This window comes from Flavobacterium sp. 90 (assembly GCF_004339525.1).
GTDB lineage: Bacteria > Bacteroidota > Bacteroidia > Flavobacteriales > Flavobacteriaceae > Flavobacterium.
Genome location: NZ_SMGE01000001.1, coordinates 3,056,588 through 3,114,258 on the forward strand (window position 1 = coordinate 3,056,588; position 57,671 = coordinate 3,114,258).

57 protein-coding genes (2 of these 57 running past the window's edge) are annotated in these 57,671 nt (G+C 30.1%); 50 read left to right on the plus strand and 7 right to left on the minus strand.

Going from position 1 to position 57,671, the window contains the following annotated elements; translation table 11 throughout:
* The 47 genes from C8C83_RS12575 to C8C83_RS12805 all read left to right on the plus strand — a co-directional run.
* Positions 1–208 carry the 3' end of a hypothetical protein gene (locus tag C8C83_RS12575; RefSeq protein ID WP_121328861.1) on the plus strand. The gene continues 1,103 nt to the left of window position 1, outside the view, so only the last 208 of its 1,311 coding nucleotides appear in the window; the start codon falls outside the window, past its left edge; the stop codon is at positions 206–208.
* Positions 209–257: 49 nt separating this feature from the next.
* Positions 258–1,247, plus strand: a complete 990-nt coding sequence (locus C8C83_RS12580) for a hypothetical protein (RefSeq protein WP_121328862.1) — start codon at positions 258–260, stop codon at positions 1,245–1,247.
* On the plus strand, positions 1,237–2,421 hold the full coding sequence (locus C8C83_RS12585; RefSeq protein WP_121328863.1) for a hypothetical protein: 1,185 nt from the start codon (positions 1,237–1,239) through the stop codon (positions 2,419–2,421). The genes C8C83_RS12580 and C8C83_RS12585 overlap by 11 nt, the downstream gene beginning before the upstream one ends.
* Positions 2,422–2,500: 79 nt before the next feature.
* A complete protein-coding gene (locus C8C83_RS12590; protein ID WP_121328864.1) occupies positions 2,501–3,301 on the plus strand; it encodes a glycosyltransferase family A protein in 801 nt (266 codons plus the stop codon).
* On the plus strand, positions 3,298–3,876 hold the full coding sequence (locus tag C8C83_RS12595) for an acyltransferase (RefSeq protein WP_132011762.1): 579 nt from the start codon (positions 3,298–3,300) through the stop codon (positions 3,874–3,876). The genes C8C83_RS12590 and C8C83_RS12595 overlap by 4 nt, the downstream gene beginning before the upstream one ends.
* A gap of 11 nt (positions 3,877–3,887) precedes the next feature.
* Positions 3,888–5,021 (plus strand): NAD-dependent epimerase/dehydratase family protein, encoded by a 1,134-nt coding sequence (locus tag C8C83_RS12600; protein ID WP_121328865.1) that lies wholly within the window; start codon positions 3,888–3,890, stop codon positions 5,019–5,021.
* Entirely contained in the window at positions 5,018–6,058 is a 1,041-nt protein-coding gene (locus C8C83_RS12605; RefSeq protein WP_121328866.1) for a lipopolysaccharide biosynthesis protein, read from the plus strand. Before C8C83_RS12600 ends, C8C83_RS12605 begins: the two co-directional genes overlap by 4 nt.
* A 4-nt stretch (positions 6,059–6,062) precedes the next feature.
* A complete protein-coding gene (locus C8C83_RS12610; protein WP_121328867.1) occupies positions 6,063–7,028 on the plus strand; it encodes a glycosyltransferase family 4 protein in 966 nt (321 codons plus the stop codon).
* Positions 7,025–7,450 (plus strand): WxcM-like domain-containing protein, encoded by a 426-nt coding sequence (locus C8C83_RS12615; RefSeq protein ID WP_121328868.1) that lies wholly within the window; start codon positions 7,025–7,027, stop codon positions 7,448–7,450. The genes C8C83_RS12610 and C8C83_RS12615 overlap by 4 nt, the downstream gene beginning before the upstream one ends.
* Positions 7,443–8,588 (plus strand): aminotransferase class I/II-fold pyridoxal phosphate-dependent enzyme, encoded by a 1,146-nt coding sequence (locus C8C83_RS12620; protein WP_132011993.1) that lies wholly within the window; start codon positions 7,443–7,445, stop codon positions 8,586–8,588. Before C8C83_RS12615 ends, C8C83_RS12620 begins: the two co-directional genes overlap by 8 nt.
* A gap of 23 nt (positions 8,589–8,611) precedes the next feature.
* Positions 8,612–9,160 carry a dTDP-4-dehydrorhamnose 3,5-epimerase gene (gene rfbC, locus C8C83_RS12625; protein WP_121328869.1) on the plus strand — a complete coding sequence of 183 codons (549 nt, stop codon included), beginning with the start codon at positions 8,612–8,614 and terminating at the stop codon, positions 9,158–9,160.
* On the plus strand, positions 9,160–10,005 hold the full coding sequence (gene rfbD / locus C8C83_RS12630; RefSeq protein ID WP_132011763.1) for a dTDP-4-dehydrorhamnose reductase: 846 nt from the start codon (positions 9,160–9,162) through the stop codon (positions 10,003–10,005). Before rfbC ends, rfbD begins: the two co-directional genes overlap by 1 nt.
* Positions 10,006–10,095: 90 nt before the next feature.
* Positions 10,096–10,980, plus strand: a complete 885-nt coding sequence (rfbA, locus tag C8C83_RS12635; RefSeq protein ID WP_121328870.1) for a glucose-1-phosphate thymidylyltransferase RfbA — start codon at positions 10,096–10,098, stop codon at positions 10,978–10,980.
* 85 nt (positions 10,981–11,065) lie between these two features.
* On the plus strand, positions 11,066–13,033 hold the full coding sequence (locus C8C83_RS12640) for a nucleoside-diphosphate sugar epimerase/dehydratase (protein WP_121328871.1): 1,968 nt from the start codon (positions 11,066–11,068) through the stop codon (positions 13,031–13,033).
* A 217-nt stretch (positions 13,034–13,250) separates the two neighbouring features.
* A complete protein-coding gene (locus C8C83_RS12645) occupies positions 13,251–14,117 on the plus strand; it encodes an ABC transporter permease (RefSeq protein ID WP_121328872.1) in 867 nt (288 codons plus the stop codon).
* 48 nt (positions 14,118–14,165) lie between these two features.
* Positions 14,166–15,443, plus strand: coding sequence for an ABC transporter ATP-binding protein (locus C8C83_RS12650; protein WP_121328873.1), 1,278 nt, complete (start codon positions 14,166–14,168; stop codon positions 15,441–15,443).
* Between the two features lie 2 nt (positions 15,444–15,445).
* Positions 15,446–16,138 (plus strand): WbqC family protein, encoded by a 693-nt coding sequence (locus C8C83_RS12655; RefSeq protein ID WP_121328874.1) that lies wholly within the window; start codon positions 15,446–15,448, stop codon positions 16,136–16,138.
* Positions 16,135–16,764: an acetyltransferase gene (locus C8C83_RS12660; RefSeq protein ID WP_121328875.1), complete on the plus strand. Its 630-nt coding sequence runs from the start codon at positions 16,135–16,137 to the stop codon at positions 16,762–16,764. The genes C8C83_RS12655 and C8C83_RS12660 overlap by 4 nt, the downstream gene beginning before the upstream one ends.
* Positions 16,764–17,897: a dTDP-4-amino-4,6-dideoxygalactose transaminase gene (rffA, locus tag C8C83_RS12665; protein ID WP_121328876.1), complete on the plus strand. Its 1,134-nt coding sequence runs from the start codon at positions 16,764–16,766 to the stop codon at positions 17,895–17,897. Before C8C83_RS12660 ends, rffA begins: the two co-directional genes overlap by 1 nt.
* Before the next feature lie 91 nt (positions 17,898–17,988).
* On the plus strand, positions 17,989–19,146 hold the full coding sequence (locus tag C8C83_RS12670; protein WP_121328877.1) for a TDP-N-acetylfucosamine:lipid II N-acetylfucosaminyltransferase: 1,158 nt from the start codon (positions 17,989–17,991) through the stop codon (positions 19,144–19,146).
* On the plus strand, positions 19,139–20,038 hold the full coding sequence (locus C8C83_RS12675; protein WP_121328878.1) for a glycosyltransferase: 900 nt from the start codon (positions 19,139–19,141) through the stop codon (positions 20,036–20,038). Before C8C83_RS12670 ends, C8C83_RS12675 begins: the two co-directional genes overlap by 8 nt.
* A gap of 196 nt (positions 20,039–20,234) precedes the next feature.
* Positions 20,235–21,311 carry a glycosyltransferase gene (locus C8C83_RS12680; RefSeq protein WP_121328879.1) on the plus strand — a complete coding sequence of 359 codons (1,077 nt, stop codon included), beginning with the start codon at positions 20,235–20,237 and terminating at the stop codon, positions 21,309–21,311.
* Between the two features lie 8 nt (positions 21,312–21,319).
* Positions 21,320–22,258, plus strand: coding sequence for a glycosyltransferase (locus C8C83_RS12685; protein WP_132011764.1), 939 nt, complete (start codon positions 21,320–21,322; stop codon positions 22,256–22,258).
* A 22-nt stretch (positions 22,259–22,280) separates the two neighbouring features.
* Positions 22,281–22,985 (plus strand): methyltransferase domain-containing protein, encoded by a 705-nt coding sequence (locus tag C8C83_RS12690; protein ID WP_121328881.1) that lies wholly within the window; start codon positions 22,281–22,283, stop codon positions 22,983–22,985.
* Positions 22,986–22,987: 2 nt separating this feature from the next.
* Positions 22,988–24,130: a glycosyltransferase family 4 protein gene (locus C8C83_RS12695; RefSeq protein WP_121328882.1), complete on the plus strand. Its 1,143-nt coding sequence runs from the start codon at positions 22,988–22,990 to the stop codon at positions 24,128–24,130.
* Positions 24,121–25,140, plus strand: a complete 1,020-nt coding sequence (locus C8C83_RS12700; protein ID WP_121328883.1) for a glycosyltransferase family A protein — start codon at positions 24,121–24,123, stop codon at positions 25,138–25,140. The genes C8C83_RS12695 and C8C83_RS12700 overlap by 10 nt, the downstream gene beginning before the upstream one ends.
* Before the next feature lie 4 nt (positions 25,141–25,144).
* On the plus strand, positions 25,145–26,026 hold the full coding sequence (locus C8C83_RS12705) for a beta-1,6-N-acetylglucosaminyltransferase (protein ID WP_121328884.1): 882 nt from the start codon (positions 25,145–25,147) through the stop codon (positions 26,024–26,026).
* A gap of 6 nt (positions 26,027–26,032) precedes the next feature.
* Complete coding sequence (locus C8C83_RS12710; RefSeq protein WP_121328885.1) at positions 26,033–27,109, plus strand: glycosyltransferase family A protein; 1,077 nt, start codon at positions 26,033–26,035, stop codon at positions 27,107–27,109.
* A gap of 42 nt (positions 27,110–27,151) precedes the next feature.
* Positions 27,152–28,246: a glycosyltransferase family 4 protein gene (locus C8C83_RS12715; RefSeq protein WP_121328886.1), complete on the plus strand. Its 1,095-nt coding sequence runs from the start codon at positions 27,152–27,154 to the stop codon at positions 28,244–28,246.
* Positions 28,246–28,920 (plus strand): acylneuraminate cytidylyltransferase family protein, encoded by a 675-nt coding sequence (locus C8C83_RS12720; protein WP_132011765.1) that lies wholly within the window; start codon positions 28,246–28,248, stop codon positions 28,918–28,920. Before C8C83_RS12715 ends, C8C83_RS12720 begins: the two co-directional genes overlap by 1 nt.
* A gap of 133 nt (positions 28,921–29,053) precedes the next feature.
* Entirely contained in the window at positions 29,054–30,097 is a 1,044-nt protein-coding gene (gene neuB, locus C8C83_RS12725; protein WP_121328887.1) for an N-acetylneuraminate synthase, read from the plus strand.
* Positions 30,098–30,104: 7 nt separating this feature from the next.
* On the plus strand, positions 30,105–31,226 hold the full coding sequence (neuC, locus tag C8C83_RS12730; protein WP_121328888.1) for a UDP-N-acetylglucosamine 2-epimerase: 1,122 nt from the start codon (positions 30,105–30,107) through the stop codon (positions 31,224–31,226).
* Complete coding sequence (locus tag C8C83_RS12735; protein ID WP_121328889.1) at positions 31,227–32,138, plus strand: polysaccharide deacetylase family protein; 912 nt, start codon at positions 31,227–31,229, stop codon at positions 32,136–32,138.
* Between the two features lie 9 nt (positions 32,139–32,147).
* Positions 32,148–32,984, plus strand: coding sequence for a GNAT family N-acetyltransferase (locus C8C83_RS12740; RefSeq protein WP_121328890.1), 837 nt, complete (start codon positions 32,148–32,150; stop codon positions 32,982–32,984).
* Between the two features lie 4 nt (positions 32,985–32,988).
* The gene (locus tag C8C83_RS12745; protein WP_121328891.1) at positions 32,989–34,383 is read left to right on the plus strand and encodes a UDP-glycosyltransferase; all 1,395 of its coding nucleotides are present in this window, start codon (positions 32,989–32,991) and stop codon (positions 34,381–34,383) included.
* Positions 34,384–34,451: 68 nt separating this feature from the next.
* The gene (locus C8C83_RS12750; RefSeq protein ID WP_121328892.1) at positions 34,452–35,885 is read left to right on the plus strand and encodes an MBOAT family O-acyltransferase; all 1,434 of its coding nucleotides are present in this window, start codon (positions 34,452–34,454) and stop codon (positions 35,883–35,885) included.
* Complete coding sequence (locus tag C8C83_RS12755) at positions 35,885–36,766, plus strand: hypothetical protein (RefSeq protein ID WP_121328893.1); 882 nt, start codon at positions 35,885–35,887, stop codon at positions 36,764–36,766. The genes C8C83_RS12750 and C8C83_RS12755 overlap by 1 nt, the downstream gene beginning before the upstream one ends.
* 81 nt (positions 36,767–36,847) lie before the next feature.
* Complete coding sequence (locus C8C83_RS12760) at positions 36,848–37,675, plus strand: hypothetical protein (RefSeq protein ID WP_347812788.1); 828 nt, start codon at positions 36,848–36,850, stop codon at positions 37,673–37,675.
* Positions 37,676–38,830, plus strand: coding sequence for a glycosyltransferase family 4 protein (locus tag C8C83_RS12765; RefSeq protein ID WP_121328895.1), 1,155 nt, complete (start codon positions 37,676–37,678; stop codon positions 38,828–38,830). It abuts the gene before it with no gap.
* Between the two features lie 5 nt (positions 38,831–38,835).
* The gene (locus C8C83_RS12770) at positions 38,836–40,374 is read left to right on the plus strand and encodes a glycosyltransferase family A protein (protein ID WP_121328896.1); all 1,539 of its coding nucleotides are present in this window, start codon (positions 38,836–38,838) and stop codon (positions 40,372–40,374) included.
* Entirely contained in the window at positions 40,371–41,372 is a 1,002-nt protein-coding gene (locus C8C83_RS12775) for a glycosyltransferase (protein WP_121328897.1), read from the plus strand. The genes C8C83_RS12770 and C8C83_RS12775 overlap by 4 nt, the downstream gene beginning before the upstream one ends.
* Positions 41,369–42,352, plus strand: a complete 984-nt coding sequence (locus C8C83_RS12780) for a glycosyltransferase family 1 protein (RefSeq protein ID WP_132011766.1) — start codon at positions 41,369–41,371, stop codon at positions 42,350–42,352. Before C8C83_RS12775 ends, C8C83_RS12780 begins: the two co-directional genes overlap by 4 nt.
* A gap of 1 nt (position 42,353) precedes the next feature.
* Positions 42,354–43,472 carry a glycosyltransferase gene (locus tag C8C83_RS12785; protein WP_132011767.1) on the plus strand — a complete coding sequence of 373 codons (1,119 nt, stop codon included), beginning with the start codon at positions 42,354–42,356 and terminating at the stop codon, positions 43,470–43,472.
* Entirely contained in the window at positions 43,469–44,338 is an 870-nt protein-coding gene (locus tag C8C83_RS12790) for a class I SAM-dependent methyltransferase (RefSeq protein ID WP_121328900.1), read from the plus strand. The genes C8C83_RS12785 and C8C83_RS12790 overlap by 4 nt, the downstream gene beginning before the upstream one ends.
* Positions 44,335–45,405, plus strand: a complete 1,071-nt coding sequence (locus tag C8C83_RS12795) for a glycosyltransferase (RefSeq protein WP_121328901.1) — start codon at positions 44,335–44,337, stop codon at positions 45,403–45,405. Before C8C83_RS12790 ends, C8C83_RS12795 begins: the two co-directional genes overlap by 4 nt.
* Positions 45,406–45,408: 3 nt before the next feature.
* A complete protein-coding gene (locus C8C83_RS12800) occupies positions 45,409–46,758 on the plus strand; it encodes an O-antigen ligase family protein (protein ID WP_121328902.1) in 1,350 nt (449 codons plus the stop codon).
* Between the two features lie 57 nt (positions 46,759–46,815).
* Positions 46,816–48,210 carry a sugar transferase gene (locus C8C83_RS12805; protein WP_121328903.1) on the plus strand — a complete coding sequence of 465 codons (1,395 nt, stop codon included), beginning with the start codon at positions 46,816–46,818 and terminating at the stop codon, positions 48,208–48,210.
* 1 nt (position 48,211) lies between these two features.
* Here C8C83_RS12805 and C8C83_RS12810 read toward each other — a convergent pair whose 3' ends face one another.
* Together C8C83_RS12810 and C8C83_RS12815 are read right to left on the minus strand one after the other, a co-directional pair.
* Positions 48,212–49,348, minus strand: a complete 1,137-nt coding sequence (locus C8C83_RS12810) for a DUF4105 domain-containing protein (protein WP_121328904.1) — start codon at positions 49,346–49,348, stop codon at positions 48,212–48,214.
* A gap of 37 nt (positions 49,349–49,385) precedes the next feature.
* The gene (locus tag C8C83_RS12815; RefSeq protein WP_121328905.1) at positions 49,386–50,369 is read right to left on the minus strand and encodes a PorV/PorQ family protein; all 984 of its coding nucleotides are present in this window, start codon (positions 50,367–50,369) and stop codon (positions 49,386–49,388) included.
* Between the two features lie 334 nt (positions 50,370–50,703).
* Between C8C83_RS12815 and C8C83_RS12820 the strand changes: the two genes are divergently transcribed.
* Together C8C83_RS12820 and C8C83_RS12825 are read left to right on the plus strand one after the other, a co-directional pair.
* Positions 50,704–51,414 (plus strand): CDP-alcohol phosphatidyltransferase family protein, encoded by a 711-nt coding sequence (locus C8C83_RS12820; protein ID WP_121328906.1) that lies wholly within the window; start codon positions 50,704–50,706, stop codon positions 51,412–51,414.
* Positions 51,415–51,424: 10 nt separating this feature from the next.
* Positions 51,425–52,285, plus strand: coding sequence for a glycoside hydrolase family 25 protein (locus tag C8C83_RS12825; RefSeq protein WP_121328907.1), 861 nt, complete (start codon positions 51,425–51,427; stop codon positions 52,283–52,285).
* A 140-nt stretch (positions 52,286–52,425) separates the two neighbouring features.
* On the opposite strand, the gene C8C83_RS12830 is transcribed toward C8C83_RS12825, so the two are convergent.
* The 5 genes from C8C83_RS12830 to C8C83_RS12850 form a co-directional block, all read right to left on the minus strand.
* Positions 52,426–52,647 (minus strand): DUF5808 domain-containing protein, encoded by a 222-nt coding sequence (locus C8C83_RS12830; RefSeq protein ID WP_121328908.1) that lies wholly within the window; start codon positions 52,645–52,647, stop codon positions 52,426–52,428.
* Positions 52,648–52,720: 73 nt separating this feature from the next.
* Complete coding sequence (gene lptB / locus C8C83_RS12835; RefSeq protein WP_053470913.1) at positions 52,721–53,461, minus strand: LPS export ABC transporter ATP-binding protein; 741 nt, start codon at positions 53,459–53,461, stop codon at positions 52,721–52,723.
* A 223-nt stretch (positions 53,462–53,684) separates the two neighbouring features.
* Complete coding sequence (locus C8C83_RS12840) at positions 53,685–54,038, minus strand: carboxymuconolactone decarboxylase family protein (protein WP_007803834.1); 354 nt, start codon at positions 54,036–54,038, stop codon at positions 53,685–53,687.
* Positions 54,031–54,846, minus strand: a complete 816-nt coding sequence (tatC, locus tag C8C83_RS12845; protein ID WP_099709468.1) for a twin-arginine translocase subunit TatC — start codon at positions 54,844–54,846, stop codon at positions 54,031–54,033. Before tatC ends, C8C83_RS12840 begins: the two co-directional genes overlap by 8 nt.
* A complete protein-coding gene (locus tag C8C83_RS12850; RefSeq protein ID WP_165877237.1) occupies positions 54,846–55,811 on the minus strand; it encodes a KpsF/GutQ family sugar-phosphate isomerase in 966 nt (321 codons plus the stop codon). The genes tatC and C8C83_RS12850 overlap by 1 nt, the downstream gene beginning before the upstream one ends.
* An 87-nt stretch (positions 55,812–55,898) precedes the next feature.
* Here C8C83_RS12850 and recQ point away from each other — a divergent pair, with 87 nt between their 5' ends.
* Positions 55,899–57,671: the 5' portion of a DNA helicase RecQ gene (gene recQ, locus C8C83_RS12855; RefSeq protein WP_121328909.1), read on the plus strand. 423 nt of this gene lie beyond the right edge of the window; only the first 1,773 of its 2,196 coding nucleotides appear in the window; it begins with the start codon at positions 55,899–55,901; its stop codon lies off the right edge, out of view.

The following is a 57,671-nucleotide window of genomic DNA, read 5'->3' on the forward strand; positions in this document are numbered from 1 at the left end:
ACTTGATTTTGATGGAGTTAATGACTTATTATTTCAAAATGCGGATGGATCTATTAAAGTTAGTGATTTGAAAAACGAAATAATTAAAAGAAAATTAGATTCAAAATACAATGAAAGTATAATTAGTAATCAACAGTTATTATTAAAAAAGAATATTTTTTCATCAAGTTTAGAAACGGAAATTGAGTTTATCAAAAGTTTATTATAAAGTTTGTTCTTTGTAGTTAGATTTTATTTATAATTATTTACAATATAATATGTCTTATAATTTTCAAAACAAAAAAATTCTATTTATTGGCCCTATTTTTCATAATTATCATACTTTAATTAAAGAAAAATTAGAATTTTTAGGGGCTTCAGTTAATTTTTATCCTGAACGTGACTATGGGTGGAAATTTAAGGTTGTAAATAATTTTTTTAGAAATCGTTTAAGTGGATTTCAGAAAAAACACTATGATTCGATTTTAGTAAATTCTCGTGAAGTTGATTATGACTTTTTATTTGTAATTAGAGGGTATATGCTGCCAGATGATTTCGTTAGTAAGTTTATGAAGTTAAACCCAAAGGGAAAAACAATAATGTATCAGTGGGATTCTAATGAGGCAAATCCATTTTCAAATGTAGCTGCTTTATTTCATCAAGTTTATTCATTTGATTTTAAAGATTGTAATGATATGCCGTTCATAAAATATCTTCCGTTATTTTATACGGATGACCTTATTCCCTATGGACAAGATAAACAAGAAAAAGAATATGATTTTTTCTTCATGGGATGGTGTTTTCAAGAAAGATACAAAGCGGTTATTTCTTTTAGAGAGTTTGCTCTAGGAAATAATTATAAATTGAAGGCCTTTTTGTATATGCCATTTTCTTCATATTTAAAAGAAATATTAAAAGGGAATTTTCTTGATAGGTCTATTGTCTCTTTTGTTCCAATGGATAGAGATCAATATTTAAATGTTTTGTCTAAATCAAAAGTTATGGTAGATGTCAGTAATCCTAGACAAACTGGTTTAGCAATGAGAGTAATTGAGGCAATTGCAATGAATGTTAAGGTATTAACTAACAATATGAATTTGAAACAGGACAAGTTTGTTAAGAATCCAGATATTTTTTCTTTTTTTGACGAAAAAAATGTCTATGTCGAACAAGATTTCATAAAAGAACAGTCATTCATAAGTTCAAGTAACTTTATGTTATCTTTAGAACTTTGGTTGAATAATATATTTGGTAATAATGAAAACTAATTGGTTTACGAATCCTTTTTATCTGTATATATTTAGTTTTGTTTTAATTTTTTTTATATATAATTTAAAGTGGTCCAATGCTTATCCGGATTTATCAGTTTCGGTGGGGCTTTTTTTAAGTTTTACATTTTTGATTTCTTTATTTTTAGGAAGAATGATCAGAAATACCAATATATTTACTTTAAAGAAGATTGATTTTGATGCAAAAAATAAGTATGTTCTTTTATTTGTAAGTGTAGCGTATGCAATAGAATTTATAGACAACAGAGGTATTCCTTTTGTTCTATTGTTTACTCACGGTGGAAGTTATGGTGATTTTGAAGGGATACCTGTTTTTCATGTCTTTCTGGCATCTTTTACAATCTATTACACGATTTATATATTTCATCAATTTTTATCTAATCGCAATAAAAAGCTATTGTATTATTTTTTCTACTTTTTATTTTTTCAACTTTTAGTTGTTAGTAGGGGGACCATTTTTTTTATTTTATTAGCCTGTTTATTTTTGTATTTATTTAATATTCTAGTTATTAAATTAAAGACATTACTTTATTTGTTATTATTTGTTTTGGGTGTTTTCTATTTATTTGGAGTTCTTGGCAATTTAAGATCCGTAAACAGTAGGGAAAATGAAGAAATGATTTTAGACATAACAGGTGCTGATGACACGTTTAAAAGCAGTAATATACCTAAAGAGTTCTATTGGTCTTATTTATATTTAGCTTCCCCTTTGGGGAATCTGCAAAGTGTTGTTAACAGCGCGCATTCACAAAAGGAAGTTGATATCGATTCATTCAATCGTTTTGTGGTTAATTGTGTTTTTCCTGATTTTTTAGGAAAACGACTTTCAAAATTACAGGCAAATGAAACAGATAATTTAAGTGATTATTTTGTTTTTGAAATTATAAATGCACCAACAGTCTATTCATTACCATTTAAGTACCTAGGTTGGTTAGGTCCTTTTTTAATGTTCTTTTTTATGACTTTTAATATTTTTTTATTCATGATTATAAAGAATTCTATATATTTTCATTCGGGGTTTGCTATTTTATTATCCATGATTTTTTTTCAAGTTTTTAATAATTTTTGGATTTATTCGGGGATAAGTATTGATTTGATCTATCCTTTTGTATTATCTATTTTACATAATTTGTTACTAAGAAAACAAACATAATGTTAATTTTTTAGTATAAGAATTTGTTTAATACTTATAGGTAAGTCAATTTTTTGCTATTTTAAATATATTTAAATCAATGAAAAAAATTTCAGTAATAATTCCAATGTTTAATTCGGAGAAAACCATACATAAGTGTATGACTTCAATATTGGAACAAACTTATGATGGGGTAATGGAAGTTATTGTTGTTAATGATGGCTCAACAGATAATTCAAAAGAAATAGTAGAGAATTTTATATTAAATAATAAAACGCAGATAAGTTTTAATTTGATAAACAAATCTAACGGAGGCGTCTCATCTGCTAGAAATGTAGGGTTGATGGCTTCTTCAGGCTTTTGGATTGCATTGTTAGATTCTGACGATAGATGGCTTCCTAATAAGATAGAAAATCAAATGCAAATACTTAATGAGAATTTAGATATTGATTTTTTGGGGTGTAGTAGAAATAATGAAACACTGAAAATATTTGGCAAAAAAATTAATAATTTACACAAAGTAAATGTGAAAGAGTTGTTAATAAAGATGTATCCGCAAACTTCTACTGCAATTTTTAAGAAAAGTCTATTTGAACTTTATGGGGGGTATAATGAAAAGATGACTCATGCTGAAGATGGGGAGTTATGGGTTCGTTATTGTGCTAATTCTAATTTTTATTATTCTCCACAATCTTTAGTAGTTACGGGAGAAGGTAAGCCTAGTTTTGGATATAGTGGATTATCTGCAAATTTGCAAAAAATGCATCGAGGAAATATGTATATTTTAGAGCAAGCTCTTAAGAATAAATTAATAAATGTTTGGAGCTTTTTATTATTTTGGTTTTATTATCAAATAAAACATCTTAGAAGAATAATACTAACTAAAAATTATGGCTTATGATTTTTAAGATTTTTTGGTTTTTAAGAGGTATTTTGTATATGCCTTTTTTTGGGAAGTATAAATTCCCTTCCTATATTGGAAAACCTGTTTATATAGGTAATTTTCATAGAATTTTTATATCTAAAAGAGTAAGGATATTTCCAGGCTCTCGTATAGAAGTTGTTGATGATGAGTCATCAATACTTTTTGAAGAAAATATATCAATAGGTCAAAATTTTCATATTACATCCGGTGGACAGTTGATTATAGGTAAAGACACTACAATTGCGGAAAATGTTATGATAACAAATATAGATCATGAGTATAAAGAAATAGGGGTCCATATTTTAAAACAACCTCTTATTGTTAAAGAAACAAAAATTGGAGAAAATTGTTTTATTGGTTTTGGTGCAGTAATACAGGCTGGTACAATTTTAGGAAACCATTGTATAGTTGGTTCTAATTCTGTTGTAAGAGGCCTTTTTCCAGATTACTGCGTTATAGTGGGCTCTCCGGCAAGAATAGTTAGAAGGTATAATTTAACCAAAAAAGTTTGGGATAGAACAAATCCTGACGGAACATTTATAGAAAATTAGAAATAATAGACATGAAAAACATTTTAATTACAGGAGGAGCAGGTTTCATAGGTAGCAATTTAGCTCTTAAATTAATAGAAAAAGGACATAAAATTACGGTTTTGGATAATCTTTCAAAACAAATACACGGTGAAAATCCAGAGGTCACTTCTCCTCTTTTTAAAAGTATAAAAGATAAGGTTACTTTTATAGAAGGTACTGTCACTTCGAGAGAAGATTGGACAAAGGCATTAGAAAACCAAAATGTAGTAGTACATTTTGCTGCAGAAACAGGAACTGGACAATCTATGTATTGTATTGAAAAATATACAGAAGTAAACATTCAGGGTACAGCAATTATGCTTGATATTTTAGCAAATAAGGAGAATTCTGTTGAGAAGATTGTTATTGCTTCTTCTCGTTCTATATATGGAGAAGGGAAATACAAACATCCAAAATTAGGAATCGTATATCCAACTCATAGAAAAGAAAATGATATGTTGGCGGGGAACTTTGAGCTTACTTTTTCTGATGAGCAAGAGCTTGAGTTGTTGGCAACAGATGAAGAATCTAAAATTCATCCATCATCTGTTTATGGAATTACAAAACAAAACCAAGAGCAAATGATTATGACAGTATGCCCAACGATAGGTATTGCTCCGGTTGGTTTTAGATATCAAAATGTTTACGGGCCTGGTCAATCATTGTCGAATCCATATACAGGAATTTTGTCTATTTTTTCTACGCAGATAAGAAACAATAATCCGATTCAGATTTTTGAAGATGGAAAAGAAACGAGAGATTTTGTTTTTATTGATGATGTTGTAGCGGCTACAATTCTTGGAATTGAAAAAGAAGAAGCAAACGGACAAGTATTTAATGTTGGTACAGGTGTAGCAACTGATGTTCTTGAAGTTGCTAATTCATTAATAAAAGCATATAATATTAATGTACCAGTAACCGTAACAGGTAGATTTAGATTAGGTGATATTCGTCATAATTATGCTGATTTAACTAAAATTAAAGAACTTTTAGGATTTGAACCTACTGTTTATTTTAAAGAAGGAATTGAGAAATTCTCTGCTTGGGTATTACAACAAGAAATCCAGGAGGACAAATTAAGTAAGTCACTAGAAGAGATGAAGAAGAAAGGCCTTTTAAAATGATAATTGAAGAAGCTCTTAATAATAAAAACATATTATTTTTTTCGGTTCAAACTTTTAATCTCGAAAAAGAAATTATTAAAAAGTTAGAATTTTTAGGTGCAAACGTAGAATATTATGATGAACGACCTTCAAACAGTAACTTAACAAAAGGTATTATTAGACTTAAAAGAAGTTTACTTCAATTAAAAATAAACAAATATTATAATAAAATATTAAGTGATATAAGTGATAAAAAATATGATTTTTTATTCGTGAATAAAGGAGAAGTTGTACCTGCTTTTTTTTTAGAAAAATTTCAAGAAGTTCAACCCCACTGTCAGTTTATTTTTTATACTTGGGATTCTTTTTCAAATAATAAAAATGCTTTGAATATTTTAAAGTATTTTCATAAAAAATTCTCATTTGATTCTGATGATGCCGTCAAGTATGGATTAGAATTTAGGCCACTTTTTTATTTAGATTTTTATAAGGATATTGATTCTATTTCGAGCGTAGAAATAAAAAACGATTTACTTTTTCTGGGAACAGCACATTCTGATAGATATAAAATAAGTAATAGTATCGCAGACTGGTGTGAAAGAAATCAACTGAAGTCATATTGTTATTACTATATGCAGGGAAGATTAGTTTATTTTTATAAAAAGTTATTTGATAGAACATTTAAAGAGTTCGATTATAAAAAGTTAAGCTTCGCAAGCTTAAAGGGTGAAGATTTATTTAAGCTATATCAAAAATCAAAAGTTGTTTTGGACATAAATCATCCCGGACAGAAAGGATTAACAATGCGTACTTTTGAAACAATAGGTGCCAAACGAAAAATGATTACTACAAACACAGAAGTTAGAAAGTATAAATTCTATAATCCTAATAACATACTGATTATTGATAGGGAGAATATAAAGTTGAATAAAGAATTTTTTGAATCTGATTATAATGAAGTTGATAAAGATTTGTATGAAAAAATGTCATTGAAAGGATGGCTATCTTGTTTATTTATTAATAGTGAGCCAAATATTTGGATCGAAGGAATTGAATAGAATAATGGAATCTACAATACTCGGAATACTTCTAATGATTATAATGTTGCTTTATTTTAAAGTAGCTAATAGATTTAATATTATTGATAAGCCAAATCAAAGAAGTTCCCACACAGAGATCACTTTAAGAGGAGGTGGAATTATCTTTTGGTTTTCGTCCTTGCTTTATTTTTTACAACATGTTCAGAATAACTACTTTTTCTTTACGGGAATAACTTTAGTTAGTCTTGTGAGTTTTTGGGATGACATTCAAAGCTTATCCAACAAAATCCGAATTTCAATTCATTTTTTGGCAATTACACTAATATTTTATGACCTTGGATTGTTTAATTTAGTGCCAATCTGGGGAACTATAATTGCATATGTTTTGGCAATCGGATTGATTAATGCCTATAATTTCATGGATGGTATTAATGGTATTACAGGACTTTATACTTTAGTGGTTATGGGAGCTTTGTTATATGTTAATACCAATCTACAATGGTTTACAGATGGCAATTTCATAAAATATGGGATGATTGCCAGTGTTGTTTTCTTATTTTTTAATTATAGAAAAAAAGCAAAATGTTTCGCGGGTGATGTTGGTAGTATTGCAATTGCATTTTGGATTATTTATTTGGTTCTTAAATTAGTTCTGGTTACAAATTCTTTAGTATGGTTGTTGTTTTTGGCTGTTTACGGAGTTGATGCAGTTTGTACAATAATGCATAGATTGTATCTCAAAGAAAATATTTTTGAAGCACATCGTCTACATTTATATCAGGTTCTGAGTAATGAATACCAAATACAACATAGATTAGTGTCGCTGTATTATGCTTTAGTTCAAATTGCCATTTCAGCTCTAGTCGTCTTTTTATATCAAAAAATACAGGACATACTATTGTTTTTAATTGTCATAATTCCTTTATTATTGATTTATACGATTAAATTTTATTTGTTGAATAAGAAAAAATTAAAACTGGATATATGATTCCAAAAGTAATTGAAGGAGGTAATTTCTCAGATCATCGAGGAACTATTTCTTATGTTAATGATTTTAGGTTTGAGGATATTGAAAGATTTTACATAATTAGTAATTCTGAAGAGAATCCTGTTCGCGCTTGGCAAGGACATAAGTTGGACGCAAAAAATTTTTACTGTATCAGCGGATCGTTTAAAATTCATTTTGTTAAAATTGATAATTGGGAAAATCCGTCTAAAAATTTGAAAATAGAAACAATATTTGTTTCTGCCTCAGAAAGTAAGATTGTTCATATACCAGCAGGATATGCAAATGCAATCGAATCATTAGAAAAAGATTCTAAATTAATCTCATTTTCTACTTTGCCATTAGCAAATGTTAAAGAAGATGATGCTCGTTATAGTGCTGATTATTGGAAAATTCATGAATAACAACAGAGTTTTTTTATCACTATCTCAACAAAGTGGTTTTGAACAAGGTTATGTTCAAAAGGCATTAGATACTAATTGGATAACTTCAGGCGGACCAAATGTCTGCGAATTTGAAGAGAAATTAGAAAGTTATCTTGGTGATGAATCTTTAGCGATTGCTTTAAATTCGGGAACTTCGGCCATTCACTTAGCCTTGGTTTTACTGGGTGTCAAAACTGGAGATGAAGTGATTTGTCAAAGTATGACTTTTTCAGCTTCTGCCAACCCTATTCTGTATCAAGGAGCAATTCCTGTTTTTGTTGATAGTGAATCTGAAACTTGGAATATTTGCCCGGAGAATCTCGAAATTGCAATAAAAGACAGAATCAAAAAAGGTAAAAAACCAAAAGCAATTATTGCTGTTCATATTTATGGGAATCCCTATAAAATTGATGAGATTCATTCTATAGCAGATAAATATCAAATTCCAATTATTGAAGATAGTGCTGAAGCGCTTGGTAGTTCTTACAAAGGAAAAAAGTGCGGAACGTTTGGTGATTTTGGTGTTTTTTCATTTAATGGAAACAAAATTATTACAGCTTCAAGCGGAGGAGTATTAATTACCAAATCAAAATCATTAAAAGAAAAAGCTGTTTTTTATGCCAATCAGTCAAAAGATAAAGCGGTGCATTATCAACATAGTGAAATTGGATACAATTATAGAATGAGCAACATCTGTGCTGGTATTGGTCTTGGACAAATGTCGATTTTGGAAAAAAATATTGCTGCCCGAAGGGAAATGAATTTTTTTTATGATGAAATTTATGATGAAATTTTCAACGTAAAATTATATAAAAATACGAATGAAGATTATTTCTCAAATTATTGGTTAAGTGCAATCTTGATTGAACCTAATGTTGAAAATAATTTACAAAGAGAAAGCTTAAGAGATGCTTTTGAAAATGAAAACATTGAATCTCGTCCGTTATGGAAGCCTTTACATTTACAGCCGGTTTTTGAAAAATATCCCTATTATGGAAATAAAGTTGCAGAAGACTTATTCAGAAGAGGTTTATGTTTGCCTTCAGGATCAAATCTTACCGAGAATGATAAAAATAGAATCAAAGAGGTAATAAAAACTTTTTTTGAAAAAATATGAAATTTTAGACTTAGAAATATATTATGAAGATAGAAAAAACATTTATAAAGGATTTAGTAGTGGTTGAACCTACAGTTTTTGGAGATGAGAGAGGTTATTTTTTTGAAGCTTACAGCAAGACCAAATTTAGTGATTTAGGCATTAATATCGAGTTTGTACAGGACAATCAATCTTATTCTAAAAAAGGAACATTACGTGGTTTACATTATCAAAATCCTCCTTTTGCCCAAACAAAATTGGTACGTGTTTTAGAAGGAGAAATTATAGATGTTGCTGTAGATTTAAGAAAAGATTCTCCAACCTACGGAAAAGCATTTAGTGTTTTATTATCTGCGGAAAATAAAAAACAATTATTGGTACCCCAAGGTTTTGCTCATGGATTTTCAGTAATAAGTGAAACGGCATCGGTAATGTACAAATGTGATCAATTTTACAATAAGGCTTCTGAAGGAGGAATCAAATTTGATGATCCATCATTAAGCATTGATTGGGGAATCAGTTTAGAGGAAGCCATAGTTTCTGAAAAAGATCAAGTTCTTCCTTCTATTGATAATTGTAATAGTTTATTTTAATGAAAAAGATTCTTGTAACAGGAGCTAATGGACAATTAGGGTCTGAACTGACAGTTTTATCTTCAAAATATCCACAATATGAATGGTGTTTTGCCAATAGAACAAAAATGACTTTGGATGATTTAGAACTGCTTCAAGTTCAGTTAAACGAAATTAATCCTGATATTATTTTAAATTGTGGAGCTTACACTGCTGTGGATAAAGCGGAATCAGAAAAAGAGTTAGCTTTTAAAATAAATCATTTAGCTACAGAATTAATTGCAAAATACGCGTTCAAGAGTAACGCAAAATTAATTCATATATCTACAGACTATGTTTTTGACGGATCCTCTTCTGTTGCTTTAAATGAAGAAGCAGAAACTAATCCAATTAATATTTATGGAGCTAGTAAGAGAGAAGGAGAAGTAGGATGTTTGAAAGAGAATCCAAATTCAATAATAATTAGAACTTCTTGGGTTTATAGCAAGTTTGGAAACAATTTTGTTAAAACCATGCAACGATTGATGCAGGAAAGAGAAGCTATTAATGTAGTAAATGATCAAATAGGTTCTCCAACTTATGCCGCAGATTTAGCTCAGGCATTAATGGATATAGTTGAATCTTCGAATTGGATTCCAGGAATCTATAATTATTCAAACGAAGGTGAAATAAGCTGGTATGATTTTGCGTTGGCAATAAATGAGCTCGGAGGATATAATTGTAATGTTGGTGGAATTCCATCATCCTCTTATCCAACGCCAGCGAAACGACCAGAATTTTCTTTATTGGATAAGTCAAAAATTAAGTCAGTTTATAATTTGAATATTCCAAATTATAAAGAAAGTTTAAAACTAATGTTTGTATAAAGTAAGAATGATTTTAAGATTTAGACCGGGCGTATTTTTATAAAAATGAACGTTACGGCACAACTATTTTAAATCGAATATAAAAAAAATATGAAGGGAATTATTTTAGCAGGAGGGTCAGGTACTCGTTTACATCCTCTAACACTTGCAATGAGTAAGCAAATGATGCCGGTTTATGATAAACCTATGATTTATTATCCGTTATCAACTTTGATGATGTCCGGAATTAATGAAATATTAATTATTTCTACTCCGCATGATTTGCCAAATTTTAAAAAATTACTTGGCGATGGTTCTACCTTGGGTTGTAAATTTAGTTATGCAGAGCAGGCTATTCCAAATGGTCTTGCACAAGCTTTTGTAATTGGAGAGGAGTTTATAGGTACTGATGATGTGGCTTTAATTTTGGGAGATAATATATTTTTTGGTTCAAATATGCAAGAGCTCCTAAAATCAAATACAAAACCAAAAGGCGGAGTCGTTTTTGCATATCATGTTTCAGATCCGGAGCGTTATGGGGTTGTAGAGTTTGATGAGAATTTAAAAGCAATTTCAATTGAAGAAAAACCAGAAGAACCTAAATCAAGTTATGCTGTTCCTGGATTATATTTTTATGACAATTCAGTTGTAGATATTGCCAAAAATATCAAAGCTAGTGCCCGTGGAGAATATGAAATTACTGATGTGAATAAAGTATACTTAGAAAGGGAAGCTTTAAAAGTTGGTATTTTAAGCAGGGGGACAGCATGGTTAGATACAGGAACTTTTAATAGTTTGATGCAAGCTGGGCAATTTGTTCAGGTACTTGAAGAAAGACAAGGTTTAAAAGTGGGTTGTATTGAAGAAATTGCCTGGAGACAGGGATTCATAAATGATGCTCAACTGGAAGAATTAGCGCTTCCTTTAGTCAAATCTGGATATGGATCTTATTTAATAGAATTTTTGAAACAAAAGAAAAAAGGCGTTAAATTGTAATTTACACTTGATAAATAATTTTTTAAAACCTTTAATTCGTATTTTTGTAAGCCATACAAAGTTTATATAATTAAACTGAACCAAATTGAATACAGATAAGACAAACCAAATAGCCTCTTTATTGCTTAATTCTTTCTCACCAAGAAATTTGAGAGCAAGCATTAATAACCTAAGTTATTTGCCAAGATGGATCATTATTGCAATAGATATAATGGTTCTTATTTTTGCATTTACATTTACTTATATGCTGTTTGAAGGTACAGCTTTAGGTTATATCATTACGTCTCATCATTTTTATTTTGTATCGAGTCTAATTGTTGTAAACATATTTTTCTTTTGGTTATTTAGAACATATTCAGGTATTATTAGACACTCTTCCTATATCGACGCAATAAAATTGCTGTTTTCTCAAATGTCAGTTTTAGTGTTTTTTTTATTTTTCAATTTAGTTTTTGAATTATATACAGGACATAAAGCGTTTTTAAATACAGCTCTATTTATTAATTTAGTACTGTCATTTTGCGGTTTATTTTTATATCGCGTTGTTGTAAAACAAACTTTCGAATTATATTTTTCAGAGAAAACTAATTCTAAATTAATTAGAACAGTTATCTACGGTACAGATGCAAATGCAATTTCAGTAGCAAATGCATTGAAATTTGAAACCCCTTCACGATTTAAAATTGTTGGTTTTGTTGATAAGAATAATCAAAATGCATCTAAGCGAATGCTGGATTTGCCAATTTTGATTTTAAGAAAAAAATTGCCCGCTTTAATGCGTTCTGTAGCCGCAGAAGGTGTCATTATTGCCGATAAAAGTTTATCTAAAGATGAGCAATTAATTATTGTTGATCAATGTTTAGAATTCAACTATAGGGTTTATACAGTTCCGCTTATTTCGGATTGGGAAAATCAAAAGGAAATTTCTCAAAAAGTAAAAAACATACAAATTGAGGATCTACTTGAAAGAAAACCAATTGTTTTAGATAGTAAATCAATTTCAAAACAATTAAAAGATAAAACTGTTCTTATTACTGGTGCTGCCGGATCAATTGGTAGTGAAATAGTAAGACAGGTATTAGGTTTCAATCCTAAAATGGTCATTATTTTAGACCATGCCGAAACACCACTTCATAATTTGTGTTTGGAAACTTTAGCAATAGGTTCTGCATCAAAAATTGTTGCAGTAATTGCTGATGTAAAAAGTAAAAAGGCACTGGAGAAAGTTTTTAAAAATTATAATCCACATGTTGTTTTTCATGCAGCTGCATATAAACATGTTCCATTGATGGAAGAAAATCCTTCACAGGCTATTTTAACAAATATTAAAGGCACTAAAAATCTAGCTGATTTATCTTGTAAATATCATGTTAGAAAATTTGTTATGGTTTCAACAGATAAAGCTGTTAACCCAAGCAATGTCATGGGAGCCAGTAAGCGTATAGCTGAAAAATATGTGCAGTCTTTGTATTTAAAAAATCAAAAGGAAAATACCGAAGTTGTAACAAAGTTTATCACAACACGTTTTGGGAATGTTTTGGGATCAAACGGATCAGTTGTTCCATTGTTTACGAAACAAATTGCTGAAGGAGGTCCGGTTACTATCACACATCAGGACATTATTCGCTATTTTATGACTATTCCAGAAGCTTGTCAATTAGTTTTAGAAGCGGGTGCAATGGGTAATGGAGGCGAAATTTATATTTTCGATATGGGTAAACCAGTTCGTATTATTGATTTGGCGAAAAAAATGATCAAATTAGCCGGATTTATTCCAGACAAAGAAATCAAGATAAAAATTGTTGGTTTAAGACCAGGTGAAAAACTTTATGAAGAATTATTAAATGATACTTCTAAAACATTGCCAACCTACCATAATAAAATTATGATTGCACAGGAAATTCAGGATGAATATGAAAATCTTCATACTGAGATTGAGGAATTAATAGGGATCGCAGATTTTTATGATAATGATGATATTGTTGCTAAAATGAAAAAAATTGTCCCGGAATTTAAAAGTATGAATTCGGCTTTTGAAGTTTTAGATAAATAAAATTTATAAAGCAGAATTATATATAATTCAAAATATAGAAAAGTAAAAGGTGTTTTTTTAAAAACGCCTTTTTGTTTTTTTAGTAATTTATAAACGAATAAAAATCTTGTTAATTTGAAAAACAACGATGGTTAGGTCATTTATACAATAGATTTGTGAAAATATTTTTATTAAATAAATAAAATTCCGGAGCATTAATTGTTAGGAAATATAAAAAATGAATACTACAAATAATACCAATCAATGGCTGTTTGAAATAACGCCAAAAAATAAGTTCTTCTCATTAAATCTTAGAGAAGTTTGGCAATATAGAGATTTACTGTTTCTGTTTGTTAAACGAGATGTAATAACAGTATATAAACAAACTATTTTAGGGCCGTTATGGTATTTAATTCAGCCTTTGTTTACTTCTATAACATTTACTATAATATTTAATAATGTTGCCGGAATTAATACTGGATCTGTTCCTCCATTTTTATTTAACTTAGCTGGAATTACAGTCTGGAATTATTTTACAGCTTGCCTTAATGGTACTTCGGACACATTTAAGGCCAATGCAGGAATATTTGGTAAAGTTTATTTTCCTAGAATTATTACTCCTTTATCGGTAGTTATTTCTACCTTGATCAAATTCGGAATCCAATTTCTGATTTTTATAGTTTTTTATATTTTCTATTATTTTAATGGAGCTAATTTGTCTATAAATAGTTCAATTTTATTTTTCCCTATTTTGATTATAATTATGGGAATTTTAGGTTTAGGACTAGGAATGTTAATTTCTGCTATGGTCACAAAATATAGAGATTTTAGTAATTTAATTGGTTTTGGTATACAACTGCTGATGTATTTATCTGCAGTTATGTATCCTATGGAATTAATCAAAGAAAAAATACCAAAGTATGGATGGATAGTTGATTATAATCCTTTAGCATATGTAATTGAAACTAGTAGATATATGCTTTTGAATGTAGGCCAAATTTCCATTTTGGGATTAGTTTATACATTGGGAATAACAATTGTCATATTTTTTATAGGCCTTTTAGTTTTTAATAAAACAGAAAAAAGCTTTATCGATACTGTTTAGTTTTTTAGCTAAAAATCGCAATTCAAAATTTATAATTACATTTTACAATTGGAAAAAGATATTATTTTAAAAGCCGAAAATATTTCTAAACAATATCGTTTGGGACAAGTAGGGACTGGTACATTAAGTCATGATTTAAATCGATGGTGGCATCAAGTAAGAGGAAAGGAAAATCCATACTTAAAGATTGGAGATATAAATGATAGATCAACAAAAGGAACCTCTGATTATGTTTGGGCTTTACAGGATATTAATTTTGAAGTTGAGCGTGGAGAAGTTTTAGGAATTATTGGTAAAAATGGTGCAGGAAAATCAACACTTTTAAAAATATTATCTAAAGTCACCGCTCCAACGACCGGAAGTATTAAATCACGTGGAAGAATAGCATCTTTGTTAGAAGTTGGTACCGGTTTTCATGGGGAAATGACAGGTCGTGAAAATATCTTTTTGAATGGTGCTATTTTAGGTATGACCAAGAAAGAAATTACTTCAAAATTAGAGGAAATTATTGAATTCTCAGGTTGTGAGCGTTATATAGATACTCCCGTAAAAAGGTATAGTAGCGGAATGACAGTTCGTTTAGCATTTGCTGTGGCAGCTTTTTTAGAACCAGAGGTTTTGGTTGTCGATGAAGTTTTGGCAGTTGGTGATGCTGAGTTTCAGAAAAAAGCTATTGGTAAAATGCAGGATATTTCTAGAGAAGGAGGAAGGACAGTTTTATTTGTGAGTCATAATATGGCTGCTATAGAAACACTGTGTACGCGAGTCATTAGTATGAATAACGGGTCCATTTTTGAAAATGGAGCACCTACTAAGGTAATTTCAAACTATTTGCAGAGTAGTTCGTTTTCTGAACGTAAGATAAGTTATGATTCTCTTAGTGATGCCAAAGGGAATGAAAATATTAGAATTATGTATGCTGCAATCGAAAATGCTTCATCAATAGATGTAAATGATATTATCGATGTAACTTCATCCATTAATTTTAGATTGAAAATTGTCAATACAACAGAGAAAGAAAGAATTTCTGTTGGATTTGATTTGCGAACTATAAAAGGAGATATCGTTTTTGGTTCGGCTAATAAATTTGATTGTAGTATTGGCAAAGTTGTAGAGATTAATTGTCAAATTCCTGCTAATTTCATGAATGATGATGTTTACCAAATACACTGTTATTTTCATACAAATGAAATGCAATCTTTGTTTTTTGACCAAGAGTTGTTAACTTTTGAAGTAAAAGATGTAAAGAGGGATTCAGGTTATTTGGGGAAAATAAATGGATTTATTAGACCTTCTTTACCTTGGACAATTAAAAATGAAATTTAAAAATGAAGAATATTCTAATTACCCAATCAAATTATATACCATGGAAAGGATATTTTGATGCTATTTCACTAGCAGATGAATTTGTGATATATGATGATATGCAATTTACCAGAAGGGATTGGAGAAACAGGAATATAATAAGAACTTCTAATGGGAATAAATGGTTAACAATTCCTGTTGAAGTCAAGGGAAAATATTTTCAAAAGATAAATGAAACCAAAATATCTGATAAGAATTGGAATAAGGATCATTGGAATATTATAAAGCAAAATTATAGTAAAGCTAGAAGGTTTTTAGATTTTAAAGATTTTTTTGAAGATCTATACTTAAATTCTACGTCACTTTATCTTTCGGAAATAAACTTTAGATTTATTTTTGCTATTTGTGAAATATTGAAGATTCAAACTAATTTCCGTTTTTCCTCTGAATTTGAACTTAAAAATGAACGCTCAGAGCGATTATTAGATATTTGTTTAAATTTAAATGGTACAGATTATTATTCAGGGCCTGCTGCTAAAGCATATATGAATGAACAAATTTTTGATAAGGAAGGAGTGAAAATTCATTATATTGATTATTCAAATTATCCAGAGTACCATCAAATGCATGAGCCATTTGAACATTCTGTTTCTATTTTGGACTTAATCTTTAACGAAGGGTCTAATTCTAAAGATTTTTTAAAATTTAATAAATGAAAGTACTTGCCATTCTTGGTTCAGGAGATTTAGGTCAACAAATTGCACATTATGCTTTATCTGATCATCAATATAGCAAGATTGTTTTTTTTGATGATTTTTGTCTTGAAAAGATGATAAATTTGATTCCTGTAATTGGTAAAATAAAAGACGTTGAGAAAGCCTTTGAACTGAAACAGTTTGATGAATTATTGATAGGAATAGGATATAAACATCTGGCATATAAAAAAAAGATTTTTGAGGAATTTAAAAATAAAATTCCGTTTGGAAAATTGATACATTCAACTGCTTTAATTGATTCAACTGCTTTAATCGAAAGAGGATGTGTAATTTATCCAGGCTGTATAATTGATGCTAAGTCAATAATTAAAGAAAATGTGATTTTGAATATTGGATGCACGATTGCACACGATACAATTATTGGGGCACATTCTTTTTTGTCACCAAGAGTTGCTATTGCGGGATTTGTTACTATTAAAGAACAATGTTTTTTAGGCATCAATTCAACAATTGTAGACAATGTTGATATTGTTAGTAAAACCCAAATAGGAGCAGGATCCTTAGTTATAAAATCAATAGATAAAAATGGGTTATATGTTGGTAATCCAGTGCGATTTGTAAAATAATGATAAATTTTAATAAACCTTATCTAACAGGTAGTGAAACCAGATATATTGAAGACGCAGTTGCATCCGGCAAAATTTCTGGGAACGGTAAATACACTCAATTGTGTCAGCAATTTTTTGAAGAAAACTATGGTTTTGGAAAATGCTTACTAACGACATCTTGTACAGATGCCTTAGAAATGGCGGCGATTTTAATTAACATTCAGCCGGGAGATGAGGTAATAATTCCATCTTATACTTTTGTTTCTACTGCAAATGCTTTTGTGTTAAGAGGTGCAAAAATTATTTTCGCTGATTCTAATGCTGACAATCCAAATATTGATGTAAGTAGTATTGAATCCTTAATTTCGGTAAAAACGAAAGCAATTGTTCCAGTACATTATTCTGGAATTGCTTGTGATATGGATGCTATAATGGAAATTGCATGTCGCCATAATTTATTTGTTATAGAAGATGCAGCACAAGCAATAGACAGTTTTTATATTGGAAAAGATGGTATAAAAAAGGCTTTAGGTTCTATAGGACATTTAGCCGCATTTTCTTTTCATGAAACAAAAAATATAATTTCAGGTGAGGGAGGAATGCTGGTCATTAATGATAAACAATTTGAGAAGAGAGCTGAAATTATTTGGGAAAAAGGAACAAATCGTTCTGCTTTTTTTAGAGGTGAGATAGATAAATATGGATGGGTTGATATTGGGTCATCATTTTTGCCTTCTGAGATAATTGCAGCCTTTTTATGGGCACAAATTGAACACTTGGATAATATCCAACAAAAGCGCAAAACAATTTGGGACAAGTATTATAAAAGCTTAAGTGAAGGCGAAAATAATTACGACTTTCAATTGCCTCAAATTCCTAATTATGCAACTAATAATGCGCATATGTTTTATCTGATTTTTAAATCAGAAGAGAAAAGAATTGAATGTATCTCTCGCTTAAAAAGTAAAAATATTCATGCTGTTTTTCATTATCTAAGCTTGCATAAAAGCCCTTATTATATTGAGAAGTATGATGGAGAAGACTTGTTTTGGAGCAATTATTATTCTGATAGACTATTACGTTTACCATTTTACTACGAGCTTTCAACGAAAGATATTGAGCTAATCATATCAACAATAAAGAATGAGTAAGATAGAAATGTTATTTTTCGGGACCTATTTTACAATGATGTAGCACAATTAGAGATGAATGAATTAAATTTATTTTAAGAATTTTTAGTTAATGTCAGTTAAAATAATTCATATCTGTGAAGATGAAAAGTTTATTAATTCTGCAATTATGCAGTTTGAATTTTGCTTTTCCGGATGTAATACTTTTTATGTAGTACAATCTCAAATCAAAACTGATTTTGTACACGTGAAACCTCAAGAGTTTGTTCATCCATGTACTAAGAAACAATTAATAAACATTGCAGAGACAATTGAAAAATCTGTTATAGTTGTGTTGCATAGTTTATCAGTTCCATTTTATGATTTTGTCTTACAATTACCGAAAGAAAATCCAGTTGTCTGGTTTTGTTTTGGTTTTGAAGTGTATAATGATAAGAACTATTATAAAACTCAAAATTTATTTGATAAGATTACTTGGAGTAAATTTCCAGACTTACAAGTTTCTCAAAAGAAAAGAATAAAAGAGCTGATTAGGCCATATTATCGATTAGTTAATAAAAGACTACCGCTCTCTTCTCAAGAATATAAAAGAAAAGTAATAAAACGAATTGATTTTTTAGGAAGCTCTTTTAAGGAAGAATTCGATTTCGTGAGTAAGTTGATTAAAGAGAAAAAGTATTTTTTTGATTATTGGTATTATCCTATCGAGCAAATTCTAAATGTCTCAGCATCTTTTAAACCATTAAAGAAAACTATTTTAATTGGAAATTCAGGGACTAATACAGGAAATCATTTAGATGTTTTTGACAAAATTAAAAGTTTTAATTTAATTGCAGAGCAGATTGTCGTTCCCTTAAATTATGGTGACTCAAGATATATTGACATTATTTTGAATGAAGGTCAACTCCATTTTTCAGATAAATTTCTTCCTTTACGCCAATTCATTTCTTTACAAGAATACAATACAATTTTGGAAGAAGTTGGTATTGCAATTTTTAATAACAGAAGACAACAAGCTATTGGTAATACAATTGCATTATTATGGTTGGGAGCAAAAGTGTTTTTGAGCAAGCAAAATTCATTTTATGATTTTTTAAAGCGTACAGGAATATATATTTATTGTTATGAAACAGATTTAAATGAGCAAAGTTGTAATCAATTTTTATCTTTAGAACAAGTTGAGCACAACAAAACTATTTTATTTAGTCTTTTAAATCAAGAAAAGTTAGCTGTCGAATTGCAAAATCAAATCTACAGAATTAATGTCTAATCAATTATTTTCAATTTTAATAGCTAATTACAATAATGGACATTTTTTTAAAGATTGCTATTCAAGCATTCTTGATCAAACGTATCAAAATTGGGAAATAATTATTGTAGATGATTGTTCTACAGATGATTCGGTTGCGGTTATTGAAAATATAATTAAAGGTGATTCTAGATTTAAATTGTTTGCTAATCCTATAAATAGAGGTTGTGGTTATACTAAAAATAGATGTGCACAATTAGCTAAGGGAGAGATCTTAGGATTTTTAGATCCTGATGATGCAATTACAAATGATGCTTTGCGAATAATGGTTGAAAAGCATAAAACCAATCCAGAAGTTGCAATTATTACTTCTAAATATGATTTAGTAGATTTAAATATGAGTTTTAAAAATGTAAGCTCACACGGTTGTAGCATTCCATTAGGCAAATCTTATTTAACTTTTGGAGAAGGAGCTCTAACTCATTTTGCTACTTTTAAAAAAGAATGTTTTTTAAAATCTATTGGTATAGATTTTAGGATGAAACGTGCTGTTGATCAAGATCTATATTACAAATTAGAAGAGCAAGGAAAACATTTATTTATAGACAAAGTTTTGTATCATTATCGAATTCATGGCAATAGTATTTCGGCAAACGAAAATCTCTATAAAGCGCAATATTGGCATTTTTATACCATGATAAATGCCTACGAAAGAAGAAAGAGATTTAGCCTTGCAATAGATAATTTTACAGCCTTGCAAATTAATAAACTCAAGTCCAATTATTATTATTCAAGATTTGAAAGGGCTAAAACGAAGAATCAATTTTGTATTAAATATTATTTCTTTTTTAAAAGCATAATTGCTTTTCCAAGATATAATATCAGGTTTAAATTGAAATCGCTTTTCGTATAGAGGACTAATTATAATGTATTTAAGTAATGTGTTTATACTATAATTTGTAACAATCTTTAGATAAATACATATAATTTGCTTTAGCGCAAGCTAATGATAATTAAGAATGTATTACAGCAAAATATAGAAGTCCTGATTAGACAGATCATGTTGCTTAAAATTTGAGAATAAATAAAATTTTAATTTTTTTTAATTAATGATAACCATAATATATCCTTTTAAAAACAGAGAATTACAAAGAATCAAAAGATCTTTAGATTCTTTGGTTAATCAATCGAATAAGGATTTTGATGTTGTTTTTGTTGATTATGGGTCTGATTTTGAAATAGCAGCTTCGGTTAAAGAATTGTTGAAACAATATGAATTTGTAAGGTATATTTATTCTTTTCATAATAATCAACCTTGGTCTCGTGCTAAAGCAATTAATATAGGGATAAGATTTGTAGAAACAGAATATGTTTTTATTGCAGATATAGACATTATTTTTAATAAAAGATTCGTAGATGTTCTATTTGAATTGCAAAATAAAAAAGAGAATGTTTATTTCCAGGTTGGTTATTTAGATAAACATGAAAGTGTTGAGATTAAAGAATTTGATCTTTATACTATCGCATCTAAAAGTATACCGGAAGGGCAAGGCTTATCATTATTCAAATTAGATTCATTATTGAAGGTTGGAGGATTTGATGAGTTTTTTCATTTTTGGGGAGCAGAGGATGAAGATGTGCATTTAAGACTTCAAGAAGCTGGCTTTTCTTCAAAATTTTATAATAATGAAATTTTGCTTTTACACCAATGGCATAAAATTTTTGAAACTTTTGATAATAATAAATTATCAAGTGAACCTAGATTATCAGATGTTTTTAATCTTAATAAACAAAAACTAAGGTTTAATCAAAAGAATCATATCGAAAAACCTAACAATGAAAATTGGGGGAAATTAATTACTGAAAAAGAGTTTCAATTTTTAGATTCAAATGATCAATCTATTGTTTTATTGAATAAAAAACACGTGGTTGAAAATTTCTTGGATATTATTTTGCCAAAGACTAATGCTGAAATTATTAATGTTATTTTTCAGGAGGATCCTTATCAATTGACGTTGAAATACAAAATAAAGAAACTTCTTCGCATTAAAACTCAGGAATATTATTCCTTAAAACAGATTAACGATATGCTTCTAAAAGTTTTGGTAATTTATTATCAGGATTATTTATATAACTACAAGATTAGTTCTGATTTGAAAAGTATTCAATTAAAAATTAGTAAATAATTATTTTGATGCCAGAATTAATCTCGATTATAATTCCAACATATAACAGAGTTCATTTGATAAGTGAAACTCTTGACAGCATTTTGACGCAAACCTATAAAAACTGGGAATGTATTGTTGTTGATGATGGTTCTACAGATAATACCGCTGATATCTTAGCTGAATATATCGAAAGAGATAATAGATTTCAATATCATAAGAGACCCCAAGAAAGACCAAAAGGTCCAAACTCATGTCGAAATTATGGTTTTGAATTGAGTAAAGGTGATTACGTTAAGTGGTTTGATAGCGATGATTTTTTTGTCTTAGATGCTTTTGAAGTTTCAAGTAATTTTTTTTCAAAACTACCTGACTTAATCGTTTCATCATTAGAATTTATAGATTTTAATAAAAAGAAGATAGAAAAAAAACACGTTTTCTTTTCTGAAAATACAATTCAGGATTATTTAACAGGTAAAATTGGTTTTTATATTTGTACTCCAACATGGAAAAAGAGTTTTTTACAAAAGCAACCATATTTATTTGACGAAATGATCACAAATATGGATGATTGGGATTTTAATCTTCGAATGTTATATCAGGATCCTTCAATAATTTATGTAGACAAGCCACTAATTCAATATCGTGTGCATGAAGATTCATTATCTCATGAAATTAGTAAGCTTAACTTCAAAGAGATACAATCCGAATTTAAAGCGATCAGGAAACATTTATTACTGATAGAGGAAAACAAGAAAGCAGATTCCAGAGTTCTAAAAACATATTTAAAGAATCGGCATAAAATTGTACTTAGAGCTGCTTTGGTCGAGAATGATAAGCATAAATTTTCTTATTTGAAAAACCTTTTGATTCTCGAATTTCAGCTTTTTCAATATGTAGAAATAGTAAAAACAATAGTAGGATTTACTATCTACAGTCTTTTTAAAAAAGGTTACAAACTTTTATAATAGTTCAAAAATAATTTAAGCTATGTCCAACTCATTCACAAATATTAAACTTTCAAAAGAAAATCTGGAAAGTTATATTGTTCGAAGTGAAATCTTAAAAGCAGTTTCAAACGTATTTCCCGTATTCGAAGGAGAAGTTTTAGATTCTGGTTGTGGTTCTATGCCCTACAAAGAAATTATTCTTTCTAACCAAAAAGTAAAGAATTATGTAGGTTTGGATATTGAATCAAGTTTGGATTATGAAGGAGTTAGACCTGATTTTTTTTGGGATGGTAAAATTATGCCTTTTGAAGATGCAAGTTTTGATGTAGTATTTTCTACCGAAGTTTTGGAGCATGTACCAAATCCGGATGAATATTTAACGGAAGTTAAAAGAGTTCTTAAACCTGGCGGAATGTTCTTTTTTACAGTACCTTTTTTAATGTCTTTGCATGAAGTTCCTCATGATTATTACAGATATACTCCTTTCTCCTTAGAAATGATTTTTAAACGAGTTGGTTTTACGTCCATAAAAATAAACCCAATGGGAGGTTATAATGCTGCTTTGGCACAAATGCTTGGCTTATGGGTAAATATGTATTTATGGGGAAGAAAAAAGAAATTGATGAGATTTATTGCAAAACCTATCATTAGTTTTTTATATAAAAAAGATAAGGCAGCATCAAATTTTAATAAATCTACGATGATTGTAGGTCTTTCCGGGACAATTATAAAACCAATGAATTAAGAATGAAAATACTTTTAATTTCGATGTCGTCTATTCATGCAATTCGCTGGATAGAAAATTTAAAAGATACTTCTTATGAATTGTATTGGTTTGATGTTATAGGAAAAGGCAAGTTAGAGACTTTAGATTCCGTACATCAATTTACAGATTGGAAGAAGAGGAAAATACCGCATATAAAAGGAGAATTTTTTTTAAGTAAAAAAACACCATTTCTCTATGAAAAAATCCTGCCCTTTGTTGAAGTAACAGCAAATGAAGAATTAGAAAAAATAATTTTAGAAATTCAGCCAGATATTGTTCATAGCTTTGAGATGCAAAATTGCAGTTATCCCATTCTTAAAACAATGCAGAAATATCCAAAAATTAAATGGTTATATTCTTGTTGGGGAAATGATTTGTACTATTTTCAGCAGTTTTCGTCACATTTAAAGAAAATAAAGCAAGTTTTGCAAAGAGTTGATTTCTTGCACACAGATTGTCAGCGAGATTTTATCTTGGCCAAAAAACATGGTTTCTCCGGAATTCATTCCGGGGTTGTTCCAGGAGGAACAGGGTACAAATTAGATGAGTTACAATCATATAAAATTCCAATTTCAGAGCGTAGAATAATTTTAGTAAAGGGTTACGAGCATATTCTTGGAAGAGGGTTAAATATCATAAAGGCATTAAATACTATTCAGGATCGAATTCAAGACTATGAAGTGGTTGTATTTGGAGCGCATAATGAAGTAATTGAGTATATAAAATCAAATCAATTGAATTTTAAAGTTTATGACAGACATGAACTTTCACATCATGAATTGATGCAGTTGATGGGAAAATCGTTATTTTATATTGGTAATAGCATTTCTGATGGAATGCCTAATACGCTTTTGGAGGCAATTGTAATGGGAGCATTTCCTATACAGTCAAATCCAGGTGGAGCAACCGAAGAAATAATTACAAATGGAATAAATGGGTTTCTAATCGAAAATCCAGAATCCGTTTCTGAAATTAAAACACTTATTTTACATGCCATTTCTGATTTTCAAATGGTAGAAAAAGCAGCTATTGAAAATGAAAATATAGTGATGCAAAGATTAGATTATTCAAGTAATAGAATAAAGGTTATAGATATTTATAAGAATATTTTAGAATGCGAGTAGGTTTTAATCCACATAAAGATAAAGTTCAGGAAACATCAGATTATTATCATCAGATTATTATTCCTGTTTATATACCTAATCAGGACGATTATTTTAAAGACGGTTTTGAGATTTTGAAACTATGTCTGAAATCCCTTTTTGCTACAATTCACGATAAAACGTTTATTACAATTGTAAATAATGGCAGTTGTGAATTGATAAAGAATTATTTGGACAGTTTATATGTAGAAAATAAAATTCAAGAGATAATTCATACCGTTAATATTGGAAAGCTTAATGCGATTTTAAAAGGTATTTCCGGGAATAATTTTTCTTTAATTACTATTTCAGATTCAGATGTGCTTTTTTTAGATAATTGGCAAAAAGCAACCTATGATGTTTTTGAAAGTTTTCCTAAAACAGGTGCTGTATGTCCTACACCATCTTCACGATCTTTAAGGTCTAATACGGCAAATATATATTGGGATTTATTTTTTTCTAAAAAACTAAAATTTGCAACTGTTGAGAATCCGGAAGCATTAAAGAAGTTTGCACATAGTGCCGGAAATATTGATTTTTACAATTCTGTTCAATTAAAAAAATACCTCACAATAACAAATCAAGATAAAAAAGCAGTTATTGGAGCAGGACATTTTGTTACAACTTACAGAGCTTCTGTTTTTGATAATTTACAAAATCGATATACAAATTACAAACTTGGAGGAAATAGCGAATCTAAATTTTTGGATATTCCAGTTGTTAGAAATGGTTTTTGGAGATTATCTACTTCCAATAATTATGCTTATCACATGGGAAATGTTATAGAAGATTGGATGTTTGATGAAGTCTCTAAAATAGAACAAAATCATAAAGAATATACAGGTGAGTTAAAATCGATTAAATCAGGTTCTTCTTTTTCTTATTTTATTAAAAGCAGACTTTTTGGGAAGTTCATATTGAATAAAAAAATCATGAAATACTTTTTAATGTCCAAAGGACTCTCAAAAGAAGAGGCGGAAACTTATTTATAAATTGATGGAGAAAATAGAGAATAAAATTAAGATCGCCTATCTTATAACCGCTTATCACAGTTATGATCATCTTAAAAAGTTAATTTCGGCACTTACAGATAATAATGTATTTTTCTACATACACATTGATAAAAATTCTGTAATACCAACCAATTTGGATGATTTTAATAACATTCAGTTTATCAAAAGACATAAAGTTTGGTGGGCTGGCTGGTCGCACCAGAAAGCGATTCTTAACCTAATGGCGGAAGCTTTTAAAGAGAATTATGATTATTATGCTTTAATAAGCGGAAGTGATTATCCCATTAAAAAGAATGATTTTTTATATTCAAAATTAAATGAGGGTGGCGAATTTATCAGTATAAAAGAAGGTTTCCCGTCCGAAATGAAAAAAAGTTGGGTGACAAGATTTTATTTTGATTTGTTTTATAGAAGAAAGCCAAATAAGCCAATTTGGATAAAAATTCTATTAAAAATAGAAAAGAATATTAGCTTATATTTTCCTAAAAAGAATTTTCCGTTTCAAAAAGTTTTTTTTGGACCAACTTGGTGGGTTTTAAGCCATTCAACCGTTGGCTATATATTAGAATTCTTAGATTCTCATCCCGAATATGAGCGTTTTTTTAGAAATTCATATTGTTCTGAAGAGATTTTAATACCAACTATTATTGGAAATTCTGACATTGGAAATTTAAAAGGTAATTTAACTTACGTAGATTGGTCAGTTGATCCGGGTCCGGCTTATATATCTGAAAAACATCTTAATATATTTGAGAGCAATTTTGTGCACAACGAAATGGGAGACAATGAATCTTTTTTTGCCAGAAAATTTAAAAATGATAGTCAGGAACTTTTACAACAAATCGATACCAATCTAAGATCTTAATTTTTTATGCTAACTATACTTTATCCTTATCGCAATAGAGAAACAGACCGCGTTAAACGTTCTTTAGATTCTTTAATCGAGCAAACCAATCATGATTTTAAGGTAATTTTGGTAGATTATGGTTCTAACATTTCTTCGGCTTCAGAGATTAAAAAACTTGTTTCATCTTATACTTTTGCAACCTATATTTACAATTTTTCAGAACTTCAGCCTTGGTCAAGAGCCAAAGCTATAAATATTGGATTAAGAAATGTTACAACAGATTATGTCTTTACAGCAGATGTGGACATGATTTTTAGCCCCAATTTTATTGCAAAGTTACAAGAGTTAAAAAATCCATTAAAAGCTTATTATTTTAAAGTTGGTTTTTTGAATGAGAAAGAATCTCTGACTATACAGCCATTTGACAATTATACTGCCGATTTTAGCAGCGGAGTTGGTGCTCAGGGATTATCGCTGTTTTCTATCGAGCAGATTAGAAAAATTAATGGTTATGATGAGTTTTTGCATTTTTGGGGAGCTGAGGATATTGATATTCATAATCGACTAGAAAGGATAGGTGTAGAAAGTATTTTTTATAATACTGAAATTTTAATGCTTCATCAATGGCACAAAAGTTATCGTAGAGAGGAAACAGAAATTCTTGCAAAAGATTTACAACTAACAAATGTGGTTCAAATAAATCATCACCATTTGTTATTCAACAATGAAAATGAAAAGGCAGCGGTAAATAATGAAAATTGGGGAAATGAATTTTCAGCATTAGATTTTCAAGAATTAAAACAAGATCATACACAGAAAATATTGCTTAATAAAGTAGATGTAATAACTCATTTTTTATTTTATGAATTGGCAAATTTTAAAAACGGAATTATCAATGTTAGTTTTATAAAAGATGATTTTCAAGGCTCTTTAAAATATAAAATAAAGAAATTACTGAGAAAAAAAGTTCCAAAATACTATTCGTTAAAAGAAATTAATGACATGATTTTACTTCATATAATTTCATTTTATCATACTTCTCCTTACACTTATGAAGTCAGTGATGATTTAAAAAAAATTACTTTTAAAATAAAAAAATAAGAAAGATTTAAATTTTATTATTTTTACGCAAATCCTGAAAAAATGCCTCAAGTAATTCTGATTTCACAAGTTCCTTTGCCCTATTCCAAAATTGGAAGCTGGACAACTTTATATCATAATTATTTAAGTAATAATCATAAAGTTGACTATATTATTTGCGAGAAACCAGAACGATTATATCCTGAAATACAATATCAATTAGTTCCTGATACTTTCGAATTAAAAATACAAAAGAAAATTTCCAAAAATCCATATTTAGGTTATTTTAAGGCTCTTGGCAAAATTCTTGAAAAAGAAGATAAATTCATTATTCAAATTGTAGATAATTTTGGAATTGTAAAATCTCTTATTGAATTTTTGGAAAAGAACGGAAAGAGAAAGCAATGTTTTCTTCAGTTTTTTTATCATGGATTTCCACCGTTTTACGAGAATTTTACCGGAAGATGGTTTTTTGAAAATATTGATGAAATGGTTTTATTAACCCACGATTCTTATAAAGTACATAAAGAGTATTATACTATTTTACCAACAAAATTTTCAGTACTTCATAACGGAATTGATACTTCAAAATTTCACAAAATATCAATTGAAGAAAAGGCAATGTTAAAAACGAAGCTGAATATTACCAGTAAAAAAGTATTTGTCTGGTGTTCGCAAGACCGTCCTAAAAAGGGATTAGAAATTATTCTGAATGTATGGAAAAGAATCTATACTCAAGATAAAGATATTAGTCTACTAATAATTGGAGCAAATCGAGACGTAAAGATCGACGGAGTTTCTTTTTTAGGAAAGATTCCTAATGATGATTTACCTCAATATTATCAAATTGCCGATTGTTATTTGTTTTCTACGCTTTGTCATGAAGGTTTTGGAATGAGTTTAATTGAAGCCTTACATTGTGGTTGCTATTGTATCGCTTCTGCAAATGGTGGAGTTCCAGAGGTTTTGCAATACGGAAAACTTGGAAAATTAATTGACAACCCAAACTTTACAGAAGATTGGATTGAAGCAATACAAGAATTTTTATATCAGGATGAGCGCAATAATTTTACTATTCCTGAAAATTTATATTCCATGCAAAATTGGAACAAGACTATGAATACAATAATTGAAAATGCTAAAAAGAACTTGAGCTAATGAAAACAATTGCTATAATTCCGGCACGTGGAGGCTCAAAACGTATTCCTGAAAAAAACATTCAGATTTTTGATGGTTTGCCTTTATTAGCGCATTCTATTATTTATGCCCAAAAGAATAAAACACTAATCGATGACATTTATGTCTCAACAGATAATGTTGAGATAAAAAAAATTGCATTACAATTTGGTGCGAAAGTTATTGATAGACCAGCATCAATTTCAGGAGATTTAGAACCTACTATTTCGGCACTTAAACATGTTTTGGAATCTATTGATACAAGTGATGTCGAAAATGTAGTTTTATTACAAGCCACAAATCCTTTGCGACCGGATAATTTGTTGAATGAAGCATTTGAGATTTATAATAGTAAAGGTTATGATAGCTTGTTTACTGTTTCAAGGAATCATCAGAAATTTGGAAAAATAATAGAAGGCAAATATCAACCTTTCAATTATACAATTGGACAAAGAAGTCAGGATTTGGAACCACTTTTTTTTGAAAATGGATTATTATATATTACAAAAACGCACTTGATTATGAGTGGTATTGTAATTTCAGAAAATGCTTTTCCACTAGAAGTGGAGCATGCTTTTGCAAAAGTTGATATCGATACCTTAGAGGATTTAGATTATGCAAATTTTATCAATACAATGATAAATGATAAAAAATAATATTTGTTTTTAATCTTAAAAGAGCGTGGATTATTGTTTTCATAGTAACTCTTTTTCAATGATATGAACAGATAAAAAAGAAACAATTAGTAGTTTTAAAAAACAATAAATTTAAAAGTATATTTATTTAGGAATGAAGAATCCATACATAGAAATAGCAGGTCGAAAAGTTGGGGCAGATTACGCACCTTTAGTAATTGCAGAGATAGGAATTAACCATGAAGGATCTCTAAAAGTAGCTAAGGAAATGGTCGATGCAGCGCAAAGAGCAGGTGTTGAGGTCGTAAAACATCAGACACATATTGTAGAGGATGAAATGAGTGGAGCTGCAAAAAAAGTAATTCCCGGAAATGCAGATGTTTCTATTTATGAAATTATGGAGCGTTGTTCTTTAAATGAAGCTGATGAACTTGAACTTAAAAATTATGTAGAAAGTAAAGGCATGATTTTTATTTCGACACCATTTTCTCGTGCAGCAGCAGAAAGGCTTAAGAAATTTGATATTCCTGCTTATAAAATTGGTTCAGGTGAATGTAATAATTATCCTTTGCTGGAACACATTGCTTCTTTTGGAAAACCAGTTATTTTAAGTACCGGAATGAATACCATAGAAAGTGTTCAGAAAGCAGTGGCAATTTTTGATAAACACAAAGTGCCAGTTGCATTATTACATACCACTAATTTATATCCAACACCAATTCATTTAGTAAGATTTGGTGCGATGACGCAATTACACGAAGCATTTCCGGATAAGGTTTTTGGACTAAGCGATCATACTTTAAATAATAATGCCTGTTTAGGAGCAGTTGCTTTGGGAGCAAGTATTCTTGAACGCCATTTTACAGATCATATGCAGCGAACAGGTCCGGATATTGTATGCAGTATGGATGAAAAAGCATGTCAGGAATTAATTATTGGTTCTGCCGAAATTGCTCAAATGCGCGGTGGATCTAAGGAACCAGCGAAGGAAGAGCAAGTTACAATCGATTTTGCTTTTGCTACAGTTTGTACAATTACTCCAATTAAAAAAGGAGATGTTTTTACAAAAGAAAACATATGGGTAAAACGTCCGGGAACAGGCAAAATATTAGCAGAACATTTTAATGATTTAATAGGTAAAACTGCGACACGAAATATAGAGAATGACGAACAATTAACTTGGGAGGATATTCAATAAAATAATAATGAAAAAAATCCTTTTTTTAACCGGAACCCGGGCTGATTTTGGAAAAATTAAATCATTGATTTCAATTCTTGAAAAGCAAGAAGAGTTTGAAGTTTTTGTATTTGTTACAGGCATGCATTTGCAAGAGGAATATGGTTATACTTTAATTGAAATCGAGCGTTGCAATTTTAAAAACATTCATGTATTCGAAAATTATACGCACGAAACCACAATGGATTTAACTCTTGCAAAAACTATTGAAGGCTTATCAGGTTATTGCAAAGAGATTAATCCGGATATGATTGTAGTTCATGGAGATCGTGTTGAAACACTTGCAGGTGCAATAGTTGGTTCTCTTAATAATATTCTTGTTACACATATAGAAGGAGGCGAAATATCCGGAACTGTAGATGAATTGATCAGACATAGCGTGAGCAAATTAAGTCATATTCATTTTACCTCAAATGCCGAAGCTAAGAAACGACTTTTGCAAATGGGCGAAATTCCCGAATCTGTTTTTGAAATTGGTTCGCCGGATATCGATATTATGTTTTCGGATCAATTACCGCAACTTGACACAGTTAAAGAATATTATCAAATTGATTTTGATCAATATGCTATCGTCATGTTTCATCCGGTTACAACCGAGTTTAGGCATATGCAAAAGTATGCAGACGATTTTGTAAGTTCATTACTTAGTGATACTCATAATTATGTTGTTATTTTTCCAAACAATGATTTAGGAAGTCAGTTTATTATTGATGCTTACAATCGAATAAAAGATAATTCAAGATTTAGGATTTTTCCATCATTGCGATTTGAGTATTTCCTTACTTTATTAAAAAATAGCCAATTTATAATTGGTAACAGTAGTGCAGGAATTCGCGAAGCTCCTTATTACGGAATTCCTATTATAAACATTGGTACCAGACAAAATAACCGCTCAGTTCATGCAGATATTGTAAATGTAGACTACACTTTTGATAGTATTAAAGAAGCATTGTCGATAATTGATACCCATCATGTTCAGATTTCAGATGCAGAATATGGAGATGGAAATAGTACACAATTATTTCTGGAATCACTTTTAAAAAACGATCTTTGGCAACTTAATCACCAAAAACAATTCAGAGATAGTTAGATGTTAACAGTAAGTAATTACCACTATATCAGAAATAATTTTGACGCTAAATATCCAAGCATATTTGGCGTAACTCCATTAAAATTTAAAGAGCAGTTATTGTTACTTAAAAATGAAGGAGATATTATTAAACCAAAAGAACTGCTAAAAGATATAGATGGAATATTGCAATCTTCGGAAAATAAGTTCTTAATTACTTTTGATGATGGATTGAAAGAGCAGTTTGATTTTGCAGTCCCTATTTTAGATGAACTTGATATTCAGGCAATATTTTTTGTTAATTCAATGAATCATCAAGAAAAAAAGGTGAGTACAGTTCATAAAATTCATCTTCTAAGATCGATTATTTCTACTTCTGAATTTTTAGAAAAAATTTATAATATTGATGGTTTTAGTTTTTCCAATTCAGAAAAAGATAAAGCTGAGGCAACTTATATTTATGATGATAAAAATAGTGCCGTTCTAAAATATATTCTGAATTTTAAATTGACTTTCAATCAGCAGGAAAAAATTGTAAAAGAGTTGTTTGATATCTATTTTAATGAAGATGAGGTTTTATCTTCATTATATATGTCAGAATATAATATTAAAGAACTGGCAAAAATAAATTGTCTCGGAAGTCATACACATAGTCATTGTCCGTTAGGTTTGCAGACTTCTGATGTTATTAAATTTGAATTAGAAAATTCAAAAACATTTTTGCAAAAATTAACCAATTCAAATATAGATATGGTATCATATCCATACGGAACTGCGGAAACGTGCACAAATGAGGTTGCTGCCTTTGCAAAAGAAGAAGGATACCAAATAGGATTTACAACAAAAAGAGGGAAAAATACTTTTGCAGAAAATCAATTACTATTAAATAGATTTGACTGTAATGATCTTCCCGGAGGTAAAAATTATAGATAGAAAAATATTATGATAACTAGAGAAGCTACAATCGAAGATTGGGACATCCTATTAACTTTTTTTAAAATTATATATAGAGAGAATCATCCTCTTCATCAAAAAGAGTTTTGGGATTGGCAATATGGAGATGAAAAATATGGACGCTCTTTTATTTGTTTAAATGACAAAGGTGAAGTAGTTGGACATGTGGGAGCTAATTTTGGTGGAGGTTTAGCATGGATTATAAATGTATATCTAAACGAAGAATGCCGAGGGAAAGGTGTTTTAGGTAAATTATATGAACTGGCGAGACAATATTATCCTTTAGCAGCTACTGCAGCAAATGCAGCAGGATTAGGATTGTATAGAAATATGCGCTGGATTCGTTACTATGATTTGGTTAGATATGTAAAAATAAATCCAAATTGCGAAGTAAAAACAATTGATAACGTTTGTAAAGAGATTACAGTTGATGTTGATCATTTGATACAAAAAGAAACACATTATTTTAGGCAGCCATCCTTAAAAGGAATTGTTCTTAGTGATGGTTCTACAGCAGTTAGTCAGGAAAATGTGGGAGGATTGAGAGTTGTAGATGTTAATAATCTCCAGAAATTGGAAGAAGAAGCATGGTCACTAGGCTATTTATGGATAGATTATATAACATCTTGGAATGACTTAAAAGTTAAAGATTTAGAGAAAAATAATTGGGTATTAGACCATGAAAGTATCGTGCCATGGAGGTTGAATCCTCTTGAGGAAAATTATTTTTGTGATATTACTTTTCTTTCAGAACTTCCTTTAGATAATGAATTTATAGTACATAGATCTTATTCTGATCACGGTCGAATAGGTAGTTTAAAATAAAAAAATGCAAAATAAAAAAATACTCATATTTCTTCCTGACGGAATTGGTCTACGTAATTTTGCTTATTCTAATTTTTATAATGTAGGTCAAAATGAAAATTTTGAAGTTACTTTTTGGAACAATACGCCTTTTAATTTGACAGAACTGTCTTTTAAAGAAATCAAAATTGAAAGTTCAAAAAGTAATATATTAACGGAAGTTTATAAAAATTCAAGGAAAGAAATTGAGCTCAATTTAAATATAAAAAAAACGAACGATAAGGTTTATGATTCTTATCGATTTCCTTTGCCATATAAAGGGATAAAGAAAACTCTAAAAAGTGTCGCAATACGCTTTTTAACCTTTGCTTATTCTACAGATAGTGGACTTATTAAAATAAGGAGAAAAATATCCCGATTAGAAAGGAAAACACTTTATTATGATCAAAGTATAAAAACCTTGCAAAAAGAGAATCCGGCAATGGTTTTTTGTACTAATCAACGTCCTTTAACTGCAATTGCGCCAATATTAGCAGCAAAAGATCTGGGAATTCCAACCGCTGCATTTATCTATTCATGGGATAATTTACCTAAAGCGATGATGGTAATAGAAACCGATTATTATTTTGTATGGAGTGATTATATGAAAGAAGAATTGTTATTTTATTATCCATATATCAAAGAAGAAAATATTTTTGTTACGGGCACACCTCAATTTGAAATTCATTTTGATAAAAAAAGGTTACTTTCCAGAGAAGACTTTTTCCAGCAAAATGAGCTTGATCTAACAAAAAAATACATTTGCTTTTCCGGAGATGATGTTACCACAAGTCCTGATGATCCTAAATACTTGGAAGACGCCGCACTTGCAATTCAGAAAATGAATGATAAAGGATTCAATTTAGGAATAATTTTTCGAAGATGTCCGGTAGATTTTTCGGGACGTTATGATGAGGTTCTACAAAAATACCCGGATATACTCAAAGCAATTGATCCTTTATGGAAGCCATTTTCATCTTCCTGGAATACGATTTTACCAACAAAAGAAGATGATTATCTGTTATCTAATTTAGCAGAACATTGCGAAATGGTTTTAAATCTAGGATCTTCAATGGTTTTTGATTTCGTTTCTCATGAAAAACCATGTGGTTATTTTCGTTACAATCAAAAAGTACAATTAGATAAAACTTGGGACATTTTTAAATGTTATAGATATGTACATTTTAGATCGATGCCTGATAAAGATCCGGTTTTCTTTATGGACGACCCGGATTCAATTTCAGATGCAATAGAAAAAGTATTAAAACAAGAAGGAGAAATTCTTATAAATACTAAGAAATGGTTTGAAAAAATTAATCAGCATCCGCCACAACTTGCTTCTCAACGTATATTTGAAGCTATGAAAAAAATAATTGCATAAATTTTGAGTCCAATCTCATTAAGATAGCAAGTAAATGCACCATTATTATCTAATATTGATTTTACCATATGTTTTTTAACTCTCTGGCTTTTGCCATTTTTTTACCAATCGTTTTTTTCTTGTATTGGTTCGTTTTTAATAAAACAAAAAGCACTCAAAATGCTTTATTAATTGTTGCCAGCTATTATTTTTATTCTTGCTGGGATTGGAGATTTTTATTTCTGTTGGTTTTTTCTACTTTCTTGGATTACTATACAGGAATTCAAATTGAAAAAGGAAAAACAGAACGAAATAGAAAATTTTGGTTTTGGCTTAGCATTTTGACTAATTTAGGATTTCTGGGAGTTTTTAAATACTACAATTTTTTCGCTTCATCATTTGCAGAACTATTAAATAATGTTGGTTTTAAAGCGAGTCCAATTTTGCTTAATGTAATTCTTCCGGTTGGAATTTCATTTTATACTTTTCATGGATTATCATATGTTATCGATATTTATTATAAACGAATAAAAGCCGAATACAATTTTGTAGATTATTCATTATTTGTAAGTTACTTTCCGTTATTAGTTGCAGGACCAATAGAAAGAGCTACACATTTACTGCCTCAGGTAAAAATAAAAAGAGAATTTGATCTTCAGATGGCTAAAGATGGCGTATGTCAGATTATTTGGGGATTAGTCAAAAAAGTTGTTATTGCAGATACTTGTGCTACTTATGCCAATGCTATTTTTGATCATTATACAGGTATGAATTCGTTCTCTCTAATTTTGGGTGCAATTTATTTTGCCTTTCAGATTTATGGAGATTTTTCAGGATATTCAGATATCGCACTTGGAGTTTCAAAACTCTTTGGTTTAGATTTACTTAGAAACTTCAATTACCCTTATTTCTCAAGAGATATTGCAGAGTTTTGGCGTCGTTGGCATATTTCGCTTTCTTCCTGGTTTAGGGATTACCTTTATATTCCACTTGGAGGAAGCAAAGGTGGACTTTGGATGAAAATCAGAAATACCTTTATTATTTTTGTTGTGAGTGGTTTTTGGCACGGAGCAAACTGGACTTACCTCGCTTGGGGTTTCATAAATGCAATCTACTTTTTGCCATTATTGTTGTCCAATAGTAACAGAAACAATATTGATGATGTAAGAATTTCTTGGAATTTTGATTCGGTAAAAGTGATGTTGAGTATTCTTTCTACTTTTTTAATTACTTGTATTGCCTGGGTATTTTTTAGAGCAAAAACAATTACCGATGCTGTTTTATATTTAAAAAGAATTGTCACCAATAGAGATTTTGGTTTTCAATATTTAGACAATGAACGTTACAGTTATGAGTTGTTGGCAATGATAGGATTATTTGTTTTGGTTGAATGGAATAGTCGCACCAAAACAGAACCACTTTCAGGTAATAAGAGTACATTAAAAATTGCACTGGCAATACTTGCAATTATGGCTTTTGGAACATTTTCGGATTATAAGGAATTTATATATTTTCAATTTTAATGAAACGTTTTTTAATTTATATTACTAAAATTTTTGTAGTAACGATTTTAGTTGCAGTTGTTTTAGACGGAATTTATACTGCTGTTTTTTTACAAACAAAAAACAGAGGAAAAATTGAAGATGTATATAATTCAAAACCTAAAAAATTTGATGTTGTTTTTTTAGGATCTTCTCGAGCTAATAATCATTTTGTTGCGCAAATGTTTGAAGATAAAGGATTGAAGTCTTTTAATTATGGAATGAGTGGCGGACATCTATTTGAAGCATCGTTGCTTTTAAAACTTATGATCGAAAGAAAATATGTTATAAAAAATGTCATTTTAGAAGCCGATTTAAATTTATCAAACGAAGATGAAGCAGAAGGAATCTCAGCTTTGTTTCTCCCTTACATCCATAACTCTGAAACTATAAAAGAGCATTTTTCAAAAGAAGATAACTTTAAGGAATTGTATTACATTCCTTTTTACAGATATATTAAATACGGTACCAAAATAGGATTTAGAGAAACATTATTTGCGGCGATCCATAAAAAGACAAATCAGTTGGATAATCTTGGATATCATCCGTTAGAAAAGCACAAAAATGGCAATATGAAAAATAATATTGTAAATCTAAAACTACTTCCTCATAATAAATATTATGAAGAGATTAAAAATATTTGCAAGGCCAATAACATTAATTTTATCGCAGTAATGACGCCAATGTGCGAAAATGTTGTTGGGATGAATTATTTTGACAAAGTAAAAAAAGCATATCCGGAAATTCATAATTATGAAAATGTAGTAATCGAAAATAAATATTTTTCTTCTTGTGGTCATATGACTGATGAAGGTTCAAAAATTTTTACAGCCAAAATTCTAAAAGATTTTTTTCAGAAATAACATAGCATTTTAAGTATTCTATAATTTTTAATGATGAAAAATTTTTTATTTTTTGTGCTCAAAATATTGATATTGACTCTTGTGATTGCAGTAGTTTTAGATTTGATTTATTCAAATTCTTTTTCTGTTTCAAAAAATAGAGGGAAAATAGGATATGTATTCAATTCCACTCCCAAAGATTATGATGTTGTGATATTAGGTTCATCCAGAGCCAATAATCATTTTGTGACACAAATGTTTGAAGATCGAGGGTTGGTAACTTTTAATTTTGGTATGCAAGGTTCTAAGTTATTTGAGTCTGATTTAGTTTTAAAGCTGCTATTGGAAAAGAAGAATAAAATAAAAAATTTAATTATTGATGTTGATGTAACCCTAAGATCAAGAAATAATTCTGAAGCTACAATTTTAAAGTTTTATCCTTATTTAAAATCTTCTTCAGCAATAAAAACACATTTCAGGCTTTTACCTGATTTTAATGCAAATTATTATATTCCATTTTATAGGTACTTAAAATACGAAACTAAAATAGGTTTTAGGGAAATGTTTTTTTGTACTATTAATAAAAAAAGCAAAGAGCTGGATTATGGAGGATATCATGCTTTAGAAAAAAGTCAAACAAGTTTAGAAGAGAATTTATCTAAAACCGATCCTTCAAGAAATCAATACTACGAAGAAATAAAGCAAATTTGCAAGGCAAATAAAATTAATCTGATCGCTGTAATGACGCCAATGTGTGAAAACGTTAAAGGATTTGATTATTTTAAAAAAGTAAAGAAGATATATCCGGAAATTCATAACTATGAAAATGTTGTAATCGAAGATAAATATTTTTCTGATTGTGGGCATATGAATGATGAAGGAGCAAAAAAGTTTACAGCCATAATTCTAAAAGATTTTTTTAATAAATAAATGCATATATCATTTTTAACACCAGAATTTCCTCATGAGAAAGTTGCTCATGCAGCCGGTATTGGTACAAGTATTAAAAATTTGGCTGAAGCTTTAACAAAAGAAGGAATAAAAGTTACTGTATTTGTGTATGGGCAAAAAACGCAGGAAGTATTGATCGAAAATGGACTTGAAATTCATCTGATAAAAAATAAAAAATTCAAATTTTTTGGATGGTTTTTTCATAGAAAATATATTCAGCAATATTGTAACTCTGTAATTAAACAAGAACATATAGAACTTTTAGAAGTAATAGATTGGACAGGGATTTCGGCTTTTATGAATTTTAAAGTTCCAATTGTAATGCGTTTTCACGGAAGTGACGCTTATTTTTGTCATTTAGAAAAACGAAAACAAAAAGCTAAAAATTTTTGGTTTGAGAAATTAGCGGTCAAAGGGGCGAAGGACTTTATTGCTCCAACAAAATTTGCCGGAGAAGTATCGAAGGAGCTTTTTAAAATAAAAAATAAGGCAATTACAACTATTTACAACGGTATTGAATTGGGATGTTTCCAGAATAATAATCCTGAAATATTTGAAAAAGAATCAATTTTATATATTGGAACTTTAATTAGAAAAAAAGGAGTTTTGGAATTACCGGAAATCTTTAATAAAGTTAGAGATGTTTTACCTCACGCAAGATTGATCCTGATTGGTGGTGATTCTTACGATATAAAAACAAACTCAAATTCAACTTGGAAATTAATGCAAAATCAATTCAAAAATGATGATTTGAAAAACGTTAGTTATTTAGGAAGTATTTCTTATAGCGAAGTCCAGAACTATATAAAAAGAGCAAATGTCTGTGTTTTTCCAAGCTTTGCAGAAACCTTTGGAATGGTTACAATTGAAGCAATGGCGTTGCAAAAAGCGATCGTAAATAGTGATATTGGCTGGTCAAAAGAGTTGATTATAAACGAAGAAAGCGGTTTTTTGGTTCATCCTGAAAATCATGATTTATATGCTGAAAAAATTATTCAATTGTTGAAAGATGATTTGTTTTGTTTGCAAATGGGTAAACAAGCCAGAACCAGAGTCGAAGACAATTTTGACAGCAATAAAATTGCCAAAAGAAATATAGAATTTTATCAGAAAACAATTAATCAAAATAAATAGAAAAAATGGTAATTGTTTATCATCAAAATAATAAAGTTGTTGAAATTCAATATGATGAAAAGCGTATTGACTTCGAAAAATTAAATATAACTAAAGCTTTATTTAAAATAGCCAGTTTATATTCGGATCAATTAATTATCTGGTGTCATGTTGATTTAAAGACAAATTTAAATCTTTCAAAACTCCAGGAAATTTTTCATCATAATAAAATAATAGCATCTTATAATGTTTCTGAAAGTACATTTCTACCTGAAGCAATTGGTTATGTTGATGGATCTCCTTTTATGAAAATCAAAAAAGAAGTACGTTATCCAACCTGGCAAATGAGCAGTTCCGTGGGAGGTGCTCACGCATCAATTTTATTGTCTTTCAAAGATAAAATTAAAGAGTCTGATAACTTTGATTATTTTTTGAATTCACTAGCAAAGTTGGCAATGCCTCTTGGTCTTTTATGTTATTCAGAGCCAGCATTTTTAAATGATTTTTCAGATAAAAAAGGAAAGGATAAACAAAGCTTATATATCTTATTCCGATTTGTAAAACAACATTATAAAGTAAGTTGGGGGTTTTTATTGTTGCTCAATTTGTTCTTATATGAGAAAAAAATTGCCCTTTTGCCCTTTATTAATAGTTTATTTTACCGTAGAAGAGTACTTAATAATGATTTATTGGATAGTATTAAAGTTCAATCTTCAAAAAAAATAGTAGAGAAAGGTACTATAGATGTAATAATTCCGACCATTGGAAGAAAAAAGTACTTGTACGATGTATTAAAAGATTTGTCAAAACAAACGCATTTACCAAAAAAAGTAATTGTAGTTGAACAAAATCCAAATCCTGAAAGCACATCAGAACTTGATTATATTGCAGATGATAATTGGCCATTTGCAATAAAACATATTTTTACACATCAGGCTGGAGCTTGTAATGCAAGAAATGTAGCTTTGGCTGAAGTCGAGAGCGAATGGGTTTTTCTTAATGATGATGACAATAGATTTGAAATAAATTTAATAGAAAAAACTCTTGAAAATTGTATAAAATATGGTTCTGAGGTTGCAAGTAACTTTTATCCAAAGATTAATGAAGAAAGAAAAATTAATCTTGTAAACCAAGCAGATTTTTTTGGTTCTGGAAATAGTTTTATTACAAGTAGTTTACTTGATAAAGTTTCATTTAGAATGGGTTTTGAGTTTGGTTATGGAGAAGACAGTGATTTTGGAATGCAAATCAGAAATTCAGGAGTTGATATTTTGTATTTTCCTAATCCCGAAATTTTACATTTAAGCGCACCAACAGGAGGATTTAGAACTAAGCCGGTTTTAGCCTGGCAAAATGATGTTGTTCAGCCAAAACCATCACCTACAATAATGCTGTTCAATTTATTGCATAAAACCCCAGAACAGATTAAAGGATATAAATCAACATTGTTTTTTAAATTTTATAAAGTTCAAACGATTAAAAATCCAATTAAATATTGGAGTAATTTTCAAAAACAATGGGCTCAGAGTTTATATTGGGCCAATGAATTAAAAAATAAGATATGAAATTCTCCTTAATCGTTTGTACTTATCTAAGACCGGATTCATTAACTGCATTGTTGCAATCTGTTCAAAATCAAAGTCTTTATCCCGATGAAATTTTAATTGTTGACGGCTCTACAGATGACAGAACAAAAAATGCTTTAAATCAATTCCATTTTAAGAATATAAATTATTTTTTAGTTTCTGATGAAAATAGAGGATTGACAAAACAAAGGAATTTCGGAGTTTCTAAGGTTGCCAGTGATTCAGAAATTGTTTGTTTTCTAGATGATGATACCGTTTTAGAAGAAGATTATTTTTCGGAAATACTTCAAACATTCCATACAAATCCTGATGTTATTGGTGTTGGCGGCGTGGCGATAAATGAATACAAATGGAAACCTCAGATAGAGAATGTTTTTTATAATCCTAAAAAATATTATTTGTTTGAAGGATATGCTTATAAAGAAGGTTTACGAAATGTGATTAGAAATTATTTCGGGCTCGCTTCTAATTTAGGTCCCGGAAAAATGCCGGAGTATTCACATGGTAAAACATGCGGATTTCCATTGACGGGGAAAACTTATGAAGTAGATTTACTGATAGGAATGTCGATGTCTTTTAGGAAAAGTGTTTTTGACAAGATTAATTTTTCAAGATTTTTTGAAGGTTATGGTTTATACGAAGATGCAGATTTTAGTGTAAGAGCCTTACAGTATGGTAAAAATGTAATTAATACAAAAGCAAATTTATCGCATTTTCATGCTGAATCCGGGCGACCAAATAAATACAAATATGGCATAATGGTAGTAAGAAACGGCTGGTATGTTTGGAGAGTTAAAAATTCAAACCCCGGTTTTAATGATCGTTTTAAATGGAATGCCATTACAGTATTACTAACCATCATTAGATGGAGTAATGTAATAACCGAACCAAACAAAAAAGAAGCGTTTACAGAAGCAATAGGTAGAACTGTTGGCTGGTGGAGTTTATTGTTTAATAAACCAAAATTTACGAAATGAAACCTAAAGTTTATATTTACGGCCTTTGTGATGTTTTTTATGACGGATATTATATTAAAGGTTTAAACGAAATATTTGAAAACATTCAATTTAGTGTTTCAAAGTTTCCTGATTTTGCTCAGGGAACTTTTGCTTTTATAATTGAAGAAGATAATGGAGGAGTTCAAAATTTAATAATAGATTCGAAAGATTCATCACAAATTGATAAAAAGGCTCTGGAATGGTGTTCAGTTTATGGTAAAGCAAATTACAATATCGAAAATTTAGAAACATCAGACAAGGCTAAAATTATTGCCATTGGTCCAAGTTTTGGTATTCAGATTTGGAATTTATTAGAAACAGTTTATCACTTAATTTTAAATTTTATCAGGTTTCGAGATTCCATTTCACATAAACGTGAATTTATGGCCAATTATTGGAGACAATATAAGAGATTTGCTTTAAAAAAGTATAAAAACGATTTGTCTTCAGGTAATTACGTTTTTTTTATGAATAGCATTTGGAAACAAGAACCAGAAACGAATAAAAACCGAGCATTGTTTATAGAATCGTGTAAAGACAATACAAATGTTTCTTTTGAAGGCGGATTTGCGGCTAGAAAAGATGGGAATAATTTAGGATTGGATGCTTTAGTTTACTCGGAACGTATTTCTTTAGCAGTATATCTTAAAAAAATAAAAAAATCTGCCTTCGTCTTTAATACACCCGCCGTACTTTCATGTCACGGTTGGAAATTGGCCGAATTTTTAGCTTTAGGAAAGGCCATAATCACAACACCTCATTACAATATATTACCAGCAGATTTGTTGGATAATAAACATGTACTTTATGTCAATAATAGCAATGATATAAAAGAAGCTATTAATAAATTAACAACAAATGTTGATTTAAGAAGGAAATTAGAACGTGAAAGCAGGGAATATTTTGATAAATACCTGGCTCCGGAAAAAGTTATTACAAGATTATTAGAAAAAATATAAAATGAAGTTCGCAATAATTACGCATGTAATTCACTATAAAGTAGGAAATCAATACTTTGGTTATGCACCCTATATACGTGAGATGAATATCTGGCTTAAATATGTTGATGAAGTAATTATTGTAGCACCTTCGTCAAAAGGAAGTCCAACAGAAATTGACTTAGATTATAAACACGATAAAATAGATTTTAGAGATGTATCAGAATTTAGTTTTACCAGTTTAAAAAATAATCTGATATCACTTTATAAACTGCCAAGAATTTTTTGGACAGTCTTTTGGGCAATGAAAAACGCAGATCACATTCATTTGCGCTGTCCAGGAAATACAGGATTGATTGGATGTTTTGTTCAGATTTTATTCCCCAAAAAAACAAAAACAGCTAAATATGCTGGTAATTGGGATCCGGCAAGTAAACAGCCTTGGACTTATAAATTGCAGAAATACATTTTGGGAAATACATTTTTGACGAAAAATATGCAGGTTTTGGTTTATGGCGATTGGAAAAACCAATCAAAAAATATTAAACCTTTTTTTACCGCAACTTACTCAGATATTGAAAAAATAAGTATTCAGAAATTGAATTTTGATTCAACAATAGAATTCGTTTTTGTTGGAAGTTTAGTTGAAGGAAAAAATCCAATGTATGCTTTAAAACTGGTTGAACAATTAGTTAAAAATGGAAAAAAAGCTATTTTAAATTTTTATGGAGAAGGAATTGAACGAGCTTCTTTAGAAAATTATATTAAAGAAAATGATCTGCATGATAATGTTTTTCTTAATGGAAATCAGAATAAAGAAACAGTAAAACTAGCTTACCAAAGAAGTCATTTCGTTATTTTGCCATCAAAAAGTGAAGGTTGGCCAAAAGCTGTTGCAGAAGGAATGTTTTATGGATGTGTTCCAATTGCGACTTCAGTTTCCTGTGTTCCGTTTATGCTGGATTATGGAGAGAGAGGAGTTTTACTCGAGATGGATTTAGAACAAGATATTCAGCAATTAGAAACCATTTTAAATAACGAAATGGTTTTTGATAATAAAAGAATACAAGCGTCAGAATGGTCGCAAAAATATACTTTAAATGTTTTTGAAGAAGAAATAAAAAAATTACTAAGAGAATGAAGCATACTACCAAAACAAAAATTTTTAAAGGGTTATCTGTTTTACCAAATAGATTAGGATATAGTATTTATCATCTTTTGCAAAATATTGGAGGGAATCAATCCTTTGATTCTAAGGTGAAATCAACGAAAAATACTTATGAAAAAGTAGTGGAGATTTTAAGCAAAAACAATATAAATCTTTTAGATAAAAAAATTGCAGAATTGGGCTCTGGCTGGGTTCCAATTTTTCCATATCAATTGATAATTGAGGGAAAAGCAAAAAAAGTTGACACTTATGATATCAATGAACATTTTAATAATAAAGAAATAGAGCAGTTAAATTCTTTTTCTGTCAGTAATCATGATATTGTATTTGAGAAAAAAGGAAAATATAATTTACTCAAAGGAGTTTCTTATTTTCCAAAGACAAACATTTGCCATGGAGATCTTAAGGATATTGATTTGGTTTTGTCTCGATTTGTCTTAGAGCATGTAACACCAAAAGATTTATTCGAAATCCATGATTTTCTGTATTCAAATTTGAAACCGGGAGGATTAGTTTTACATTTAATTTCGCCAAGTGATCACCGAGCGTACTCGGATTCTTCGCTTTCATTGCAAGATTTTTTAAAATATAGTGAAGAGGAATGGAATCAGATTCAGACAAAATTTGATTATCACAACAGACTTAGATTGCCGCAATACCTAAAGATTTTAAGCAAGGATTTTGAAATACTATATTTTGAACATGATGAAATTAATACAGATTCTGATAGTTATAAAAAATTCCGAAAACTAAAAATCCATGAAGATTTCAGTAGTTTTAGCGAACAGGAATTGATGGCTGGAAGTATAAATATACTTTTGAAAAAGAAGGATAAATGAGGATTGTACAAATTATTGATTCTTTAGAGATTGGAGGAGCTGAGCGAATGGCTGTGAATTACGCTAACGTGTTATCTGAAAAAATTGAATTTTCGGGTATAATTTCAACTCGAAAAGAAGGACCTCTCTTAAATCAGATTGATAAAAACGTAGCTTATTTGTTTTTAAATAAAAAGAATAAAATTGATATTAAAGCTATTTTTCGTTTAAGAAAATATATAAGACAAAATAAAGTTGACTTTATTCATGCTCACAGTTCCTCTTTCTTTATTGCTGTTTTAGTAAAATTGACCTTTCCAAAAATTAAAATTATTTGGCATGATCATTACGGAAGTCGTTCAAAAGAATCTAAGAAAGAGAATAGAGTATTAATTTTTATGTCATTCTTTTTTTACTCTATTTTTGTCGTTAATCTTCAATTGAAGGAATGGAGTGAAAAAAATATGCTTTGTAAAAGAATACTATTTATTCCTAATTTCACATTAGATAGAAATGAAGTACAGCGAACAACTATACTAAAAGGAACAGAAGGAAAACGTATAGTCTTTTTGGCAAATTTAAAAAAACCTAAAAATCATATTTCTATTCTAAAAGCTTTTTTAAATTTAAAATTGCATGAATTAGACTGGAGTTTACATCTGATTGGAAAAGATTATTTTGATTCTTATTCTGATGAATTAAAGAAGGTTATGAAATCTAATTCTTTAGAGGAACACATCCATATTTATGGGGAAAGAAGCGATGTGAAAAACATTTTGTCACAAGCTTCCATTGGGATTTTAGCATCAACAGAAGAAGGATTTCCAGTGACCTTACTTGAATATGGGTTAGCTGAATTAGCAGTAGTTTGTACGAATGTTGGATATTGTTCCTCTTTAATAGAAGAAGGAACGACAGGTTTATTATTTGATCCATATTCTGAAAATGAAATAGAGTCTCAATTGATGAAATTAGTAGATAATAATAATCTTAGAAAGAAGTTAGGAATAAATTTTAAACAATCCGTGTTAGAGAATTATTCAGAAGAAATGGTAATTAAAAAGCTAATTTTAGCCTATAAAGAATAAATAATGAAAAGTTTCAAATTATCATATGTTTACCTTCTTATAATTCATGCCGTAATTGGTCTTGCAGTTTTTGCCGTACCTTTTTTGTCTAAAATTTATGCCTTAATAATACCATTAGTTGGCTTGTTATTAGTATTTCGAACTAAGAATAAAAATAATGAAGTGTTATTTGTTGCTGCTTATTTAGTTGGTGTCGAGGTTTTTCTGCGTATGACGGGCGGTAATTTTAATAATGAATATGTAAAGTTTAATGTCATTTTCTTTATGTTTTTAGGAATGGTGTATAGTAACTTTTCAAGAAACGGGATTATTTATTTATTGCTACTGCTTTTATTAATTCCGGCTATTTTAGTTACAACGAATAACTTAGATTTTAATTTTGATATCAGAAAGGCCTTGGTTTTTAATTTATCTGGTCCCGTTTGTTTAGTGTTTAGTGCTTTATATATGTTTAAAAGGAGAATTTTGTTTTCTGATTTACAGCGTATTTTGAGTATAATAGGATTGCCAATTGTTACCACAACAATTTATTTGTTCCTGTACAATCCTAGCGTTAAAGATGTCGTTACTGGAACACAGTCTAATTTTGAAACCTCTGGAGGATTTGGACCAAATCAAGTTTCTACAATTTTAGGATTAGGAATTTTTATTTTTTTTACACAATTAATTTTATTCTCAAAGTCAAAATTTGAGATGTTTATAAACGGAAGTTTATTATTGTTTATTAGTTATAGAGGTGTTGTAACTTTTTCCCGAGGAGGTGTTATTACCGCTGTAGTCATGGTTGTTTTCCTTTTATTTTTACTGTATTATTTCTCAAATGATAAAGGGAAAGTTAAGTTTACTTGGGTCTTTATCTTAACTGGTTTAATGGGTATAGGAATTTGGACTTATAGCTCGTTTCAAACTAGTGGCTTAATTAATAAGCGATATGCAAATCAAGATCAATTAGGAAGAGTAAAAAAGGATCGTTTGGGAGGTAGAGAGGGAATTATGGATGCCGAAATCAAACTTTTTTTGGATAACCCTATTTTAGGAGTAGGTGCAGGATTAAGTAAATACAAAAGAATTGAAGAGTTAGGAGAAGAGATTGCATCACATAATGAAATAACGAGAATGTTAAGTGAGCATGGTTTATTTGGCATTTTTGGACTTTTAATACTTTTTATAACACCAGTTGTCTTATATATTAATAATAAACAACACCTGTACTTTTTTTCATTCTATGTTTTTTGGCTATTGACCATAAATCATGCTGCAATGCGAATTGCGGCGCCTGCTTTTGTCTATGGTTTGACTCTTCTTTCAGTTCAGATTAAAATTCCTGAAAAAGCAGAAAATTCGGTCGATTAAGTTTTCTTTTTTATAATATATTTGCTTCAGTTTAACGCCCCTAAACAAAAAGAATAAATGCTTTCCAATAAAAAAATGCACTTCGAAATTTCCGAAAGAAAAGTTTTACTCCGTATTTGTGATTCTTTTTTTGTGTTGTCAGTTTTGTACTTGCTAAGCTTAATATTTGATTACCATTATTTTGTTTTAGAGAGTGGTAACTACTTTCGACCAGTTTTACTTATTTGTTATATCAATATTTTTGGGACCATCTTTGAAATGTATAATTTGCAAGTTGCCAGCAATCAATTTCAAATTCTGCGAAGTGTTGTTCTAGCCATAACAACAGCAGCATTGGTTTATTTATTTACGCCTATTTTATCTCCTGAACTTCCTAAGCAGCGTTTAATAGTATTGATTTTTTATTTTTCGATACTGATAGTCTTATTATTATGGCGTTTTTTTTATGCTATTTTTTTGGCATCACATCGTTTTTCACAAAATGTAGTTTTAATTTGTGATCAGGATCAGGTTGAGGGATTAGTTTTAGGACTCGAAAACGTAGATCCGCATTATAAAATTATTGGATTTGTAAATTCAGATTCAATTTCCGAAGAAAATCTAAACTTTCATTACGTAAAAGAAATCAAAAAGAGCGATTTAGAATCTTTTGTAAGCAAAAATAATGTTTCAGAGATTGTCATTGCCTCTCAAAAAACCGATGGAATTACCGCCGATTTATACCAACAATTATTACATTTATTAGAATCAGGGAATATAATTAGAGAATACACACAGGTTTATGAAAGTAAAACACAGCGTATTCCGGTTCATTATATTGCCAGAGATTTCTATCGCTTTTTCCCTTTTAGCCGAAGCAATAATAATAAGCTATATCTATCAGTAGTTAGGCTTTTTGAGTTTTCTTTATCTTCTATTGGTTTGTTAATTTGTGCCGTTTTTATACCGTTAATTTTTATTGGAAATCTGATTGGCAATAAAGGAAGTTTGTTTTATACGCAAGAGCGAGTAGGGAAAAACGGAATTGTTTTTGAAATCTATAAGTTTAGAACAATGGTCGAAAATTCAGAAGCTGGCGGGATTGTTTTTGCAACTTCAAATGATAAACGCATAACTCCATTTGGAAAATTTATGCGTAAGTCAAGAATTGATGAATTACCGCAATTTATCAATATTCTAAAAGGCGATATGGCGGTTATTGGCCCAAGACCCGAAAGACCATTTTTTGTTGACGAAATTGCTCAAATAATGCCTTTTTATGAAACAAGACATGTTATAAAACCTGGATTAACCGGTTGGGCGCAAGTAAACTATTCTTATGGAGAATCTATCGATGAGAGTTTAATAAAGCTTCAGTACGATTTATACTACATCAAACACCGAAGTATCTTTCTGGATTTGAGTATCACTTTTAAAACAATTACAACTGTTTTATTTTATAGAGGACAATAATTTAGATAATAATCGGAATACGTTTTTTATTTCGAATTGCAACTCTTGTTAAAACAAATCCGCTTGTAATTATCATTGGTAAAGTAATAAAGAAGTGCGCTTTGTTCACCAATAAAATAATGTAAAGTGCCAGAAACATCAAATGTAAAACGGCAAATCTATAAGTCCATCTTTTGTTTTTTAGTACTGAAAAAAGAAGTAAAATCAATAAAAGAGGGCTGAATAAAAGTACATTATAATTCATCGCCAATTCCAGGTGAAAAGAATAAAATCCCATAACAACAAAAAATATTCCCACAAAAGATAAAATCAAAAGATAGATTTTGTCTACTACTTTGTTATGCGCTAAGACGATAAAAGCAAGAATAACCAGATAAGTATAAATGTTATTCCACCATGAACTTGGTGTTTCTTTTTCAAAACTTAGGAATGTTTTGGTTTTGTTTACCAAAGGATGATTCTGAAAATTCGTTTTTTCTAAACTGTTTTTCAAATCAAATGGCAAAAATATTTTGGTTCCTAATTGGTCTACTTTAGTTCCAAAAATTAGACTTGTTCCTAATTGATCATAAAAATGTCCATCAAAGTAAGGAAACAAAATAGAACGATAAGTAATATCAGTTTCTCCTTTTTTCGTAATTACTGTTCCGCCTAAAGTTTTATTGATAATATCAACGACCATTGAAGTACAGTTTTTATCAATAAATTTATAAGTATAATAACGATCTTCGGAAAGTAATGTAGTGTTTAAATTATCGAAAAGGTTTTGTTTTAAATCCTGCGGAATAATTAATTCTTGCTCAAAAACACTTCTTTTTTCATTCGTATATTCATTAATGAAATCTGGAAATGGATGAACAACTACAAAATATTGTAAATCACCTTTGGCAAACTTCATTACAAAATTTGGAGTCGAAAAGTCAAAAGCTCCATAATTGTAAACAAGGTCAATATTGTTTACAGGATCTGCAACACGAATAGCAGTATGACCAAAATAAGAATAGGTTTCGTTGCCTAATCCGCAAGTAATAACGCTAATTTTTGCATCTTTTGATAAAGGTATATTTTGGCTAAAACCAATAAAACTTAGTAATAATAGTAGAATAAAAAGTGTTTTTTTGAAAATGACATTTTTCATAATTTAAAATTTTAAGAAGTTTAATGATTAGTAAATATTATCTAAAGATACCTAAATCTACCTTTAATGAGAAAATATTTGAGTACAAAGCTGTACTTTGATTACCCAAATCAGTCAGCGCATAATCAACCTGAATGCCTTTGTACTTAAAACCCAGACCAATATTGGGTTGGAAATTTACTTTTTCGGTATTGTCCAATTGTGTAACATTTTGAAAATTTCCTGCTCCGGCTCTCAAAAAAACAAGATCGGTATAGCCAAATTCAAAACCAAGTGCAGGATCGATACTTACTGCTTTGGTCGAAATTATATCATTAGTTCGCTCAAAACGCATATTCAAATTTGAGGCAACTAATAGACTGTAATCATTGTGGAAATCAAATCTTTTTGAAACTCCTAATTGCGCTTTTGGCAAAGTTATTTCAGTACTTTCCGGTAATTCATTGTTTTCACCCGGAATAGCGTTGGCAATTTTTGCATATTCTTTCTCATCAATATTCCAGACATTGTAAGTCGTTGTAATATCGCGAAGCATCAAGCCAAATTTCCAGTCATTTCGTTCAAACTGTAATCCAACATCGAAACCAAAACCCCAGGAATTAGCAAATTTTCCGATAATTCGTCTGATCACTTTTGCATTAACGCCATATTGAAATCCTTCTACCGGAAGTTTTCTGGCATATGAAAAAGTAAAACCATAATCAGCCGTAGAGAACAAACTAATTCGGTTATAATCGATGTTTCCCTGATTATCGATTAATTGTGTAGTGTCCATAATATCGTCAACACCAAAACGAATCATCGAAATTCCCCAGGCACTTCTGTCATCAATAGGACTTGCATAACCTATATAATCGTATTGAGCGATATTTGCAAAATAATTAGCGTGCATCAAAGATATTTGATGATCTTCGAGATTAGTCAAACCTGCGGGATTCCAGTAAACAGAGTTTACATCGTCTGTAGAAGCAACTACGGCACTTGACATTGCCAATGCTGCAGCATCAACACCAATATTCATAAATTCATTCGAATATTTCCGAACTGTTTGCCCATATTGTACTGTGCAGCAACTAAATAATAAAAACGCAAGGATTTTCTTCAACGGATCTTTTTTTGCAAACCGAAGTCTGTTTTAATTTTTACCAAAAATATAATATTTTACGCAGGAAAATTATTCCTTTTGATAAATAATGCTAAAGAATCATTTTGCTTGATAAGCTTTTTACCAAAGAAGAGATTGCATTCAAAATTTAGTAACAATTTTTATTACCAAGTAACATTTTTTATTACTAATAGTAACAATGTTATTTATTTTATGCGAAATTTGTCGTTTGAAATTAAAACCATAAATCATGAATATTAAAAAACACATTCCTAATTTAATCACATTAATAAACCTTTTTTGTGGCTGCATAGCAGTCGTTTTTATTTCGGAAGCCAATTATGAAATGGCTTTTTATATGGTTTGTTTAGGAATCTTTTTTGATTTTTTTGATGGTTTTTTTGCCAGATTGTTCAAAGTTTCAAGTCCACTTGGATTACAGCTTGATTCATTAGCAGATATGGTAACCAGTGGTGTAGCGCCAGGTTATGTTATGTATAGCTTGTTTGTAAACAGTGCTCATGAATTGGGAACAAATCCAGCGATTCCGTTTTTAGGATTTATTGTAACGCTGGGATCTTGCTATAGATTGGCAAATTTTAATATTGATACACGTCAAACTGATTCGTTTATTGGTTTACCAACTCCGGCGAATTCACTTTTTATTTTAAGTCTGCCTTTAGTTTTAAAATTTTCAGATTCTTTAATGGTTTTGGAAATATTGACGAATCAATGGGTTTTACTTGTAATCACATTATGCAGCGCTTATATTTTGAATGCTGAAATTCCATTATTTGCATTAAAAATCAAAAAGTTTACGGTAAAAGACAATGTACTTCAAATTGTATTTTTATTGATTTCATTACTATTGGTAGTGACACTTCAGTATATTGCAATTCCTTTGATCATCATTTTTTATGTGTTATTGTCAGTGGTGAATAATTTGTTTTTGAAAAAGTAGTTTTATTTGAATGGCAAGAAAAACGACCACACGTAGAACTTCTTATTCCAGAAAAGCTAAGCCTCAAAGGTCATTTTTAGCAACAGGACTTCGCTTTATTATTTATTGTTTTTTAGTATTACTTTTCTTTGCATCAATCTATCATTATCGTGATGGATTGAAGTATTATCTTGGTTTTAAATCAAGCAAAGTTTTAGGCGAAGATGAGGTTGATAAACACCTTTCGGATGTTCGAAATATTCGGGTTCTCGAGAATCACAAAGGAAAAGTAGTAGGTATTGATGTTTCAGAATTTCAAGGAACCGTTGAATGGGATGAAGTTGAGGTTTTAGACGAAAAATATCCTGTAAAATTTGTTTTTGTTCGAGCAACAGCCGGAAACGACAAAGTTGACAGGCAGTTTAAGAAAAATTGGGAAGGAGCAAAAGAGCATAAAATTATGCGAGGTGCTTATCATTATTATCGTCCGAATGAAAATTCTATCGAGCAGGCAAATCTTTTTATTAAAACTGTAAAATTGAAAAAAGGTGATTTACCGCCTGTTTTAGATATTGAAAAATTGCCAAAGAATCAGCCTTTAGATAGCTTGAAAAAAGGATTAAAACGTTGGTTAAATAAAGTTGAAGCACATTATCAGGTACGTCCAATTATTTACACAGGAGAACGTTATTATGATGATTTTTTGAAAGAAGAATTTGGAGAATATTTATTCTGGATTGCCAACTATAATTTTTACAGAGAAAAAATCGAACCGGATTGGCTTTTTTGGCAATTTACAGAGAAAGCTTCTTTGCCGGGAATTAAACACAGAGTAGATGTGAATATATACAACGGAGATTTAGAGCAATTGCAATTTATAACCGTTGAGTAAGGTATACAGTATTCAGTCGCAGTATTCAGTTTTCACTGAGACTGGGTAAGGTTTACAGTATTCAGTCACAGTATTCAGTCACAGTATTCAGTTTTCATTGAGACTGCAAACTGCGACTGAATAGTGTGACTGAAAATTTTTTATTTAAGTTGCGTCAAAGTGTAAATGAAGAAAAGGAAAGCGATAGTGATTAAAATTGCTTTTGTATTTCCGAAGTTTACGGTAAATCCTGCCCATTTCATTCTTTTTGGAACAAACATTCTTTTGTCATCCTTATTATAATAAAACATTCCTAAATGCCAATTATTAGGATCTTTGTGCCAGTTATTATAATCTTCCTGATTAGGTTTTTGTGGAATCATATTTTTTAGTTTTCAGTTGCAATCACAGTTTTTAGTATTTCACTGCGACTGAAAACTGCGACTGAATACTTTTTTAGAATTCTAATTTTTTCTTACGCAATTCGAAGTTTTGTCCAAGATAAACACGGCGAACCATTTCATCTTCAACTAATTCTTCCGGAACTCCGGCTTTCAGGATTCCTCCTTCAAACATTAAGTATGTTTTATCGGTAATCGCTAAAGTTTCCTGAACGTTGTGATCGGTAATTAGAATTCCGATATTTTTGTTTTTTAGCTGTGCTACAATTCTTTGAATATCCTCAACTGCAACAGGGTCAACTCCCGCAAAAGGTTCATCTAATAAAATAAACTTTGGATCAGTTGCTAAAGCACGTGCAATTTCAGTACGACGACGTTCACCTCCCGAAAGTAAATCTCCACGATTGGTACGAATATGTTCTAAACTAAATTCTTCGATTAAACTTTCCATTTTAGCAATTTGTTCTTCTTTTGAAAGCTTAGTCAATTGCAAAACACTTAGAATATTGTCTTCAATGCTTAATTTTCTAAAAACAGAAGCTTCTTGTGCTAAGTAACCAATTCCTTGTTGTGCACGTTTGTACATCGGATAATCAGTAATATTCAAATCATCAAGATAAATATTTCCTGAATTAGGTTTTACCAATCCAACAATCATGTAGAATGAAGTTGTTTTTCCAGCACCATTTGGACCCAAAAGTCCCACGATTTCTCCTTGATTTACCTCAACAGAAATTCCTTTTACAACGCTACGACCTTTATAGGTTTTGATTAAATTATCGGCTCTTAGCTTCATTTTTTTAATTAGATAATTAGATAATTAGAAAATGAGATAATTGGAAAAACTAACTCATGTTCAATTTTATAATTTGATTCGAAAGGCAAAATAAATGTAAAATAATCAATACGATAAATCAATTAACAAATTATTGCGTTTTCAAAAGTTAGAATTTGTACTTTAGAATTAAATAATTATGAACATTTCGAAAAATTATCTAATTATCAAATTGGCACATTTTCTAATTAGCAGCTTCTTCTTCCAAAGCTTCCCAAAATTCGTAAGCTCTTCTTAAATGCGGAATTACAATTGTTCCTCCAACCAAAGTTGCGATTCCCATTGCTTCCATCATTTCTTCTTTTGTAACTCCTTCTTTATGGCTGGTTTCTAAGTGATATTTTACACAATCATCACAACGTAAAACCGCCGAAGCTACTAATCCTAAAAGTTCTTTTGTCTTTACATCAAGAGCTCCGGGAGCATAAGCATTGGTGTCAAGATTAAAAATTCGCTTAACAATTTTGTTATTGTCAGCTAATAATTTTTCGTTCATTTTAGAACGATAGTCGTTAAATTCTTGTATGATATCAGACATTTTCTTTCATTTTATTTCTATAAACAACCTTCGAAATCAGAATACTCACTTCGTAGATAAGTAACATTGGTATTGCAACAATAGTTTGACTTACTACATCTGGAGGAGTTACAATTGCAGCGATAACCAAGATAATTACTACGGCATATTTCCAATATTTTCTTAAGAAAGTGGGTGTTACTAATCCTAATTTAGTTAAGAAATAAATTGCAATTGGTAATTCAAAAAACACAGCACTTCCAAGAATACTTGTTTTTACCATTCCCATATAAGAATCAAGTGTAAATTGATTTTTTACCACATCACTTACAGAGAAAGTGGCAACGAAATTTACCGACATTGGAATTACAACATAATAACCAAACAATACTCCCAAGAAGAAAAGTAAAGAGGAAACGAAGATAAATACTTTCGCATTTTTACGCTCTTTCTCATATAATGCCGGGCTGATAAATTTCCAGATTTCCCATAAAATATAAGGGAAACTTAAGATGAATCCGGCTAAAAGACACATCCAAACGAATATGTTTACCTGACCTTCCATTTCTGTATTCTGAATAATAAAATTCAGCTCAGTAATACAAATACTATCAGCAAATCCTAATTGATGTGATAAATCACAAAACCATCGATAAGTAAAAAATGAGGGTCTTATTGGTCCTAAAATAATTTGATCAAACAGATAATCACTTACGAAATAAGTGAAAAATCCCATGATGCAAATTGCTATTGTACTCCTAACTAGTAACCATCTTAATTCTTCAAGATGGTCTAAAAATGACATCTCGCCAAGGTTTTTTTTTGCCATTATACGATTCCTTCTTTTAAAATGTCATGTAAATGTAATACTCCTTTGTACTCGCCGTTGTCTGAGACAATCAGTTGTGTTATTGAAAAATCTTCTAAAATATTTAAGGCGTCAACCGCCATAGTTTCTGAAGAAACAAATTTAGGGTTTTTCGACATAATATCTTTTGCGGTTAAATCTGCAATAGTATCTACGTCATTTAGCATTCTTCGGATGTCTCCGTCAGTAATAATTCCGATAATTTTATCATTTTCAATAACGGCTGTTACGCCTAATCTTTTTTCTGAGATTTCAAAAATTACCTTTTTAACCGAAGTTTCCGGAGAAACTTGAGGTTTTAATGAATGTTCGATCATATCTTTTACACGAAGCAATAGTTTTTTTCCTAAAGCCCCGCCAGGATGATAAACGGCAAAATCTTCAGGTTTAAAATCTCGCATTTCCATTAAACAAACTGCAAGAGCGTCACCCATTACAAGTTGTGCCGTAGTACTGTTTGTTGGTGCTAAATTTATTGGGCAAGCTTCCATATCAACTGTTGTGTTCAAAACATAATCAGAACCTTTGGCTAAAGCCGAAGTGATATTTCCGGTAATCGCAATTAAAATATTTCCAAAACGTTTTAATAAAGGTACTAAAACTTTTATTTCAGGACTATTACCGCTTTTTGAAATACAAATAATAATATCTTCTTTTTGAATCATTCCCAAATCTCCGTGAATTGCTTCTGAAGCATGTAGAAACATAGAAGGTGTTCCTGTTGAATTAAAAGTAGCAACCATTTTTTGAGCAATAATCGCGCTTTTTCCAATGCCTGTAACGATCAATCGGCCTTTGGTTTCGTAAATACGTTGTGTTGCTTCGTAAAAATTTTCGTCCAAAAAATCAATTAACTTTGTAATTGCTTCACTTTCAGAGAGTATGGTTTTTTTGGCGATAGCCAATATATTTTCTTTTGTGATCAAAACAGAATATTTAAAATTTGTATGTATAAAAGAAAGTTGTATCTTTATGTGTTGCAAATTTATACAAAATATCCATTAATATAAAGAATGAATTCAAACGAAATTGAAATACACAAGGAATTAAAGAAGTATTTCGGCTTTAGCCAATTTAAGGGCTTGCAGGAGCAAGTCATTACGAGTATTTTAGATAAAAAGAATACTTTTGTAATTATGCCAACAGGCGGTGGAAAGTCTCTTTGTTATCAATTACCCGCTTTAATTCAGGACGGAACAGCAATCGTTGTCTCTCCTTTAATTGCTTTGATGAAAAATCAGGTTGATGCGATTCGAAGCCTTTCTTCAGAAAACGGAATTGCGCATGTGCTAAATTCCTCGCTTACCAAAACAGAAATTGCACAAGTAAAAAAAGACATCACTTCTGGTTTAACCAAACTTTTGTATGTCGCTCCGGAATCGTTGACCAAAGAAGAATATGTGGCTTTTTTGCAAAGCGTGCCAATTTCATTTGTTGCGATTGATGAAGCACATTGTATTTCAGAATGGGGGCATGATTTTAGGCCTGAATATCGAAATCTGAAAAATATAATTAAACAATTAGGTAAAGTGCCAATTATTGGACTTACCGCAACAGCCACCCCAAAAGTTCAGGAGGATATTCTGAAAAACCTTGATATGTCTGATGCAAATACTTTTAAAGCATCATTCAACAGACCGAACTTGTACTACGAAGTTCGCACAAAAACTAAAAATATTGAGTCGGATATTATTCGATTTATCAAACAACATAAAGGCAAATCCGGTATTATTTACTGTTTAAGCCGTAAAAAAGTAGAATCGATTGCCGAAGTTTTACAAGTTAACGGAATCAGCGCCGTTCCTTACCACGCAGGTTTAGATGCTAAAACCCGCGCTAAACATCAGGATATGTTCCTGATGGAAGACGTAGATGTGGTTGTGGCAACAATCGCTTTCGGAATGGGAATTGACAAACCAGACGTTCGTTTTGTAATTCATCATGATATTCCAAAATCACTAGAAAGCTATTATCAGGAAACTGGTCGTGCGGGACGTGATGGAGGCGAAGGACATTGTCTGGCTTACTACTCCTATAAAGATGTAGAAAAGTTAGAGAAATTTATGTCCGGAAAACCAGTTGCTGAACAGGAAATTGGTTTTGCTTTATTGCAGGAAGTTGTGGCTTACGCCGAAACCTCAATGTCGCGTAGAAAATTCTTATTGCACTATTTTGGTGAAGAATTCGATAGCGAAACAGGCGAAGGTGCAGATATGGACGACAATGTTCGTAATCCTAAAACCAGAATTGAAGCTCAGGAACAAGTTGTTAAATTGTTGGAAATTGTTCGTGATACCAAACATATTTATAAATCAAAAGAAATTGTGTTTACATTAATTGGTCGCATAAATGCGGTAATTAAAGCACATAAAACAGATACGCAATCCTTTTTTGGATCAGGTTCAGATCATGACGAGAAATATTGGATGGCTTTACTTCGACAAGTTTTAGTTGCAGGTTATTTGTCTAAAGATATTGAGACTTATGGAGTAGTGAAAATCACCAAAGAAGGTTTGAATTTCATTAAAAAACCAGAATCATTTATGATGTCTGAAGATCATGAATACAATGAAACTGAAGATGAAGCAATCGTAACAGCATCAAAATCATCCGGAACTGCCGATGAAGTTTTAATGGGAATGTTACGAGAACTCCGTAAAAAAGTAGCCAAAAAACTTGGCGTTCCTCCTTTTGTTGTTTTTCAGGATCCTTCACTTGAAGATATGGCTTTAAAATATCCAATGACTTTAACAGAGTTATACAATATTCACGGTGTCGGAGAAGGA

What these genes read in the sequence shown, in the direction of transcription:
- C8C83_RS12580 (WP_121328862.1), top strand. Translation starts at nt 258, where the DNA reads ATGTCTTATAATTTTCAAAACAAAAAAATTCTATTTATTGGCCCTATT.
- C8C83_RS12585 (WP_121328863.1), top strand. Translation starts at nt 1,237, where the DNA reads ATGAAAACTAATTGGTTTACGAATCCTTTTTATCTGTATATATTTAGT.
- C8C83_RS12590 (WP_121328864.1), top strand. Translation starts at nt 2,501, where the DNA reads ATGAAAAAAATTTCAGTAATAATTCCAATGTTTAATTCGGAGAAAACC.
- C8C83_RS12595 (WP_132011762.1), top strand. Translation starts at nt 3,298, where the DNA reads ATGATTTTTAAGATTTTTTGGTTTTTAAGAGGTATTTTGTATATGCCT.
- C8C83_RS12600 (WP_121328865.1), top strand. Translation starts at nt 3,888, where the DNA reads ATGAAAAACATTTTAATTACAGGAGGAGCAGGTTTCATAGGTAGCAAT.
- C8C83_RS12605 (WP_121328866.1), top strand. Translation starts at nt 5,018, where the DNA reads ATGATAATTGAAGAAGCTCTTAATAATAAAAACATATTATTTTTTTCG.
- C8C83_RS12610 (WP_121328867.1), top strand. Translation starts at nt 6,063, where the DNA reads ATGGAATCTACAATACTCGGAATACTTCTAATGATTATAATGTTGCTT.
- C8C83_RS12615 (WP_121328868.1), top strand. Translation starts at nt 7,025, where the DNA reads ATGATTCCAAAAGTAATTGAAGGAGGTAATTTCTCAGATCATCGAGGA.
- C8C83_RS12620 (WP_132011993.1), top strand. Translation starts at nt 7,443, where the DNA reads ATGAATAACAACAGAGTTTTTTTATCACTATCTCAACAAAGTGGTTTT.
- rfbC (WP_121328869.1), top strand. Translation starts at nt 8,612, where the DNA reads ATGAAGATAGAAAAAACATTTATAAAGGATTTAGTAGTGGTTGAACCT.
- rfbD (WP_132011763.1), top strand. Translation starts at nt 9,160, where the DNA reads ATGAAAAAGATTCTTGTAACAGGAGCTAATGGACAATTAGGGTCTGAA.
- rfbA (WP_121328870.1), top strand. Translation starts at nt 10,096, where the DNA reads ATGAAGGGAATTATTTTAGCAGGAGGGTCAGGTACTCGTTTACATCCT.
- C8C83_RS12645 (WP_121328872.1), top strand. Translation starts at nt 13,251, where the DNA reads ATGAATACTACAAATAATACCAATCAATGGCTGTTTGAAATAACGCCA.
- C8C83_RS12655 (WP_121328874.1), top strand. Translation starts at nt 15,446, where the DNA reads ATGAAGAATATTCTAATTACCCAATCAAATTATATACCATGGAAAGGA.
- C8C83_RS12660 (WP_121328875.1), top strand. Translation starts at nt 16,135, where the DNA reads ATGAAAGTACTTGCCATTCTTGGTTCAGGAGATTTAGGTCAACAAATT.
- rffA (WP_121328876.1), top strand. Translation starts at nt 16,764, where the DNA reads ATGATAAATTTTAATAAACCTTATCTAACAGGTAGTGAAACCAGATAT.
- C8C83_RS12670 (WP_121328877.1), top strand. Translation starts at nt 17,989, where the DNA reads ATGTCAGTTAAAATAATTCATATCTGTGAAGATGAAAAGTTTATTAAT.
- C8C83_RS12675 (WP_121328878.1), top strand. Translation starts at nt 19,139, where the DNA reads ATGTCTAATCAATTATTTTCAATTTTAATAGCTAATTACAATAATGGA.
- C8C83_RS12680 (WP_121328879.1), top strand. Translation starts at nt 20,235, where the DNA reads ATGATAACCATAATATATCCTTTTAAAAACAGAGAATTACAAAGAATC.
- C8C83_RS12685 (WP_132011764.1), top strand. Translation starts at nt 21,320, where the DNA reads ATGCCAGAATTAATCTCGATTATAATTCCAACATATAACAGAGTTCAT.
- C8C83_RS12690 (WP_121328881.1), top strand. Translation starts at nt 22,281, where the DNA reads ATGTCCAACTCATTCACAAATATTAAACTTTCAAAAGAAAATCTGGAA.
- C8C83_RS12695 (WP_121328882.1), top strand. Translation starts at nt 22,988, where the DNA reads ATGAAAATACTTTTAATTTCGATGTCGTCTATTCATGCAATTCGCTGG.
- C8C83_RS12700 (WP_121328883.1), top strand. Translation starts at nt 24,121, where the DNA reads ATGCGAGTAGGTTTTAATCCACATAAAGATAAAGTTCAGGAAACATCA.
- C8C83_RS12705 (WP_121328884.1), top strand. Translation starts at nt 25,145, where the DNA reads ATGGAGAAAATAGAGAATAAAATTAAGATCGCCTATCTTATAACCGCT.
- C8C83_RS12710 (WP_121328885.1), top strand. Translation starts at nt 26,033, where the DNA reads ATGCTAACTATACTTTATCCTTATCGCAATAGAGAAACAGACCGCGTT.
- C8C83_RS12715 (WP_121328886.1), top strand. Translation starts at nt 27,152, where the DNA reads ATGCCTCAAGTAATTCTGATTTCACAAGTTCCTTTGCCCTATTCCAAA.
- C8C83_RS12720 (WP_132011765.1), top strand. Translation starts at nt 28,246, where the DNA reads ATGAAAACAATTGCTATAATTCCGGCACGTGGAGGCTCAAAACGTATT.
- neuB (WP_121328887.1), top strand. Translation starts at nt 29,054, where the DNA reads ATGAAGAATCCATACATAGAAATAGCAGGTCGAAAAGTTGGGGCAGAT.
- neuC (WP_121328888.1), top strand. Translation starts at nt 30,105, where the DNA reads ATGAAAAAAATCCTTTTTTTAACCGGAACCCGGGCTGATTTTGGAAAA.
- C8C83_RS12735 (WP_121328889.1), top strand. Translation starts at nt 31,227, where the DNA reads ATGTTAACAGTAAGTAATTACCACTATATCAGAAATAATTTTGACGCT.
- C8C83_RS12740 (WP_121328890.1), top strand. Translation starts at nt 32,148, where the DNA reads ATGATAACTAGAGAAGCTACAATCGAAGATTGGGACATCCTATTAACT.
- C8C83_RS12745 (WP_121328891.1), top strand. Translation starts at nt 32,989, where the DNA reads ATGCAAAATAAAAAAATACTCATATTTCTTCCTGACGGAATTGGTCTA.
- C8C83_RS12750 (WP_121328892.1), top strand. Translation starts at nt 34,452, where the DNA reads ATGTTTTTTAACTCTCTGGCTTTTGCCATTTTTTTACCAATCGTTTTT.
- C8C83_RS12755 (WP_121328893.1), top strand. Translation starts at nt 35,885, where the DNA reads ATGAAACGTTTTTTAATTTATATTACTAAAATTTTTGTAGTAACGATT.
- C8C83_RS12765 (WP_121328895.1), top strand. Translation starts at nt 37,676, where the DNA reads ATGCATATATCATTTTTAACACCAGAATTTCCTCATGAGAAAGTTGCT.
- C8C83_RS12770 (WP_121328896.1), top strand. Translation starts at nt 38,836, where the DNA reads ATGGTAATTGTTTATCATCAAAATAATAAAGTTGTTGAAATTCAATAT.
- C8C83_RS12775 (WP_121328897.1), top strand. Translation starts at nt 40,371, where the DNA reads ATGAAATTCTCCTTAATCGTTTGTACTTATCTAAGACCGGATTCATTA.
- C8C83_RS12780 (WP_132011766.1), top strand. Translation starts at nt 41,369, where the DNA reads ATGAAACCTAAAGTTTATATTTACGGCCTTTGTGATGTTTTTTATGAC.
- C8C83_RS12785 (WP_132011767.1), top strand. Translation starts at nt 42,354, where the DNA reads ATGAAGTTCGCAATAATTACGCATGTAATTCACTATAAAGTAGGAAAT.
- C8C83_RS12790 (WP_121328900.1), top strand. Translation starts at nt 43,469, where the DNA reads ATGAAGCATACTACCAAAACAAAAATTTTTAAAGGGTTATCTGTTTTA.
- C8C83_RS12795 (WP_121328901.1), top strand. Translation starts at nt 44,335, where the DNA reads ATGAGGATTGTACAAATTATTGATTCTTTAGAGATTGGAGGAGCTGAG.
- C8C83_RS12800 (WP_121328902.1), top strand. Translation starts at nt 45,409, where the DNA reads ATGAAAAGTTTCAAATTATCATATGTTTACCTTCTTATAATTCATGCC.
- C8C83_RS12805 (WP_121328903.1), top strand. Translation starts at nt 46,816, where the DNA reads ATGCTTTCCAATAAAAAAATGCACTTCGAAATTTCCGAAAGAAAAGTT.
- C8C83_RS12810 (WP_121328904.1), bottom strand. Translation starts at nt 49,348, where the DNA reads ATGAAAAATGTCATTTTCAAAAAAACACTTTTTATTCTACTATTATTA.
- C8C83_RS12815 (WP_121328905.1), bottom strand. Translation starts at nt 50,369, where the DNA reads ATGAATATTGGTGTTGATGCTGCAGCATTGGCAATGTCAAGTGCCGTA.
- C8C83_RS12820 (WP_121328906.1), top strand. Translation starts at nt 50,704, where the DNA reads ATGAATATTAAAAAACACATTCCTAATTTAATCACATTAATAAACCTT.
- C8C83_RS12825 (WP_121328907.1), top strand. Translation starts at nt 51,425, where the DNA reads ATGGCAAGAAAAACGACCACACGTAGAACTTCTTATTCCAGAAAAGCT.
- C8C83_RS12830 (WP_121328908.1), bottom strand. Translation starts at nt 52,647, where the DNA reads ATGATTCCACAAAAACCTAATCAGGAAGATTATAATAACTGGCACAAA.
- lptB (WP_053470913.1), bottom strand. Translation starts at nt 53,461, where the DNA reads ATGAAGCTAAGAGCCGATAATTTAATCAAAACCTATAAAGGTCGTAGC.
- C8C83_RS12840 (WP_007803834.1), bottom strand. Translation starts at nt 54,038, where the DNA reads ATGTCTGATATCATACAAGAATTTAACGACTATCGTTCTAAAATGAAC.
- tatC (WP_099709468.1), bottom strand. Translation starts at nt 54,846, where the DNA reads ATGGCAAAAAAAAACCTTGGCGAGATGTCATTTTTAGACCATCTTGAA.